This is a genomic window from Vibrio litoralis DSM 17657 (assembly GCF_000426765.1).
GTDB lineage: Bacteria > Pseudomonadota > Gammaproteobacteria > Enterobacterales > Vibrionaceae > Vibrio > Vibrio litoralis.
Map to the genome: position 1 here is coordinate 57,672 of NZ_AUFZ01000001.1, position 57,671 is coordinate 115,342.

The 57,671-nt window shown below is 41.6% G+C and carries 56 protein-coding genes (1 of these 56 only partly in view); 20 read left to right on the forward strand and 36 right to left on the reverse strand.

The window, feature by feature from the left end; genetic code table 11:
• The 3 genes from K358_RS0100260 to K358_RS18735 form a co-directional block, all read left to right on the forward strand.
• Positions 1 to 215: the 3' portion of a DUF2301 domain-containing membrane protein gene (locus tag K358_RS0100260; RefSeq protein WP_027694964.1), read on the forward strand. 301 nt of this gene lie to the left of the window's left edge; only the last 215 of its 516 coding nucleotides appear in the window; its start codon lies beyond the left edge, outside the window; the stop codon is at positions 213 to 215.
• 208 nt (positions 216 to 423) lie between these two features.
• Positions 424 to 810, forward strand: coding sequence for a hypothetical protein (locus K358_RS0100265; protein ID WP_027694965.1), 387 nt, complete (start codon positions 424 to 426; stop codon positions 808 to 810).
• Between the two features lie 78 nt (positions 811 to 888).
• Positions 889 to 1,425 (forward strand): CueP family metal-binding protein, encoded by a 537-nt coding sequence (locus K358_RS18735; protein WP_051241100.1) that lies wholly within the window; start codon positions 889 to 891, stop codon positions 1,423 to 1,425.
• 59 nt (positions 1,426 to 1,484) lie between these two features.
• On the opposite strand, the gene K358_RS0100275 is transcribed toward K358_RS18735, so the two are convergent.
• Together K358_RS0100275 and K358_RS0100280 are read right to left on the reverse strand one after the other, a co-directional pair.
• Positions 1,485 to 1,877, reverse strand: a complete 393-nt coding sequence (locus tag K358_RS0100275) for a carboxymuconolactone decarboxylase family protein (protein ID WP_027694966.1) — start codon at positions 1,875 to 1,877, stop codon at positions 1,485 to 1,487.
• Positions 1,878 to 1,937: 60 nt separating this feature from the next.
• The gene (locus K358_RS0100280) at positions 1,938 to 2,294 is read right to left on the reverse strand and encodes a MerR family transcriptional regulator (protein WP_027694967.1); all 357 of its coding nucleotides are present in this window, start codon (positions 2,292 to 2,294) and stop codon (positions 1,938 to 1,940) included.
• A 163-nt stretch (positions 2,295 to 2,457) separates the two neighbouring features.
• On the opposite strand from K358_RS0100280, the gene K358_RS0100285 reads away from it, so the two are divergent.
• Positions 2,458 to 2,859: an MAPEG family protein gene (locus K358_RS0100285; protein WP_027694968.1), complete on the forward strand. Its 402-nt coding sequence runs from the start codon at positions 2,458 to 2,460 to the stop codon at positions 2,857 to 2,859.
• Between the two features lie 357 nt (positions 2,860 to 3,216).
• On the opposite strand, the gene K358_RS0100290 is transcribed toward K358_RS0100285, so the two are convergent.
• A complete protein-coding gene (locus K358_RS0100290; RefSeq protein WP_027694969.1) occupies positions 3,217 to 4,089 on the reverse strand; it encodes a 5'-methylthioadenosine/S-adenosylhomocysteine nucleosidase in 873 nt (290 codons plus the stop codon).
• 328 nt (positions 4,090 to 4,417) lie between these two features.
• Here K358_RS0100290 and K358_RS0100295 point away from each other — a divergent pair, with 328 nt between their 5' ends.
• The gene (locus tag K358_RS0100295) at positions 4,418 to 5,437 is read left to right on the forward strand and encodes an amidohydrolase family protein (protein WP_027694970.1); all 1,020 of its coding nucleotides are present in this window, start codon (positions 4,418 to 4,420) and stop codon (positions 5,435 to 5,437) included.
• A 99-nt stretch (positions 5,438 to 5,536) separates the two neighbouring features.
• Here K358_RS0100295 and K358_RS17725 read toward each other — a convergent pair whose 3' ends face one another.
• Together K358_RS17725 and K358_RS17730 are read right to left on the reverse strand one after the other, a co-directional pair.
• On the reverse strand, positions 5,537 to 6,052 hold the full coding sequence (locus K358_RS17725; RefSeq protein ID WP_038149355.1) for a methylated-DNA--[protein]-cysteine S-methyltransferase: 516 nt from the start codon (positions 6,050 to 6,052) through the stop codon (positions 5,537 to 5,539).
• A 4-nt stretch (positions 6,053 to 6,056) separates the two neighbouring features.
• Positions 6,057 to 6,977 carry a DNA-3-methyladenine glycosylase family protein gene (locus K358_RS17730; RefSeq protein WP_051241101.1) on the reverse strand — a complete coding sequence of 307 codons (921 nt, stop codon included), beginning with the start codon at positions 6,975 to 6,977 and terminating at the stop codon, positions 6,057 to 6,059.
• A 94-nt stretch (positions 6,978 to 7,071) separates the two neighbouring features.
• Between K358_RS17730 and K358_RS0100315 the strand changes: the two genes are divergently transcribed.
• From K358_RS0100315 to K358_RS0100330, 4 genes are all read left to right on the forward strand, one after another.
• Positions 7,072 to 7,605: a YaeQ family protein gene (locus K358_RS0100315; protein WP_027694971.1), complete on the forward strand. Its 534-nt coding sequence runs from the start codon at positions 7,072 to 7,074 to the stop codon at positions 7,603 to 7,605.
• A 95-nt stretch (positions 7,606 to 7,700) separates the two neighbouring features.
• Positions 7,701 to 8,057, forward strand: coding sequence for a hypothetical protein (locus K358_RS0100320; protein ID WP_027694972.1), 357 nt, complete (start codon positions 7,701 to 7,703; stop codon positions 8,055 to 8,057).
• Positions 8,058 to 8,074: 17 nt separating this feature from the next.
• Positions 8,075 to 8,332 (forward strand): glutathione S-transferase N-terminal domain-containing protein, encoded by a 258-nt coding sequence (locus K358_RS17735; protein ID WP_083962711.1) that lies wholly within the window; start codon positions 8,075 to 8,077, stop codon positions 8,330 to 8,332.
• Between the two features lie 157 nt (positions 8,333 to 8,489).
• Complete coding sequence (locus K358_RS0100330) at positions 8,490 to 8,852, forward strand: glutathione S-transferase N-terminal domain-containing protein (protein ID WP_027694973.1); 363 nt, start codon at positions 8,490 to 8,492, stop codon at positions 8,850 to 8,852.
• A 36-nt stretch (positions 8,853 to 8,888) separates the two neighbouring features.
• On the opposite strand, the gene K358_RS0100335 is transcribed toward K358_RS0100330, so the two are convergent.
• The 3 genes from K358_RS0100335 to K358_RS0100350 all read right to left on the reverse strand — a co-directional run bounded on the left by K358_RS0100335 (position 8,889) and on the right by K358_RS0100350 (position 11,741).
• A complete protein-coding gene (locus K358_RS0100335; RefSeq protein ID WP_027694974.1) occupies positions 8,889 to 9,452 on the reverse strand; it encodes a sugar O-acetyltransferase in 564 nt (187 codons plus the stop codon).
• A 461-nt stretch (positions 9,453 to 9,913) separates the two neighbouring features.
• Positions 9,914 to 10,759: a hypothetical protein gene (locus K358_RS0100345; protein ID WP_027694976.1), complete on the reverse strand. Its 846-nt coding sequence runs from the start codon at positions 10,757 to 10,759 to the stop codon at positions 9,914 to 9,916.
• A gap of 67 nt (positions 10,760 to 10,826) precedes the next feature.
• Positions 10,827 to 11,741 (reverse strand): DUF808 domain-containing protein, encoded by a 915-nt coding sequence (locus K358_RS0100350; RefSeq protein WP_027694977.1) that lies wholly within the window; start codon positions 11,739 to 11,741, stop codon positions 10,827 to 10,829.
• A 373-nt stretch (positions 11,742 to 12,114) separates the two neighbouring features.
• Here K358_RS0100350 and nhaC point away from each other — a divergent pair, with 373 nt between their 5' ends.
• On the forward strand, positions 12,115 to 13,551 hold the full coding sequence (gene nhaC / locus K358_RS0100355) for a Na+/H+ antiporter NhaC (protein ID WP_027694978.1): 1,437 nt from the start codon (positions 12,115 to 12,117) through the stop codon (positions 13,549 to 13,551).
• A gap of 141 nt (positions 13,552 to 13,692) precedes the next feature.
• Here nhaC and K358_RS0100360 read toward each other — a convergent pair whose 3' ends face one another.
• The 5 genes from K358_RS0100360 to K358_RS0100380 all read right to left on the reverse strand — a co-directional run bounded on the left by K358_RS0100360 (position 13,693) and on the right by K358_RS0100380 (position 18,498).
• On the reverse strand, positions 13,693 to 14,019 hold the full coding sequence (locus K358_RS0100360; RefSeq protein WP_038149357.1) for a hypothetical protein: 327 nt from the start codon (positions 14,017 to 14,019) through the stop codon (positions 13,693 to 13,695).
• 270 nt (positions 14,020 to 14,289) lie between these two features.
• Positions 14,290 to 14,403, reverse strand: a complete 114-nt coding sequence (locus tag K358_RS19125) for a hypothetical protein (protein ID WP_156888654.1) — start codon at positions 14,401 to 14,403, stop codon at positions 14,290 to 14,292.
• Between the two features lie 113 nt (positions 14,404 to 14,516).
• Positions 14,517 to 15,365 (reverse strand): dimethyl sulfoxide reductase anchor subunit family protein, encoded by an 849-nt coding sequence (locus K358_RS0100370; RefSeq protein ID WP_027694980.1) that lies wholly within the window; start codon positions 15,363 to 15,365, stop codon positions 14,517 to 14,519.
• Positions 15,365 to 16,030 carry a DMSO/selenate family reductase complex B subunit gene (locus K358_RS0100375; protein ID WP_051241102.1) on the reverse strand — a complete coding sequence of 222 codons (666 nt, stop codon included), beginning with the start codon at positions 16,028 to 16,030 and terminating at the stop codon, positions 15,365 to 15,367. Before K358_RS0100375 ends, K358_RS0100370 begins: the two co-directional genes overlap by 1 nt.
• Positions 16,027 to 18,498, reverse strand: a complete 2,472-nt coding sequence (locus tag K358_RS0100380; protein WP_027694982.1) for a DmsA/YnfE/YnfF family dimethyl sulfoxide reductase — start codon at positions 18,496 to 18,498, stop codon at positions 16,027 to 16,029. The genes K358_RS0100375 and K358_RS0100380 overlap by 4 nt, the downstream gene beginning before the upstream one ends.
• A 145-nt stretch (positions 18,499 to 18,643) precedes the next feature.
• On the opposite strand from K358_RS0100380, the gene K358_RS17740 reads away from it, so the two are divergent.
• The 4 genes from K358_RS17740 (at position 18,644) to K358_RS0100405 (ending at position 26,921) form a co-directional block, all read left to right on the forward strand.
• On the forward strand, positions 18,644 to 19,276 hold the full coding sequence (locus K358_RS17740; RefSeq protein WP_051241103.1) for a molecular chaperone TorD family protein: 633 nt from the start codon (positions 18,644 to 18,646) through the stop codon (positions 19,274 to 19,276).
• A 7-nt stretch (positions 19,277 to 19,283) separates the two neighbouring features.
• Positions 19,284 to 19,799: a ferredoxin-type protein NapF gene (gene napF, locus K358_RS0100390; RefSeq protein ID WP_051241104.1), complete on the forward strand. Its 516-nt coding sequence runs from the start codon at positions 19,284 to 19,286 to the stop codon at positions 19,797 to 19,799.
• Positions 19,800 to 20,055: 256 nt separating this feature from the next.
• Positions 20,056 to 23,175, forward strand: a complete 3,120-nt coding sequence (locus K358_RS0100395) for a DUF748 domain-containing protein (RefSeq protein ID WP_027694984.1) — start codon at positions 20,056 to 20,058, stop codon at positions 23,173 to 23,175.
• A gap of 1,031 nt (positions 23,176 to 24,206) precedes the next feature.
• Positions 24,207 to 26,921, forward strand: a complete 2,715-nt coding sequence (locus K358_RS0100405) for a TrlF family AAA-like ATPase (RefSeq protein ID WP_027694985.1) — start codon at positions 24,207 to 24,209, stop codon at positions 26,919 to 26,921.
• Between the two features lie 307 nt (positions 26,922 to 27,228).
• Here the strand turns inward: K358_RS0100405 and K358_RS19130 are convergent, their stop codons facing one another.
• The 3 genes from K358_RS19130 to K358_RS0100420 all read right to left on the reverse strand — a co-directional run bounded on the left by K358_RS19130 (position 27,229) and on the right by K358_RS0100420 (position 30,271).
• A complete protein-coding gene (locus tag K358_RS19130; protein WP_156888652.1) occupies positions 27,229 to 27,396 on the reverse strand; it encodes a hypothetical protein in 168 nt (55 codons plus the stop codon).
• An 18-nt stretch (positions 27,397 to 27,414) separates the two neighbouring features.
• Positions 27,415 to 27,633 carry a DUF6500 family protein gene (locus K358_RS0100410; RefSeq protein WP_027694986.1) on the reverse strand — a complete coding sequence of 73 codons (219 nt, stop codon included), beginning with the start codon at positions 27,631 to 27,633 and terminating at the stop codon, positions 27,415 to 27,417.
• 268 nt (positions 27,634 to 27,901) lie between these two features.
• Positions 27,902 to 30,271, reverse strand: a complete 2,370-nt coding sequence (locus tag K358_RS0100420) for a Lon protease family protein (protein ID WP_038149377.1) — start codon at positions 30,269 to 30,271, stop codon at positions 27,902 to 27,904.
• A 247-nt stretch (positions 30,272 to 30,518) separates the two neighbouring features.
• Between K358_RS0100420 and K358_RS0100425 the strand changes: the two genes are divergently transcribed.
• Both K358_RS0100425 and K358_RS0100430 read left to right on the forward strand, forming a co-directional pair.
• Complete coding sequence (locus tag K358_RS0100425; protein WP_027694988.1) at positions 30,519 to 31,175, forward strand: nitroreductase family protein; 657 nt, start codon at positions 30,519 to 30,521, stop codon at positions 31,173 to 31,175.
• Positions 31,176 to 31,349: 174 nt separating this feature from the next.
• Positions 31,350 to 34,202, forward strand: a complete 2,853-nt coding sequence (locus K358_RS0100430; protein ID WP_051241105.1) for an FAD-binding and (Fe-S)-binding domain-containing protein — start codon at positions 31,350 to 31,352, stop codon at positions 34,200 to 34,202.
• Between the two features lie 8 nt (positions 34,203 to 34,210).
• Here the strand turns inward: K358_RS0100430 and K358_RS0100435 are convergent, their stop codons facing one another.
• Genes K358_RS0100435 through K358_RS0100485 form a run of 11 tightly spaced genes read right to left on the reverse strand, consistent with a single transcriptional unit; the run spans position 34,211 to position 47,128 of the window.
• Positions 34,211 to 34,609, reverse strand: coding sequence for a hypothetical protein (locus K358_RS0100435; protein WP_027694990.1), 399 nt, complete (start codon positions 34,607 to 34,609; stop codon positions 34,211 to 34,213).
• Positions 34,606 to 35,712: a glycosyltransferase family 4 protein gene (locus K358_RS0100440; protein ID WP_027694991.1), complete on the reverse strand. Its 1,107-nt coding sequence runs from the start codon at positions 35,710 to 35,712 to the stop codon at positions 34,606 to 34,608. The genes K358_RS0100435 and K358_RS0100440 overlap by 4 nt, the downstream gene beginning before the upstream one ends.
• Positions 35,709 to 36,920, reverse strand: a complete 1,212-nt coding sequence (locus K358_RS0100445) for a glycosyltransferase family 4 protein (protein WP_027694992.1) — start codon at positions 36,918 to 36,920, stop codon at positions 35,709 to 35,711. The genes K358_RS0100440 and K358_RS0100445 overlap by 4 nt, the downstream gene beginning before the upstream one ends.
• Entirely contained in the window at positions 36,917 to 37,918 is a 1,002-nt protein-coding gene (locus K358_RS0100450) for a glycosyltransferase family 2 protein (protein WP_027694993.1), read from the reverse strand. Before K358_RS0100450 ends, K358_RS0100445 begins: the two co-directional genes overlap by 4 nt.
• Complete coding sequence (locus K358_RS0100455) at positions 37,915 to 39,306, reverse strand: hypothetical protein (RefSeq protein WP_027694994.1); 1,392 nt, start codon at positions 39,304 to 39,306, stop codon at positions 37,915 to 37,917. Before K358_RS0100455 ends, K358_RS0100450 begins: the two co-directional genes overlap by 4 nt.
• A gap of 7 nt (positions 39,307 to 39,313) precedes the next feature.
• Positions 39,314 to 40,525 (reverse strand): lipopolysaccharide biosynthesis protein, encoded by a 1,212-nt coding sequence (locus K358_RS0100460; protein ID WP_027694995.1) that lies wholly within the window; start codon positions 40,523 to 40,525, stop codon positions 39,314 to 39,316.
• Entirely contained in the window at positions 40,525 to 42,753 is a 2,229-nt protein-coding gene (locus K358_RS17745) for a GumC family protein (protein ID WP_083962713.1), read from the reverse strand. The genes K358_RS0100460 and K358_RS17745 overlap by 1 nt, the downstream gene beginning before the upstream one ends.
• 1 nt (position 42,754) lies before the next feature.
• Entirely contained in the window at positions 42,755 to 43,309 is a 555-nt protein-coding gene (locus K358_RS0100470; protein WP_156888653.1) for a polysaccharide biosynthesis/export family protein, read from the reverse strand.
• A gap of 35 nt (positions 43,310 to 43,344) precedes the next feature.
• Positions 43,345 to 44,625 carry a hypothetical protein gene (locus K358_RS0100475; RefSeq protein WP_027694997.1) on the reverse strand — a complete coding sequence of 427 codons (1,281 nt, stop codon included), beginning with the start codon at positions 44,623 to 44,625 and terminating at the stop codon, positions 43,345 to 43,347.
• Between the two features lie 26 nt (positions 44,626 to 44,651).
• Positions 44,652 to 46,055 (reverse strand): undecaprenyl-phosphate glucose phosphotransferase, encoded by a 1,404-nt coding sequence (locus K358_RS0100480; protein ID WP_027694998.1) that lies wholly within the window; start codon positions 46,053 to 46,055, stop codon positions 44,652 to 44,654.
• A gap of 41 nt (positions 46,056 to 46,096) precedes the next feature.
• The gene (locus K358_RS0100485; RefSeq protein ID WP_051241108.1) at positions 46,097 to 47,128 is read right to left on the reverse strand and encodes a hypothetical protein; all 1,032 of its coding nucleotides are present in this window, start codon (positions 47,126 to 47,128) and stop codon (positions 46,097 to 46,099) included.
• 205 nt (positions 47,129 to 47,333) lie between these two features.
• On the opposite strand from K358_RS0100485, the gene K358_RS0100490 reads away from it, so the two are divergent.
• From K358_RS0100490 to K358_RS17750, 4 genes are all read left to right on the forward strand, one after another.
• Complete coding sequence (locus K358_RS0100490; protein ID WP_027695000.1) at positions 47,334 to 47,690, forward strand: YibL family ribosome-associated protein; 357 nt, start codon at positions 47,334 to 47,336, stop codon at positions 47,688 to 47,690.
• Positions 47,691 to 47,798: 108 nt separating this feature from the next.
• Positions 47,799 to 48,509, forward strand: a complete 711-nt coding sequence (locus tag K358_RS0100495; protein WP_027695001.1) for a DUF445 domain-containing protein — start codon at positions 47,799 to 47,801, stop codon at positions 48,507 to 48,509.
• Positions 48,510 to 48,547: 38 nt separating this feature from the next.
• Positions 48,548 to 49,072 carry an RDD family protein gene (locus tag K358_RS0100500; RefSeq protein WP_027695002.1) on the forward strand — a complete coding sequence of 175 codons (525 nt, stop codon included), beginning with the start codon at positions 48,548 to 48,550 and terminating at the stop codon, positions 49,070 to 49,072.
• 47 nt (positions 49,073 to 49,119) lie between these two features.
• Complete coding sequence (locus tag K358_RS17750) at positions 49,120 to 49,401, forward strand: Rho-binding antiterminator (RefSeq protein ID WP_038149360.1); 282 nt, start codon at positions 49,120 to 49,122, stop codon at positions 49,399 to 49,401.
• Positions 49,402 to 49,492: 91 nt separating this feature from the next.
• On the opposite strand, the gene K358_RS0100510 is transcribed toward K358_RS17750, so the two are convergent.
• The 9 genes from K358_RS0100510 to ureA all read right to left on the reverse strand — a co-directional run bounded on the left by K358_RS0100510 (position 49,493) and on the right by ureA (position 57,632).
• Positions 49,493 to 50,728, reverse strand: coding sequence for an MFS transporter (locus K358_RS0100510; RefSeq protein WP_027695003.1), 1,236 nt, complete (start codon positions 50,726 to 50,728; stop codon positions 49,493 to 49,495).
• Between the two features lie 84 nt (positions 50,729 to 50,812).
• Positions 50,813 to 52,099 (reverse strand): peptidoglycan DD-metalloendopeptidase family protein, encoded by a 1,287-nt coding sequence (locus K358_RS17755; protein ID WP_404818204.1) that lies wholly within the window; start codon positions 52,097 to 52,099, stop codon positions 50,813 to 50,815.
• A 372-nt stretch (positions 52,100 to 52,471) separates the two neighbouring features.
• Positions 52,472 to 53,116 carry an urease accessory protein UreG gene (gene ureG / locus K358_RS0100520; RefSeq protein ID WP_027695004.1) on the reverse strand — a complete coding sequence of 215 codons (645 nt, stop codon included), beginning with the start codon at positions 53,114 to 53,116 and terminating at the stop codon, positions 52,472 to 52,474.
• A 47-nt stretch (positions 53,117 to 53,163) separates the two neighbouring features.
• A complete protein-coding gene (locus K358_RS0100525) occupies positions 53,164 to 53,913 on the reverse strand; it encodes an urease accessory protein UreF (protein WP_083962715.1) in 750 nt (249 codons plus the stop codon).
• A gap of 15 nt (positions 53,914 to 53,928) precedes the next feature.
• Positions 53,929 to 54,516: a HupE/UreJ family protein gene (locus K358_RS0100530; RefSeq protein ID WP_027695006.1), complete on the reverse strand. Its 588-nt coding sequence runs from the start codon at positions 54,514 to 54,516 to the stop codon at positions 53,929 to 53,931.
• A 52-nt stretch (positions 54,517 to 54,568) separates the two neighbouring features.
• Complete coding sequence (gene ureE / locus K358_RS0100535; protein ID WP_027695007.1) at positions 54,569 to 55,054, reverse strand: urease accessory protein UreE; 486 nt, start codon at positions 55,052 to 55,054, stop codon at positions 54,569 to 54,571.
• Between the two features lie 145 nt (positions 55,055 to 55,199).
• Entirely contained in the window at positions 55,200 to 56,942 is a 1,743-nt protein-coding gene (gene ureC, locus K358_RS0100540; protein ID WP_027695008.1) for an urease subunit alpha, read from the reverse strand.
• Between the two features lie 39 nt (positions 56,943 to 56,981).
• Positions 56,982 to 57,320, reverse strand: coding sequence for an urease subunit beta (locus K358_RS0100545; protein WP_027695009.1), 339 nt, complete (start codon positions 57,318 to 57,320; stop codon positions 56,982 to 56,984).
• A 9-nt stretch (positions 57,321 to 57,329) separates the two neighbouring features.
• The gene (ureA, locus tag K358_RS0100550) at positions 57,330 to 57,632 is read right to left on the reverse strand and encodes an urease subunit gamma (RefSeq protein ID WP_027695010.1); all 303 of its coding nucleotides are present in this window, start codon (positions 57,630 to 57,632) and stop codon (positions 57,330 to 57,332) included.
• Positions 57,633 to 57,671: the final 39 nt, after the last annotated feature.

The window sequence follows — 57,671 nt, forward strand, 5'->3', positions numbered from 1 at the left end:
CTATCAAAGAGTACTACTGCTTCCGCATTAGATTGATTCGAATTACGCCACTGATATTAATTCTGTTTTGGGTTTGCTTCGCTCTGCCAATTTGGTTGCCGGTTTTTTATCTCGCCGCTGGCCTATCTGCTGTGTTGCTGTTTACCATTGGCATTGCCAAGTTTAGACAACCGTTTCACTATGATATTGGCGATAAAAGTAAGTTTCAGATCTAGCCTTTCCATGTTTAGTCCATCTAAATAATTGGGGCGGATGAATAGCTGTAATTTCAAATACAAAGGGTATTGACCTTCCCCTAGTGGGAAGCTTTATACTCACCACTTATTCATTGAAACTATAGCGAGTCGCCTGTTCACGATGTTTTTCACTAGGTTTTGTTTAGCTCGGCTTCACTCTAAACTTCAACATTCGGTTATATTGTTGATGACTTTGATCGCCATTGTGCTTTCAAATGTGAGTGTTGCCACGCCAATTTCTGCGACTCCAATGACTCAAGCTGCTATACCTCAAACAACCGCTCAGAGCATGACACACGACACAGCGGTTGAATCGGATTCTCAGCATCACGCTTCACCCTGTGCCAGCTTATCTAAAACTGGCCTAGTTGCTGATTTCCCATGTTCAGATTTTGCCAAACATAGCGATGATCACTGCGCCTCTTGCGCACCAATTTATGCCACTTTGCCTACGGCGTTGGATATGGAAAGTAACCCATCAGCAGCGTCAGAATACAATGATCATACCGAATCCATCCCCTCTTTAACGCTACCTAATTTGTCACGACCTCCTATTCAATCTGTTTGGTTTTAATTCAATACATCAACACGATTAAAAAACTTAACTTTTGAATAAAAACACGACCAATATTGGAAGTGTTAGGAGAATACAATGAACCTACGTTTAACGGTAACAACACTACTCACTGGCGCATTCGCCGCGGCTTTATCTTTTTCAACGTTAGCCAATGAAGCTGATAAATTTGAAGGATTAACCGCGCCACAAGCGTTAGAAAAAGCGCATGACTATCACGGTAAAGGCACTGCATCGATCCAAGTCATGCCGGATGTGATCGTGGCGAAATTTGACGACAACAGCCAAATTCAGATCCCAACTAAAGATCAGCATTTATTATCTATCGCCCCTTATGAAAACCAAACTCACCCATGCGGCTACCACGTACCCACTGGCTGCCAAGGTGAAATGGTCGAAAAAACCATGATGGTTAAAGTGGTCGATTTAGATAATAAGAAGGTGTTGAAATACGGCCAAGTCACCACACAAAAAGACGGCTTCATTGATTTATGGATGCCAAAAGATCGCAAGAACCTAGAAGTGACCTTTACTTATAATGGTAAAACCAGCACCGAAGTACTAAGCACTGCTGATAAAGCAAGAACCTGCATTACCACAATGCAGCTAATCTAAGCTTGCCACTACTCTAAGCTTAGAGTTACTTAAAAGCTGAATACATAAAACCCACAGATTTAGGTCTGTGGGTTTTGCTCGTTTCTGCCGGCTAACACTTCTTTAAATGCAAACATGCCATTCAGTGCCGCTGGGAACCCTGCATAACCAGACATTTGAATGATTACTTCTTTTATTTCATCTTCACTGCATCCAACATTCAATGCTGCATGTAGGTGAACTTTGAGTTGAGGGGCGCAATTTCCCAAGGCAGTGAGAGCGGCTACCGTTGCAATTTCTCGGGATTTTAAATCAAGACCTGGGCGAGCATAAATGTCACCAAAAGGATATTCAATGGTGTACTTAGCAAGATCTGGGCAAATATCTTGCAAGCTTTCGATAACGTTATGTCCGGCTTCGCCATCAATTTCAGACAGGAGTTGTAACCCAATTTCAAAGCGTGATTTTTGCATGGTTTATGTACCTATTTAGTTAAGAATAAGCACACCATACAAGTTAGAGTTCACTCTAAGTCAACTCACTTTTCCATTTTTATATAGGTCAATTTTTTCTTCTAAAGCCGCCATGTGTTTCTGTTGTTCATCAATATGTTTTTTTAAGTTTTGTTGATGCTGTTCTAATAAGTGTTGTCGTTCCAATAGCGACTCCGCCCCCAGCTCTCTTAACTTTGCATACTGTAAGATTTCATCTAAAGGCATCGCGGTATCTTTTAATCGCTTCACAAAGCCAATCCAAATTAAATCTTTATTGGTATATTCACGATGACCACTACTATTTCGATGAATATTCTTAAGCAAACCGATTTTTTCATAATATCGAAGAGTATGAGAAGACAAGCCGACTAGGCTAGAAAACGCTTTCATATTCATATTGCTTCCTTGCTTCTAATTCACAACCATTGTTAACTCAAAATACTATCACGATAAAAGAAAATAATAACAAGCAAAGCGATCCAAAACTCCATACACTACGTACTGGTTAAGTTGTTCTAAATCTATTTTATCCAAACCTGAAACTCACAAGGAAATATTTATGCTTTATCCAATGGCGGCGATGGTGTTGCTGATTTTTATTGTTGGCTGTGTGACGCTGAAAGTTCGTATCAATAGTGTGAAAAGCAAACAAATTAGTCTGAAGTATTTTCAACTGATGCAAGGTGATAACCTACCTGACATGGTCGTTAAAACCAATCGTCATCTGGCCAATCTTTTTGAGATCCCGGTGCTGTTTTATGTGGTATGTACCTTGTATGTCAGCCTACATATCGACAGCAGCTTTGGGTTAGTGGTTGCTTGGTTATTTGTACTATTTCGTTATTTACACAGCTATATTCATCTCGGTTCTAATAATGTGAGACACCGCGCCTTAGCTTTTTGGGGCTCGTTTTTGTGTGTACTCGTCCTTTGGATCAACTTACTGATCGTCGCTAGTTAATACTCGATCCAACAAAAATGAAAAAGCCTTGAGACACAATAATCTCAAGGCTTTTAACTGTATACCCAAGTGACTTCAAGGTGCAGAATTCAGAGCTATCATCCAAGCCTTTAGGCAAGGAGGATTGGCGAAGGAATGTAGGCACCTTTCAAACCAATCTGACGCGGCATAAAGGTTTGAATGAAGCTCCCGAAGGGCAAGTTAAAACAAGCTTTATGCTGCGTTAAATTGAACAGAGATATAATAACTATGCTCATATTCAATTTGCCTTGCCTAAATCTTGTTTTATTCTTGCTGAAACTCGCATCTTTAAGTTACTTGGATATATAACCTCTTCGGAGGTTAAATGTTTGTCTTCTATTTTTTCAGCGTCTCGATGTACTTCACCATGACATCTTTTACAAACGCTTGGCATTCTGTGGCGGTATTTGGATCGTAATGACCACCATTGGTAATGTTATTAGACAAAATGCGAATCGATAAGAATGGTACTTTGTAAGCCTCTGCAATTTGTGCCACTGATGCACCTTCCATTTCTTCTACACTAGTGCCGAAGTTTTCATGGAACCATTCAATACGGTCGAGTTCACTATTCCAAAAATTAGCAGAGCCGACAGTGCCTTCTACTACTTTGCCGTGCTGGTATTTCACTTTTTTAGCAATGGCGAGTAGTTCAGGACTACCTTCATAGTAACGGATTTTATTCGCATCATCTGAACCCGCACTACCTGAAGAGGCCATGATATCCATTGGGATCCATGTTAGTGAATTCGAACCTTCACCCGCTTTTTTGCTTGGGGTTTTTAGGTTGCCGATGTTTACCACACGCTTACCTAACACTATATCGCCGACGGCTAATTTTGGATCGTGGCCGCCAGAAGTACCTTGGTTGATAATCGCCAATGGCTTGTAACGCTCAATCGCAATCGCGGTCGCCGCTGCTGTGTTCTCTAAGCCTTTACCGGTTTGGCTTACAATCACTGGGTAGCCATTTAATGTGCCTTTATAAAAAACAAATGAGCCTGTTTTTTCGATTGAAACGTCTTTTAAAAGTGCCGCAAAGTGTTGCGCTTCAATTGGCATTGGCCCTTGAATAATAATCGGCTGTACCGGCTTACTATTGCCAGCAACCGACACACTCGCCATCTCGGTTGCTTGTACTCCAACACTCATAAATGCTGCGCTCAACATAGTGGTAACTACCACCAACATACGAATAAACAATTGCATAACTCACCTAGTTAAGAAAATGAAGCCGGCATTGTAATGCAAAAGCAAACGCTTGCATAATATTGCGATGCACAACTCAATTCTTCACGAGAGATGCTTATCTCTGCCGCCTTAAAATGAGTTGCAATAAACGCAGCTTTGACAAAAAATAGTTAGTACTCAAAACAATTAGTGAAACTATTTAATTTTATAAATGTCCTATTTTTTCCGTTACTCTAAAGACATAACAACAAATAACCTATTGTTTAAATAACGGTACAAAACATTATCAGCTAATAAAACCTAACTATTACTGATAATGTCAATTCATCACAAACCAGGAGATAGTATGAAACCTTGGTTAGCCACTTTAGCTGCCTCAGTCACTCTTATTAGCAATCCTTTATGGGCGGCAGATCAAAGAGATTACCACTACACTGATGGTCATTTGCATTATGTTAACTTCTTCCAAGAAAGCGAAGGCATGACGAAATTGCTCGCCAAAATGGATAAAGGCAACATCGATCATGCGATGATTTCTGGTATTAGCTTAGTAAAGAAATGGCATAAAGATGAACCCCAACGCCCACCTTACTACATGGCAGATGATGCTAAAGTCTATTGGTACAGCGCAACAGATGAAATAGTCGCAAGAGCCGTTGAATCGTTACCCAAAGAACAACAATCTCGCTTTCACCCTTTTTTGACTGGCTTCAATCCAACCGATATGAATGCAGTTGATCACATCGAATTAATGTTGAAGTGGCGACCAGACTTTTGGCAAGGTATTGGTGAAGTATTTACTCGCCATGATGATCTTACTGCTCTGACTTATGGAGAAACATCACGAGCCGACAGCCCTGCTTTAATGCGTGTCTACCGCCTTGCTGCTAAATACAATCTACCCGTCATGTTGCATTCCAACATCACCTCAACACGAGTCAAAAGCCCGATCTTTCTACCTGAAATGGAAAGCGCGGTAAAAATGAACCCTAAAACCCGTTTTATATGGGCGCATGCAGGTACGAGCTTGTCGATCAATCGACGTATTCACATGAATTTTCTATATAAAGAAATCAGTCGTATGGTCAAAACCTACCCTAATCTTTATATTGATATGTCTTGGAGTTTACTTGATGATTATATGCTTGATGAAAAAGGCAAGCCTGACCCACATTGGGTTCGATTAGTAGAGTCTTACCCAGATAAATTCTTTATCGGCTCGGATGTAGTTGGGCAATTTGATTCACTACCAAAGTTGGCCAGCGATTTTGACGTTTTTCTTGATGCTTTACCGGCAGATATCGCCAATAAAGTTGCACGAGATAATTTCTTAGCGCTGCTACCCAAAAAACATCAGTCAGAATAAAATCAATAACCCTAAACTCAAAAGCCATTAACGATTTATTATCTAATCGTTAGTGGCTTTAATTTTTTATGCGTTAGTTTTTATACGTAATACTCGTTACTAGGCTACTTTACAGCCCTCAAGATTAAGCAGCATTCGCTTCATATCCAGCCCGTGAGCAAAGCCCGTTAAACTACCATCGGCGCCGACAACTCGGTGACAAGGAATAATAATCGGAATGGGATTGCGCCCTATCGCCGCACCAACTGCACGTACCGCTTTGGGATTATTAATTTGTTGTGCGATATCCATATAACGACATGTACTGCCGGTTTGGATTTGGTTTAACGCATGCCAAACGCTTTGCTGAAAATCGGTTCCTAAGGGCTTTAGTGGCGTGGTGAAATTAAACTCTACTCGCTGGCCTGCAAAGTATTCGATCACTTGCTCTTTCACATCAGCAAAGCGCGTTGGGTCTTCTACCCAATTAGGCTCGACTTTAAAGCCATCTTTTTTTCCGGCTCCGGTTTCTAAATGCAAAATATGCAAACCATCATCGCTGCCAACCAAGGTGACATCACAAGATTGAGTAGCAAAAGTTTGGTAGTACCAAGTGTTATCGGTTTTGGTTGTCATTGGCTTAATGTCCTAATCCATTCCATAAACATAATGTAGCGTAGGCTCGATATGGCTGCCACGCTTTTGCTTGCTGTAAAACGGCTTTTCTCGTGGGGTACTTATCACTAGTGAGCAATGCTTTTAATACCCCAAGATCTTTATCTGGAAAACTGTCTTGAATACCTAAGCCGCGCATTGCCAGATAGTTTGCCGTCCAAGGGCCAACGCCTTTTAAGGCCGTCCATTGTTCGAGGAAATCTTCAAATACTTGCGCCTTGTCCAAAGAGATAACCTCATTTCTTAGCGCGCTAATCACTACTTGTAAGGTAGCAATCCGAGATGAAGTTAACCCTAAACCATCAAAGGTGTGGTGAAGTAAATCATCACACTGAGGAAAAAAGAAATCGATACCAGCAGGAAAGCTCTCTGGAGTTGTTAATTGAGTAGAATGTGCGATGCGCTTCGCCAATGTCGTTGCCACTTTTACCGATACTTGCTGGCCGAGAATCGCTCGAATACAAAACTCAAAAGAATCAAACGCTTTAGGCATGCGAGGCACTCGATTATCGACAAACCCTCGCTGTAACACTGAGTCTGATTGTAATTGTCGCTCGATGGCTTGCATATCGGTATCAAGATCAAACATAAAACGGACACGTTGCTGCACGATATCAAAACCAAGATCATCATCACACACGACTTTAACCACCAGCGCATTCTCTACTGTTTGGTATTCCACTTCAAAATAGCCATTTGTATAGCCGTCAGCTGTGTACGGTTGTTCAAAATGGAAACTGCGAGCGTATTTGCCTTGAGTGACGCATTCAACACCTTCGATAATCCGTGGGCGAAGAAAATCGAGCATAAAATCATAATCAAAGCCTGCCGGACAAGTGATATGGAAATGACGCTGCTGTAAATCTAAAAGGTTTAACGATGACATTTGAATCCTTGGCGGTTAACGATATATTCAAGATTCAGAGCTATCATCTTGAAGTTACTTGGGTATACTACCCTTTTTCTAATGTTGATTTCTCATGGCTTTAAAACCCACTATATACAAGTTCCGCATCGCACTTACTGATATGAATCGTGATTACTATGATTCTTTTAATCTGACTATCGCGCAACACCCTTCAGAAAGTGAAGAGCGTATGATGGCTCGCCTCATCGCTTTTTGTCTTAATGCTAGCCAAGATCTTCAATTCACCAAAGGCTTATCAAGCATTGAAGAACCGGATATTTGGCTAAAGACATTAGATGATCAAATCGAGCTTTGGATTGAAGCCGGTGAGCCAGATCCTGAGCGCATTAAGAAAGCCACGCGCCTTGCTAAACAAGTAAAAGTATACAGCTTTAATACCAAATCAGATGTGTGGTGGAAGCAAAATCAATCTAAATTTGCTCAACTCAATGCCACTATCGTGCGCTTAGAACATCAAGGCATTCAAGCATTCAGCCAAATGACCGCCAGAACCTTAGATTTAGGGGTGATGTTGTCGGGCAATACAGCTTATGTCTCAAGTGATGATAAGCAATGTGAAATTAGCTGGGAAACCTTGCAAGAATAACGACGTAATGTAAGTCGGTAATGGTTTTTTAATTCACTTGTTTGATATGATGAACCTAGAAACCCGATGAACTCATTTCATATTAAGGAACACGGATGCTTCGCTCATTAATGGTTCGCCTTTTCGCTATCAGCTTTTCTTTTATGCTGGCTTTTTCTAGCCACGCCGCCACCGATGAAAGGCTCTCTGACTCAGATGTCACTCGCTATTTTGTGTGTAGTTACCTTCATACCGAAGACAGCTATAAAATCGGTGCTTATTTGATTAAAAACTATGAATTTCAATGGTATAGCCACAGTGAAACATATAAAGCATTAGTGAATGACAGGTTAGCTGAAATTTCTCGCGACCAAGGCGTGTCTAAGTTTAAAGCGGAAGATGAGCTATCAACCAAATATAAATGTAATAGTGCCTATATCGATTTGATTGGGTTAAGCAATATTAAAATTTAAACTCTTAGGAGAGAATGATGACTGAGAAAAACACTCAAGGGCTGGCGTTATACCACTTCGAAACTTGCCCATTTTGTCAAAAAGTACGTCGTGCAATGGCTGAATTAGGTGTAGAGCTTGAGTTGCGTGATACTCGCAAAAATCCAGACTACCGTGAAGAGCAAATCAACGGTGGCGGTAAAGGACAAGTGCCATGTCTACGCATCGAGAAAGCGGGCGAAGTAACTTGGATGTACGAATCAGACGCAATTATTGATTACATTAAAGCGTTGTAATTAAGCTATTTATATATTTGAAAAGCTGACCTTATCTTACTCATTAGGTCAGCTTTTTTTGTGCCTTGTAACACAAGTTTTTGGTATTCACTTTTGAATATCCAACACTTGCTTTATTATGCCGCCCACTCTCCAACATCATCAAAAGGACACTAACATGGCCGTTATTCGCTGGATCCTTGGTCGCATCATTTTATTACTCAACTTTATCTTTTCACCACGCGGCGTAAAGCGCACCCCAGAAGCTCAACAAGTTATCAATGAGCGAACTCAACAGCTCGCGCTTTACCAATTTGATGCCTGCCCATTTTGCGTCAAAGTTCGCCGAGCAATGAAACGTAATAGCTTAAATATTGAATTAAGAGATGCCAAAACCGAACCGCACCGTCAAACCCTACTCGATGGTGGTGGCCGCGTGAAAGTACCTTGCCTACGTATTGAAAAAGAAGGTGAAGTAACCTGGATGTATGAGTCGAATGACATCATCCAATATTTAGAGCAAGAGATTGCACAAGCGTAAATTAATATGCTGTTAGCCGAGTGGTTTATCGCTCGGCTAGTTATCGGCACAAATTACTTTCAACACTCTAGCTGGGTTACCACCAATTAAAACGTTGTTTCCAAAACTCTTTGTTACCACAGCACCAGAGGCGACCACTACATTGTCACCAAGAGTTACACCTGGGTTGATAACCGCATGACCACCTATCCAACAGTTGTCACCAATGTTTATTGGCTTTGCTAGTTCTAGACCACTATTCCTCTCGATTGGGTCTAAGGGATGTGTCGCTGTATAAACTCCCACTTGAGGTGCAAGTAAACAGTTATTACCAAACTTTACTTCCGCAACATCCAAAATCACGCAGCCAAAATTAGCATAAAAGTTATCACCAACATGAATATTAGATCCGTAGTCACAATTAAAAGAAGATTCAATATGAATATTGTCACCTGTTGTACCAAACAGATGATTAATTATTTCGACACGTTTTTGTTGAAACTCAACAGAAGTTTTATTCAACTCTTCAGTTAGCAATCTAGCTTTCAATCTTAACTTTAATAGCTCTTCGTCATTTGGGTCATAAAACTTACCAGCTAACATTTTTTCTTTTTCTGACATTAAATGTGGACTCCAGTCCCAATGTACACATCACGCCCAATTAAATGAGCATCCATTATGGTGACAAACTCTAAACCCAAATTAACGCTCTTGGCACTTCCATTCAAGTTGCTTGTATGACTAATTATTACCTACAAAGGCTTTAATCTTGTTATATAAAAACGTCAGTACGAAATAAACTGAAACATACAAAACCAAATCTAATATCGCGAGCTTAAAATTAAATGGATCTGAAATGATGTTGTAAGATAAGCCAACTTGAGAGCCTAAATATTTCGCTATTATGACTGTGGTGATAAAGATTAATATTTTCATTGAACTACCAATATAAACACTAAAAAATGCCTCTTATTAAAAGCATAATATTTTAGTTCAAATAACAAGCAACCACACTCATATCAAACAAGCTAACTTTGCGACAAAGGAGTCAATTTTCTGTAAATGATTCAAGCTACCTTCCCCTAAATCACATTATTCGCCGAAGTTGGCCCGGTTTCTGAATCAATCGCAAACCATTCTGTTTCGGTTTCTGAACCGCAGTGCTTCATTTTTGCTAAATTAAAACTCGGCACCTCAAGTAGATACAAAGCATCTCCAAACTCTTTTAAACCGGATTGGCAAAACGATTGAATGAAGGTATTGGTCTGGCCGGTGCTTAACTCACTGACCGACTGCATGTCAGCAAAGGTAAACACGAGTATTGGAACGTATTCATACCAGTCAACATTGCAGTGAAAAGCGTCAGGGTGATCTTCATCCCATGTACGGCATTGGTTTAGAAACACAACAAATGGTGAATGGGTAGGCTTTGAGATTGGCTGCCAGTCTTGCCAATGCTTTTTGCGGCAATCGTACTGGCGCTGAATTTGGGTCGCAAAGATCGTTATCATCACACTACCCTCAACTTCATGTAAATTCACTGCGCGGCAGTAGGGTGAGATTAGCCCATGAGATAACACCATCAAATATCGCTGAGAACTATCGTAATGATTAAAAGACAAGCTGAGTTGGTAGGTATCTGATTGGGTATCCAATTCACAGTAAACCGGAAAGTCGAGTGTTGTATCGATCAGCTGACAGTGGCGCTTCACCGCTTGCATCGCTTCAATTTCTGGTGAGGTTAACGTGGTAGGGGTAAGCAGATTAGACTGCGCTGAAGAGGTTTGTGGTAATTCGCTTTGAGAACGAGGTTCTGCTTGAGTATCCGAAGGTGGTGAAGGCGAAGTACTGCAACCTAGTGCTGTTATGATCAACAGCAAGGTTGCAGCTTTCCAATAGCTAGCATCAGGCGCAATTACTCCTTTCATCACGCCCTCCTAAACCTAGAACTTATCTAGTAAGGATAGTTGGTATTTATAGATTTGTAGACTCTGATTATTGACTTGTGATGCTCGCTTTTACCTTACCAAGTAAAGTAAACACCCCCACTAATACCGCGCCAGCCGCCAATCCAAGCACGCCAGTGATAACAAATGGCAGTACAGAGCCTACAACTGGCAAACTCACGACCGATTGGATCATGCCATCCGTCAAATGATGCACCGCAGGAATAGTATGTTCGATAATACCGCCACCGACTAAAAACATCGCGACGGTTCCGACTACCGTTAATACTTTCATTAACTTAGGCGCAGTAGCTACAAGGCCATTACCGATTGAATTCATAATGCCTTGGCCTTCACTTTTTCGTTGTAAGTAAAAACCTAGATCATCTAGCTTTACAATCCCTGCCACTAAGCCGTACACACCGCACGTCATCATAAAGGCGATTAAACTCACCACGACAATTTGCGTCAGTTGTGGATGCCCTTGAACGATACCTAACGCAATCACTATAATTTCTAATGAAAGAATAAAGTCGGTACGTATGGCACCTTTAATTTTCTTTTTCTCGTAAGCCACAAGGTCTTGTGGAACGGCTTCTGCATTCTCTTGCTCAACATGGTGGTGATGCGGCAGATACTTTTCGAGAACTTTCTCTGCACCTTCATAACAAAGATATAAGCCACCGAGTAACAAAACCGGCATGATCAACCAAGGGGCTAGCGCACTCACAATCAATGCCGATGGCACTAAAATCAACTTATTGCGAAAAGAACCTTTCGCCACGCCCCATACTACTGGAATTTCTCGTTCCGCTCGCACACCCGTTACCTGCTGAGCATTTAGCGCTAAATCATCACCAAGTACACCGGCTGTTTTTTTAGCCGCCACTTTAGACATGACTGCGACATCATCTAACACTGATGCAATATCATCTAATAACGTTAATAAACTTAAACCAGCCATGTTGTACCTTCTCTTTAATCTTTTAACTCGCACTTTACCACTGAATCTATACCCAAGTAACTTCAAGGTGTGAGTTTCAACATCTTGAAGTCACTTAAGTATAAGCCTAGCGTGGTGAATCCAATAACATTCCCCTCTCTTCTTTAAAAACAAAAACACATCATAGAGTTAACAAAAACTTCAAATACGAGCAAATAAACAACAGTAAATATCAACAAAACTAAATTTGACAGATTAAAATCACATTATCATCGGTTATTTTCGATATATTCAGAAACTTCATGTAAAGTGCAGGCCTTTAAAATTACCGGCGTCTTTTTGAAACCGGTAGGAATCGACTATTCCGAATGTATAACATTAATTAGAGGCGACAATGACGTATCAGCCAACGCGCTTACCCAGTTTGACACAAGTCTTTATTTCTCTAGGACTGTTCTTATTACTGGCATTCTCTTTTACTGCTAAGTTAAACCTTCCTATCCAACTCGCGCTTTATATCGGTTGGTTTATCATCATCGGTTTAGGTACCTATCTTGGCCATAAATACAAAGATTTAGAAAAAGCTGCTTTAGGTGGAATTTCAAACGGCTTAGGTGCTGTACTGATCTTACTGGCCGTGGGTGCCCTTGTCGGCACCTGGATCTCTGGCGGTATCGTTCCAACCATTATTTATTATGGTCTGAAAGCAATCCACCCTTCTATTTTCCTTCTAGCGACCATGATCATTTGTTCATTAACCGCTCTTGCTACGGGTACCTCTTGGGGCTCAGCAGGTACAGCTGGTATTGCGATGATGGGTATCGGGCAAGGTCTGGGCGTTCCTGCTCCAATTACCGCTGGTGCGGTGCTTTCTGGTTGTTACTTTGGTGACAAAATGTCGCCGCTGTCTGACTCTGTGATCTTGGCGTCTTCTATGTCGAACGTAGAAGTCATGGAACACATCAAAGGTATGCTTCCGATTGCCCTGATCAGCTATATCATTACTGGTGTGCTGTTTACCGCATTTGGCTTTCACTATGCGGGCAAAGTGGACATGTCACAGGTTCAAGGCGTGATCACGGCTATGGAGCAACAATTTACTATTACCCCACTTTCCTTTGTGCCGGTAATTATAGTTCTTAGTTTACTGGCGATGCGTATGCCGTCATTCCCAGTGATTAGCTTTGGCTCTCTACTGGGTATCGTGTGGGCCGTGTATGTGCAAGATATTGATTTCTTAACCGCATTCAATACCGCATGGGCACCTTACAGCATTAGCTCTGGCGTTGATTTCATTGATGCAATCTTAAACCGCGGCGGCATGTCTTCAATGCTTGGCTCAGTGGCTGTGATTGTGTTTGGTTTAGGCTTTGGTGGCCTACTTGATAAGGTTGGTCTATTAGAAACAGTAGCCAAACTATTCGAAAAACGTATTCAAAGCGCGGGTTCTCTTGCCTCTAGCACTATTGCAACGGCCTTTATGGGGAACGTATTTGGCTCGGCAATGTATGTGTCTTTGATTCTGACACCTAAGATTTGTGCCAAGAACTACGACCGCTTAGGCTACCAACGTAAGAACCTTTCTCGTAATGCAGAATTCGGTGGCACATTAACCTCAGGCATGGTGCCTTGGAGTGATAATGGTATCTACATGGCGAGTATTTTAGGGGTTGCTACTCTATCCTATGCACCTTTCATGTGGCTAAGCTTTATTTGTATCTTCATGACAATTCTATGTTCTTATATGGGTTGGTTCGTCGATAAATGTGAGCCAATTGCACAAGCAGATCAAGAAGAAACGGTTGAACTAAAACCGCAAACAGTCTCTTAGCCTAGATTAAATATCTACCAGAAAGGTATAAAAACAGAAATGCCGCTAACTTCAAAGGATCACTCCAAAAGAAAGTTAGCGGCATTTTTATCGCAGTGACTTTTCATTAACTTACTAAGTCATTGATTTATCAAGACCGTATTAACGACGTTTATTCGCTAAAAACGCATCTTCTGAAATTTTGTTCCCTTGCTCATCTTGAACCGTGAAAACATAATTCATACCGGATCCGGCTACATTACTCACCACAAGCATACCATTCTCATCGGTCATTGCTTGTTTAGGACCAAAACCTTTAATTTCTACTGGGTAGTTTGCTAGCGGTTCACCATCCTGGGTCACCTTAACTACCGCTTGATCACCAGTGTGAGAATTCACACTGAGGTTAATTCCGTTTGAAGTAGAAGCCATTGCTGCTGAACTTAACACTAAAGAAGTCGCAAGCAGTGTTGTAGATAACAATTTCATAATTAGCTCCTTTCTTAAAACAAATTCTGTATTGAACTCATTTACCAAACTAATGATAGCGTGATTTTCATCACAATAAACTGCATTAACCTGCACTAGATCATCGAAAAACTTGAACAAGAAAAGGTGAACTATTTTTTGATGCTTCTACAGCCCTTACCTAGTCTCGATTTGAAGAAAGTAGAGCTTTTTAATATAAAATTAGGGCGCTAAAAATTCTTTCAGCAGCCTCACATTGAGATGTTTTTTTAACCGTCAACTAACGATAAATCACGCAAAGTGAGAGCGATTACGTCCACTTTCTTTAGCTTTATAAAGCGCCTCATCGACTCGTTTCACTAGACCACGTTTTTCATCACCACTCACAATCACCGAAGCGCCGATACTAACGGTTACTTATAATAATACCTAAGTAGCCTTATTGGATATGTAAAAAACCCCTGAAACTTTCAGCTCCAGGGGTTTAATGTTTATATTTTACTTTGGCCGATTTTTGATTAAATCAAGCCAAAGGTAAAGTGCATACCGTAGAACACACCGCGGCCAAAAATTTCTGCGCCAATTAACGCGACTAAAGCCAGTAAGCTATAAAAGCGTACTTTGTTGTTTTCTTGGTGAGCCGATACTGACCACAATACCGCCGCAATTAACATCAATACACATTGCGTCATGATCATGCTTGAGTATTCAGTTAATACTGTTGTGCCTTGGTGAATCGATGTCACGACCGTTGAGAAATCCAACACGCGAGAAATCATCACTACAAAGTGCACAGCAATCAGTAATACGCCTACGCCAGCAATGATTTTGTTTGATTTTACTGAGCGCACATCAAAGGCATTCAGCAATACGTAACCAAACAATAAACCAGCGGTGATCACGGTAAACGTGAACTCGATTGGCGTGTAGATGCTATCCCATAACGGCACGGTGTTGATCAAATACACTTTGATCATTGCCGCCATGAAAACCACACCCGCTAGAGAACCTAGGTGACGTAAACCGGTACGTAGTGAACGAGTACCAAGGTTCAACACTTCGGTTAACCAGTAGATACCAGCAATGGCGAAGAAAATTGAACCGGTTAAGATCTCATTCGATAGACCAGATGCATCAACACGGTTAAACGAGTTAAACGCACGCAATGGTGAGCCTAAGTGTAGCGTCGATGCAGCGAAACCAATCGCCATAAAGCCCAACACAAAGAATAAAGCTTTAATCGCTAGATTCTTACTTTCATCTTCACCAGTCACACACATTAAGCGAGTGCTCACTAATAGGTAAGCGCCAACCGCACATTGGGCTAATACGGTAAAGATAACTAAAGGGAGTTCTAAAAAGTGCATTAGATCACCTCCTTCGGATTTTGTAAGAAGCCTGAAGTATCCCCTAATGGTTTCGCATTCGGGTTTAACTTCACGATAAGGTTTGGACTGGTTAAGCGGGAATCTGGTAGTGGCGCACAATCTGCGTTGTTACCGTATTTAGCGCGTAACTCATCAATTGGACCAAACTCAATCGCACGTAGTGGGCATGAATCCACACAAACTGGCATTAAGCCTTCCGCAACACGCTCATGACAACCATCACACTTCGTCATGTGACCTTTTTCTTCGCTGTATTGTGGTGCGCCGTAAGGACAAGCCATGTGGCAGTATTTACAACCGATACATACTTCTTCATTTACCACCACTAAACCATCTTCTTCACGCTTATGCATCGCGCCAGATGGACAAACCTTAGTACAAGCAGGATTTGAACAATGGTTACACGCAATCGATAGGTAATAGGCGTATACATCTTGACGGTAAACACCGTTGTTTTCAGACCAGTTACCACCAACATATTCGTAAATACGACGGAAGTTACGCTTAACGTCTAGGTCTTTGTTGTCTTTGCATGAAAGCTGACAAGTTTTACAGCCAGTACATTTACTTGAATCAATGTAGAAGCCGTATTGTTTTTTTACATTTACTGGCGAGTTAGCACCAGATGAAGTCGTTACGCTCATGCCTTAACTCCCATGCTTTTCAGTAGTTTAATTTCAACTAGGTTAGTGTGCGATGGATTCGCTTTTGCCAGTGGAGTTGGACGTGCGGTAGTCAATACGTTAATTGAACCATTCATGTCGGTACCTTCACGGTTTGGCGCATACCAAGCACCTTCACTAAGCGCAGTCGTATTAGGGATGATGCGTGGTGTGACTTTGGCGCACACTTGCAACTTACCGAATTCACTTTCTACCTGAACTAGGTCACCATTTTTAATGCCACGAGGCTCGGCATCCATTGGGTTAATCCAAATTTCTTGTGGTGCCGCCGCTTTCAATAACTCGACGTTGCCGTAAGTTGAGTGAGCGCGAGCTTTGTAGTGGAAACCCGTCATTTGCAGTGGGAATTTTTCACGCTTCGGTGAATCCCAGCCATCAAACGTTGGGTGGTATTCAGGGATTGGTGTAATGTGCTCATCTTCATCTAATTCCCAAGTCGCTGCGATGTTTGCTAACTGCTCAGAGTAGATTTCAATTTTGCCCGATGGTGACGGTAATGGGTTGGCAATTGGATCTTTACGGAAGTCTTCAAGTTCAACATAAGGACGATCATGTTGTTTCTTGTAGATACCTTGCTTACGCATAGTGTCGTAATCCGGTAGATCTGCATCGTTATTTTGCTTCACCGTTTGTGCGTACATCCACTGTAACCATTCTTCTTGAGTACGGCCTTCGGTGAATTCTTTTTCTACGCCTAAGCGCTTCGCCAGATCAGACAACATGTCGTAAATTGGACGACATTCAAAACGCGGTTTGATCGCTTGACTTGCAAAGATGAAGTACGGCATTGAACCTGCTGCGCCATCCATACAGAAATCCGATTGCTCAGAAGTGGTACAGTCTGGCAGTACAATATCGGCATATTTTGCAGATGAGGTCATGTGGTTATCGATCACGACGATCATTTCACACGCTTTTTCATCTTGCAGAATTTTATGAGTACGGTTGATGTCTGAGTGTTGGTTAATCAAACAGTTACCTGCATAGTTCCAGATAAATTTGATTGGATTTTGCAGACGCTCAACACCACGAATACCGTCAGTTTTGTCGGTCATTTCGTGTGCACGGTAAATTGCATCCGTCCATAAGAACATTGGGATAGACGCTTTAACTGGGTTGGGTATTTTCGGGAAACGTTGGAATGGGTAGCTATGGTCGCCTTCACGCATACCAGTACCACCACCTTGTAGGCCAACTTGACCACGAAGTAGAGAAAGCATACCGATCGCTTTACATGCTTGCTCACCGCTTGCAGAACGTTGTAAGCCCCAACCTTGAGTGATATAGATGCGGTTAGCATTACCAATTTCACGCGCCAGTTTGATGATATCTTCTGCTGGTACACCCGTAATTGGTGCCGCCCACTCAGGCGTCTTAGGCGTTTTATCGTTGCCGTTACCTAGGATGTAATCTTTATAGCTACCATTTTTTGGTGCTGATGCAGGTAGAGTCTTCGCATCATAACCAACACAGTAAGTGTCTAGGAATGCTTGGTCGACTTTATCTTCCGTGATCAGTACATGCGCAATCGCTGCACATAATGCGGCATCGGTACCGTGACGTAATGGAACCCATTGGTCTTCACGGCCACCAGCCGTATCGGTGTAACGAGGATCGATAATAATGGTGCGAGTACGGTTCTTTTGCTGACCTTCTACATAGTTATGCGTTTGGCCGCCACCAGACATACGCGTCTCAGCAGGGTTATTACCAAAGAAAATAGCAAGATCAGCATTTTGAATATCATCCATGCTGTTGTTAGCAACCCAACCGCCATAAAAGAAATCGGTCATACATTCGATCGCGGCTGCCGAGTAATCACCATAGTGGTTTAAGTAGCCACCTTTTAGGTTCATTAAGCGTGCAATCAGTGTTGAGCTTGGATCCCAACTTTTGGTAACCGTACCGCCAAGCGTACCTGTACCGTAGTTAAGATAAACGGCATCATTGCCATAATTTTTAATCGTGTCATCCAGACTTGCTGCAATTGTATCTAGCGCTTCATCCCAGCTGATGCGTTTGAATTTACCTTCGCCACGTTTACCAACACGTTTTAGAGGGTATTTTAAGCGATCAGGGTTATATACGCGGCGACGCATAGAGCGACCACGCAAACACGCGCGCACTTGGTGAGAGTTATTAAACTCATCTAGCCCAGTGTTGTCAGTTTCAACCCACTTAATTTCACCATCAACCACATGCATACGTAATGGACAACGGCTACCACAGTTTACGGTACATGCCGACCATACGATTTTTTCATCTGGTTTCGCTGGAGTTTCAATCGCAAGCGCTTTTTTGCTGAACGGTAATGTTAAGCCACTAGTCACAGTTGCTAGGGCACCTAACGCGGCACTACCTTTGACAAAGCCACGACGTGTGACTGCAAATGCGTCGTTCTTATTTGTCTGTTTATTATTAACTGACACGACTTTTCCTCATTTTATACTTCGAGTGATGGCCGTGATTATGGACTTACCCCTATAGAGGTACTTTGTTCTAAATCAAAGTCTGTCGACTCTATTCAACGTATATTACGTGCCACTTAGAATGAGATATAGAGCACACTTTAAAATGACGAATTTTTACACAGAATCTGCATTAATCACCAAAATTCTTGGCGCGTTAATCTATTTCCGACCAAGTGAATTTAGCGACAATGGCCTAGACCGAGTCTTAGCTTTACAGGTCGAATCACAAGAAAGCAGTGCTTTGATTAAAATGTTTCAAAGCGTACTTGATCAATTTAACCGTGCCGATATCGACTCTTTAAATATGGCTCACGATGAATTTTTTTCAGGTATTGGTGATATGCCAGTGCCACCTTGGGGTTCGGTGTATTTAGATCGTGAGTGTGTGCTATTTGGTGAATCGACTTCTGAATATAAGCAGTTTTTAGTGCAGCAAGGTTTTGAATTTGAAACCCACAATAATGATCCACTCGATCACATTGGCTTAATGCTAATGACGTTGGGCGAATTACTTGAAAACCAAACCACCGATGAAATATCATCTGCATTAGATGAACTATTAAGTTATCACTTACTACCTTGGACGCCGCATTACTTACGACAAGTTGCACCATTGATTTCTGAGCCAGCTTACGCACAAGCCATCGCGCTGACGCAAACCTTATTAAATGATCTACAAACGGCATTTAACTTAACCGTAAAACCAAGAAAGATTCACTTTAAAATTGCGCAGTAATAAGCCAATGACTGAACGTAAGATTAAAACACAAGAACCGCAACCAAGCCGCCGTGCCTTATTTACCGGCATGGCGAAACGCAGCTATCAAGCAGCAAAAGTTGAAGAGAAAGTACAACGCACCGTACCTCGACCACCTACTGCGGTCGATGAAGATATTTTTACTCGTTTGTGCAATCAATGTGGGGAATGTGAAAAGGTTTGCCCAGAGTCTATTATTCGTATGGAAAACGGCTTTCCAACGTTAGATGTCGAATATTCTCATTGCACCTTGTGTGGTAAATGCCAAACCGCTTGTCCGACGATTGCGTTATCCAACAAACAGCAAGATACCGGGCTACGAGCAAAAGCATCTGAAACCTGTATTAACCTTTATGGCTATTGTGATTCATGCGCGCAATCTTGCCCAAGCCAGGCTTTGGAATGGAAAGACAGTCAAATCCCGAGCATTGATATCAACAAATGCGCTGGCTGCGGGATCTGTAAAAGTGACTGCTTTATTGGTGCGATTCAGTTGAGATAAATGACTCACCTCTCAACCATAATCAACCTTGGCTACCTTTATTTAACACAAAGGAAACATTATTGCTCTCACTCTGTCTTTTCGGCCTTTGTTGTAACAAAAACCTGACACCGCACTAGGAAAAACCTACAAATACACCTTTGTTATTATCAATTGAGCGATATAATAGCCACTCTTCAAACAGGCATTTGAAAGTACATTTTGTTGCTTGATGCCTGCCCTTTGAAATTGAACCGTTATAGGATACACACCTCGCATGCTCAGCTTTGCCAAAACTGCTTGTTCTCGCTTTAAACAAGCCCCTCGTTCTATTCGAATTACATCCTATTTAGGCCTAGCTTATGCGACTTACGCTCTTATATTAGGGTTAATTGTTCCTGCTGTGGTTCAATCACAAGTACCAACGGCACTTTCTGAATTACTTGGCAGACAAGTGAATATTGAAAAAGTCCGCATTAACCCATTTTTATTACGCTTTAGAGTCGATGGGTTTGAAATTAAAGAAGCGAATGATAGCCAATCTTTTGTCAGCTTTGAGCACTTAGATCTACAAATTGGTTTCTGGCGCAGTGTATTACACCTAACACCGAGCTTAGATCACCTGCACTTACAACAGCCTGATGTAAAGATGGTGCGTGTCGATAACCAAGGTAACTTCAACTTTACCGATATTATTGAATCTGTTGCTAACGCTTCAAAACCAACAGAAGAAACCAAAGCAACTGATGAGCCTTCTTCTGGCCTTCCTCCGTTTCACGCGCGTGATATTCAACTGATCAACGGCCAATTCGATTTTATCGATAACCCAACTGGCGCACATTTAAAATACCAAGGCTTAAATATCCGCTTGCCGCGTTTGGACTCTCAAGCACAGACTTTTGCCAAAGCCGACATACAGGATTCTTCTAGCTCAGATCAACAAAACCACTTCGCCATCAATGTAACTGGCGCAGATAATGGCGCGTTGGATCTAGAAGGTAAGTTCCAATTTGAACCTTTTGCTATCGAAGGCAAGTTGGGCATGAACAATATTACGCTATCGAATTTCTGGCCGTTTGCTGAAAAGCAACTGGATGCCAAGCTGACTAGCGGTAAATTCAACTTCTCAACTGAATTCCAAGCGAAAAATGAACCGACTCGCTTTGATTACTCAACCAGTAAGGGTCGTTTTGAACTATTAGATCTCAATTTCACTGACGGTGAAAAAGACAAAATTACACTACCGAGTTTAACGCTAGATAATATTGCCCTAGGTAACAAACAACATGCTATTGATATCGCCGCGCTAACCCTCGATGGCCTATGGATTGATGCACTAGTCAACAAGCAAGGGCTCGATCTACAACGTTTATTCACACCAAAACAAGAAGCGCCAAAACCTACCGTAAGTGTCAAAGCAGCCGATACAGATAAAATCGAGCCGACAGCAGAATCAGAAGAAGTTGTGCAACCAAGCGTAACCGTCACCAAACAATCTACTCAAAATGCCTCTCCTTGGGTCGTACGTTTACATAAATTCGCCATGATCAATACCAATATTAATATCAACGAGAAAATGGTCAGTAGTGGCGTACATTGGCGCATCAACCCTTTAAATATTGAAGCTAATAACATCATTAGCGATTTATCTCAGCCGATTGATTACGATGTTAATTTAGAAGTGAACTCATGGGTGAAAAGCCCACTTGATCACACCCGAGGCAGTTTCTCTAGCCAAGGTAAAATTAATGCCAAAGATCTTACCTTTAAGGGTGATATCAACCTAGATCAACTTGAGCTAAGCCAATTCCAAGCCTATATCGACCCCTACCTCAATGTGCGCTTGCAAAATGGTAAGTTATCCACCAAAGGTCAATACAGCGCCGACACTGAGGGCAATGCGACGTTTACAGGACAAACTAATATTGCTAGCTTACTAGTGCGCGATAAATTGGAATATCAACCACTGATCCAATGGTCGAACATGGCAGTGAATAACCTGCGTTTCGATCTTGGACAAAAGAGCATCAAAATCAATTCGGTTAACTTTAACTCTCTTTACAGCAAAGTATTGATTGATAAACAACAGCGCACCAACATTGGTAGCTTGGTTAAGCCTCAACCAGCTTCTGCATCAAAAAATACTTCAAGCAGCCAAAACAGCAAGCCCTACTCTGTGGATGTCGGTAGCATCAATATCAGCAATGGTTCCGCTTACTTTGCCGATTATTCATTAACGCCAAGCTTCGCCTCTGGGATTGAATCACTTAATGGCTCGATTAGACACTTATCATCCACGCCAGGCACCAAAGCAAGCGTAGACCTAAAAGGCAAAATCAATAAATACGCACCGGTTACCTTAAAAGGTGATATTAACCCATTGATTAAAAACCCGTATTTGGACTTAGATTTCATCTTTAAGAGTGTAGAACTCACTTCAATAAACCCATACTCAGGGACCTATGCTGGTTATTACATTGATAAAGGTCAGCTATCTCTTGCTCTAAAATATCAATTGGAAAACAACCACTTAATTGGTGAAAACCACATGGTAATTGACCAGTTAAAATTAGGTGAACCAAGTGATTCTGATCTCGCGACTAGCCTACCGTTATCACTTGCGATTGCACTACTGCAAGATCGCAACGGCGTGATTGATTTAGGCGTTCAAGTGACCGGTGATGTCAATGCTCCCGACTTTAGCTTTGGTAGTGTGATATGGGGAGCATTTGCTAATGTCATCACCAAAGCCGTCACCTCGCCTTTCTCGATGATTGCAGGGCTTGCTGGCAGCGATGAAGAACTAAACCACATTACCTTTGATGCTGGCAAAGCGATGATTACCGGAGAAGAACAAGGCAAGTTGGATATCGTTGCCAAGGCACTACAAGAAAGACCAAAGCTAAAACTCAGCATTGTAGGTTCTGTTCAAGAAGCCGAAGATACCAGAGCGATTGCCGAACAAAAACTGCAAACCTTACTACTTAAAGAAAGTGGGGATGATGCAATTCCTGAAGGTTTAACTGCCGATAACTTCCCTGCTGATAGTGATTTATCCGACGCTTTAGAAGATCTCTTTAAAGACCAATTCAATATCCGTATTGGTACTGAAGAAGATAAAGTAGAAGAGCAATTAAAAGCTGAAACGGGTAAACAAGACATTGACGATGACGTTCTAGAGCAAGCACTCAATGCCAGCATGTATAACCAATTGGTTGAAGTACAAGATGTTAACCATGATGAACTCGGTAGCCTCGCGGTAGAACGCGCGCGTGCAATCAAAGCCTACTTAGTCGATGTTCAGAAAATTGAACCAGCTCGTATATTCATTCTAGACAGTAAGACCAAACTGAAAACCGAAGATCGCTCTGCAGAGTTATCTTTAGATGGTAGTTGATAGATAAGCCATTCAGCTACGGTGAACTTGATTACGGTTAACTCGATAATAAAAGCTCAAATTTCAAATGAAGTTTGAGCTTTTTTTGGGGGACATGAGTAATATGAATTTGTCTGGATATAATTTGCCAGTTTAGTGTCTGCGATATAACTAGATCTGACAGATTGCCCTAAATCAGTTAATGATCCGTAGTTTTATCTATCCTCAAACTTGTCATTCTAGAAATGAAGAATGAAATTTACGTGAAAGCTAGACCCCGCACATTATTAGAGCGTCATTCCAGCCGAGCCTAAGCGAGAGCAGGAATCTACTTATCACGCGCTGAATATTTACAGTGTTTTTTTACGCTAATATCATTACACAACAAGCGATCACAAATAACTCCCTCCCTTTACCAATGAAAATACTTGGCATCAAGATTTACAGCCAAGGGAGGGTTGATGTGAGTAGCTTATTTTTGCCCCAAAGGCGTTTAGTGTGATCAACCCCATCTCCGCTTCCCCTTATATCGACTTCTGCTGCCAAGTGACATCATCTACCAAGGGGAAGAACTAGTCTTTGTCGCTTGCAGTTGCAATATCTACCCAAGATTCCCGCACATTATTAGAGCGTCATTCCAGCCGAGCCTAAGCGAGAGCAGGAATCTACTTATCAGGCGCTGAATATTTACAGTGTTTTTTACGCTAATACCATTACACAACAAGCGATCACAAATAACTCCCTCCCTTTATCAACGGAAAATACTTGGTATCAAGATTTATAGCCAAGGGAGGGCGGGGGAGGGTTGATGTGAGTGACTTATTTATGCCCCAAAGTGTGTCAGTACCGACAGAAACGAAGCTACTATAGCCTCATAATTGTACAATGAAAGCTAATGTGTGGGGAAAAAGTCAAGATCTCCCCCCACTCATTCCAGATTATTTTATAAAACAACCTCAGCTTGCTTCGATTCTGAACCTGCAAAAACGAAAAGTTAAAGCCAAAAAAAATGATACGATGTTAAAAAAGTTGATCTTAGGGGCAATAGAAGTATGAGTAATGAATATTTAGGAAGCCGTTGGTATAAGTTTGATTTTCATACTCATACGCCAGCATCGTCAGATTATAAAAAGCCAGAAGAGACTGAAACTGATTGGTTAAAAGCCTTAATGGCTGAAGAAGTTGACTGCGTGGCTATTACCGATCATGTATCTGGTGATTGGGTAGACCGACTAAAAGCAACTTACGCTGAACTTGATAAGACTGCAGAATGGTATCGACCGCTTTACTTATTTCCAGGGTGCGAAATAACAGTGAGTACAGGTCAATCCCGTGTACATATTTTGGCTATTTTTGATCCTTCCTGTAATTCTGCAAAGATTGCCGCTGTTTTAGGTCAATGTGGTATTACTGAGGGGCATGGTGATGCTGAAGAGACCTGTGCAACAGAGTCTGTTGACAAGGTTATCTCTATTGTAAAGCAAGCTGGTGGTGCAGCGATACCTGCGCATGTTGATGGGCCTAAAGGACTGTTAAACGGAATAACAAATACCAATCATGAGATTGAGTCATGGCTCAATCAGATTGAAGCCGCTGAGTTTGTCAATTTAGCTTTTCTCGATGCGGTTAACCCTGAGCTATCAAAGGCGGCTATGCACTTAGCAAAACTTCAAGGCTCAGATGCCCATGAATGTAGTCGATTAGGTAAGAAGTGTTCGTGGATAAAAATGAGCCAGCCATCAATAGATGGATTGAAGTTAGCTCTGCATGATCACGACTTTTGTGTCGAAAACAGTGTTGATAATCCTAATGCGACGCCAGATTTATTCTTAAAGAAATTGAATATTTCGCAAATGCGTCATTGTGGACGTATTCCTGGGCAGCCAGCGATATTTGAATTACACCCTTTATTTAATGCTGTTATCGGTGGCCGAGGCTCTGGTAAATCGACATTCATTGAATCTGTTCGGTTGGCATTAGGGCGTGAAAATGAAGTAGCAGAACTTGAGCAGATACAAGAAGATGTTCACTCTTTTAGAGAGGGAGTAACGAAATCTGATACTGAAATATGCGTTGAGCTACAACGAAGAGATGAGGCATACCAATCGATTTGGAAACACAGTACAACCCCCTATATTAATAAAATGCAAGCAGGTGATTGGTCGCTTGATAACGGACGGCCAGAAGAGCGTTTTCATGTAAGCTTATACAGCCAAAAACAAATCAATGCACTGGCAAGCAATACGAACAGCTTATTAGAAATTATTGATCGCTCAAACGAAGTTAATTTTTCGGCATGGAAGTATCAGTTTGATGCTGAGCTCAATAAGTTTTTAGGACTTTGTCGAGAAGTACGTCAGTTACAGGAGCGGCTTGATAATAAAGGCACCTTAGAATCACAAAAAGACGACCTAAATAGCGATATCGAGAGCTTCGAGAAAGGTGGCCACAAAGATATCTTTAATGCCTACCAAACTTTTACACTTGAAAAACAAAAAGTTGAAAAGGCAGCTGGTATCTCTGGGTTAGTTGATTCTATCGACGGCATGCTGTCTGAGGAGTTTGCGGAGCTTAGCCTCATAGGTGAAAGTGACGACAAGCCTGATTACGTTGCAGAGTTAGAAGAAATACAGTCGGCATTCAAAGGAAATTTAGTTTCCGTTCAGACAGAACTGGAAAAGCTAAAAGATCAAATTACAAAAGCTGAACAAGATCGAGAAGATGCAATCAGCAAATCAAGTTGGTATTTAAAAGGTGTAGAATCTACACAGCGGTATGAACAAGTTGTTCAAGAGTATGCCAAAAAAGGGGAAGAACTGAACCCAGAGCAGTATGAATCTTGGCTTACTCAACGCAATGAGATCAACATTCAGTTGGAAGAGCTAGAAACAGTACAATCGAATCTAGATATCAGACAAGACCATTGTGATAAGTCACTTAGAAAATTGTATGTGTTAAGAAGAAGGCTTCAGCTAAAACGTCAAAAATTTATTAAGAAAGTTATTGGTGAAAATCGCTATGTGAAAATGAAGCTTTTGCCGTTTGCGAACACAACTACGATAGAGAGAAAGTTTAGAGAGCACATTGGGATAGAGACTAGTTTTGCTACTTCCATCTATCAGGATGACCAAACCAATAGCTTGTTATATGACTTACTTTCTAAGGATTTAGGCCTTAAGGGCATTGCAACAGAGGTCAGCAAGTTAAAAGATGCGACTCTATCCTTAGCTTCTGGTGACGATGTACCCCCATATCGCATCGATAGTCGCTTGAAGACTTCGCTCACGCAAAAGCTTTCACAACAACCTGAAATGTTTGACCGATTGAAAACATGGTGTCCTGATGATCAACTTGTCGTTGAATATGCTAAGGACATAGAAAAAGGTAAGTTTGAGAACATTGAAAAAGGTTCAGCGGGTCAGAAAGCGGCAACCATTTTAGCCTTTTTGCTTAGTCACGGTGATAATCCAATTATTGTCGATCAGCCCGAGGATGACTTAGACAATGCCCTCATTTACCAGCTGATTGTGTCTCAGATACATGAGAATAAGAAGCGCAGGCAAATTATCATGGTGACGCATAACCCTAATATTGTTGTTAATGGTGATGCTGAGTTTGTAAATGTGCTCCATTTCCACGCAGGGCAGGTTCAGGTATTGGAGTCAGGTGGTTTATGCGAGCAAACGGTGAGGGATCATGTTTGTAATATCATGGAAGGCGGAGCAACTGCTTTTGATAAGCGTTACAATAGGTTAAGAGTTATATAGGGAGTATGTATGTAATGTCTCGCAATCGCATTATGAAAGCTGATGGGTAAGGCAAAAACACCAGTCAGTTCTGAAACCTAGGTGTTGAACAAACTCGAAGCCACTTACTTTATGAAAAATGTGCGATGGTGCTTAGTTGGGCTATCGCCTGAGCTACTTGTTATCCTTAACGGATCTTATCCGAAGACTCGAAATCTGTCAGAAATCGTAAGAAGCTTTTGTCCAAAAACGAGTTTATTTCTTTACCTAAGAAATACTTTAGGTTTTGACTATTCTAAAACCTGTCATTCCGGAAATGAGGAACGAATTATCCGGAATCTCTTACACCAGTGAAACTTACGTGAAAGCGAGATCCCGCATCTTCTTCGCCTAGGCTCATGTGCGGGATGACAAAGCCGGAGCGATTAATCCCTCCCCAGTCATAAGTTAGGATATCAACAGAGGTATAAGATCGAGCATGAGCTACCATCAACACTGAACTTGTACTACGGAGCTACTTTCCCGCTTTCACCATCTCAATTATCTTGATGGCTTTCTCAAAGTGATCGAGCTTATGCGTTTGGATCCACCAAGTCGCGGCTTCCATTAAAAGCTCTGGGTTATCATTTTTATTGGCAAAGAAGGCGTAAAATGACACGCCGACATTATCGCCCTTTTGTTCTATTTTCTTAGTACAAACCGCAATAACTTTCTCTCGTAATGAGTCTCGCATTAAAACACTTCCTTTCTAATCACAATTTGTATTGGTTCAGCTTTGTATTAACCAAAAATGACCACCAGCACAAATACCACTAATGCTATGATCCCAAAAACTTTCATCGCCACTTTTAAGTCACCGCCGCCGTTTGGTGCTTGATTACAACATCCCATTGATTTGTCCTCCATAAAATAAAAGCTTTACCACTTAAAACTTCACGCTTAAAACGATCTGTTGAAATGATAAAGCTTCCCGTAACTAGAAGGTCAATGCTTGTACCTTGTTATTTTCTCAACGCATTGAGTTTGGCTTGGGTAATGCCAAAAATACTGCCCGTAGGATAGGTGAAATCATCTTCCAATTCTCCGGCTTCTATTCCGGTGAAAATCGACAAGGCTTGCGTCACATGCTCGATGGCCCAAATATGAAACTCGCCTTTGTGCACCGCTTCAACAATATCTTTGCGTAGCATTAAGTTATGGACATTCGATTGAGGAATGATCACCCCTTGAGTTGAACTTCTTCCTTTAATGGCACAAACATCAAAGAAGCCTTCGATCTTTTCATTCACTCCACCAATTGGCTGCGATTCACCAAACTGATTCATCGAGCCAGTAATCGCAATATCTTGTCGTAGTGGGAGTTTCGAAAATGCCGAAACAATCGCGCACACTTCTGCCATCGAGGCACTATCACCATCGACACCACCATAAGATTGCTCAAAAGTGATATGAGTCGTCAGTGGAATTTTGGCGCTGCGGCCAAGAATCGAAGCTAGATAGGCAGATAAAATCATTACGCCTTTAGAGTGAATACTACCACCGAGATCGACATTACGTTCAATATCTAAAATATCGCCATCACCAAATGCGGTGGTAGCGGTAATGCGATTAGGTGCCCCGAACATGTGGTCGCTGGTTGATAACACCGACAACGCATTCACCTGACCAACCGCACTACCCTCAGTTTTGATCAAGGTGGTGCCATTGGTGAAAGTTTCCATCACGTTATCTTGCAGGCGACTCACGCGCATTTGTTGGTTATTCAACGCTTGTTCAACATGCGAGGCTCGAATCAAACTCGATTTTGCGCTTCTAGCAACGTAGTTAGACTCTCGCAATAAGTTGGCAATATGCGCCGAATGGAGCGACAACTTATTCTGATCGCCCGCGTTACGTGAGCTGTGTTCAATAATTTTAGCAATCGCTTTTTTATCGCAATGCAGCATATTGTTGTCATGCACAATGCTGGAAATAAAGCGCGCATAATGCATCTCTGCTTCTGGGGTACGCTTCATTTCATCTTCAAAATCGGCGGTAACACGGAATAGTTCGCTGAATTCTGGATCGTAGTGCTGCAACAATTGGTAGGTGCGATAATCACCAAACAGAATGATTTTCACATCTAGCGGAATAGGTTCTGGATCCAGCGAAACTGCGCCGGTTAACGTGACCTCTTTTTCCAAGGACGTTAAGCTCAACTGGCGAGCACGTAGCGCACGTTTAATGCCATCCCATACATAAGGTTGCTCAAGTACCTTAATCGCATCCATCAGCAATACACCGCCATTAGCTTTGTGCATGCTACCAGCGCGGATTAGCGAGAAGTCGGTAAACACGGTGCCTTTGTAGGTCGCAGTTTCCACACAGCCGAATAATGAATGATAATTCGGGTTGTCTTCTACTATGATTGGAAAGGAATCTTTAGCCTGACTGACCAACACATTAATGGAATAACGACGCGGTAATTTGCTATCTAAAGAGGCGGAGGCAATTTCATTTTGTTCATTCGACTCTTGTAAAAACTGGTCGACATTGTCAACAATATCTTTTTGTAGTTCGGTTAGATATTGCTTAATTTCTGGGTACTTTGAATAGCTTTTCTTCAAGGCTTTGATCAGATGAGAAAACACTTCAAGCGCGGTTTCATCGTTAAGCTTTTTCATCTTTTCGCTAAACGCTTCTTCCCACTCCGTTAATTGACGGATCATGCCGCGCAACTGAATTTCTAACGCGTCAATCGTACTGTGGAATTTTTCCTGATCTTTTTTGCTTAACTCAAGAAAGCTTTCTTCGGTATGGACTTCTTCTTCATTTTGCATGGCGATAAATTCATAGTCACCTTGCAACGTAATGGTAAGACTTACCCCTTTCTCTTTCGCTATCTTGCTGATTTCTTCGAGCGCCGATTGCTGCTTTTGATTAAGCTGATTTTTCAACTTTTCAGAGCGGGTAAAATACACTTCATTATCAAACGCCAGCGGAATCGCCTTTACCAATTTCGCCAGTAGTTTTTCCATATCTTGGCGAAATGCTTTGCCGATACCGCTTGGCAGTTTAAGTACTTTCGGCTGGCGGATATCTTCAAAGTTGGCGACATAACACCAGTCAAACACTTGCATGTCATCAGGTTGATGGCGGTTCAGATAGCGCAAAATCATGGTGCGTTTGCCTAGGCCATTTTGCCCTGTCGCATAAATGTTGTAGCCCTTGTCTTTAATCGACATCGCAAATTCCACCGCTTTTTGCGCGCGTTCTTGGCCAACGATTTCATCAATCGGCGTGATATCTTTGGTCGATTTACAAGGCAGCTGTTCGAGTTCAGCAGGGTGATATAGCTTGTCGCTTGATAAGCTGAGGGAGGAAGAATACATCGTCATAAGCAATCCCTACTTTAAAGTTTGTTATTAGAGAATAGCCGATTTTTGTTTCGATTTGAGTGATTTAAGTACCTTTCCTGTTTAAGCGCTCATAAAACATACAATGAAAATCATTCACTTGAACAAGTTTTTCGAACAAACTGCTCAAATAATTATTACTGTGATCTTGATCACTCTTGGTATAGTCACCATATATACTTCAAAGCACGTTCGCTTGCTGCTTTCATTAGGAATAAAAATAATGACTCACCCAATTATCAAAGATTTAGAATCTCGCTACACGGCTAAACGTTATGACGCTAGCAAAAAAATCCCTCAAGAAGACATGAAAGTTTTGATGGATGCGATCCGTTTATCGGCATCTTCAATTAACTCTCAGCCTTGGAAGTTTGTTGTATTAGAATCCGATTCAGCAAAACAACGTTTCCACGATACCTTCGCCAATAAGTTCCAATTTAACCAACCGCACGCCACTACTGCATCTCATATCATTTTGTTTGCTCATAAGATGCAGTACAGCAAAGCCGATTATGAAAAAGTTATCGACCAAGGTATCGCGGATGGCCGTAATAAAGCCGAAGAAAAAGAGCAAGCGTTCGGTGCTTTCGCATTCGTTGACTTAAACACCAATGATCAGGGCTACAACGATGAGTGGACCAAATCTCAGACTTATATTGCCCTAGGTAATGCTCTGCATGTATTGGCTCGCTTAGGTATCGACTCAACCACAATGGAAGGCATCGATTCTGAGCTTATTGGTAAAGAGTTTGCTGCAGAGTTAGACGGTTACGAGTGTCATGTTGCTTTGGCGATTGGTTACCACAACCCAGAAGAAGACTACAACGCTAAACTGCCTAAATCGCGCTTATCAGCAGAAGAAGTTGTGATTACGCTGTAATGTAATCTCTTATATGCTAAATCTCTTGGAGATAGACAAAAGGCAGCGCTCGCTGCCTTTTTTGTTTTACACGATCCATTCCGACAAATTCTGTCACTATCACTTTTGTTCGTTTCCATCACACCCTATACTTGCTCACAACCTCGTTAATATATTGATAATAAAGCAGGAAGCATGGGCATCTATTCTCAACTTGAGCACGCATTAGTTAAACGCATTGATAGCGAACGCATCATTACCCAACAAGATAAATGCCTTGCCTATGGCACCGATGCCAGTTTTTATCGCTTAGTGCCTAAGTTGGTGTTGAGATTAAAAGATTTAGAAGAAGTGCTGTATGCCATGCGTTGCTGTCGAACGCTTGAACTGCCCTTCACTTTTCGCGCCGCAGGTACCAGTTTATCTGGCCAAGCGGTTTCTGATTCCGTTCTTATTACCCTAACCGACAATTGGCGTATCCATCAGATTCACGATAATGGCCAACAGATCACGCTACAACCGGGTGTGATTGGTGCTGATGCTAATAAATACCTTGCGCCTTTTGCACGAAAAATCGGCCCCGATCCGGCATCTATCAATGCTTGTAAGATAGGTGGTATCGCCGCCAACAACTCTAGTGGCATGTGCTGTGGCACCGCGCAAAACTCTTACCAAACGCTAGAAAGCATGAAAATCGTGTTTGCCAACGGCTCGATTTTAGACACGGGTAACCCAAGTAGTGTGGAAGCCTTTAAAAAGTCCAATGTCACCTTTATCAGTAAGATTGGCGCACTTGCCCAAGCTACTAAAGCCAATCACGAACTGGCACATCTTATTCAACACAAATATCGTTTAAAAAACACCACCGGCTATTCAATTAATGCTTTAGTCGATTTCAGTGACCCAATTCAGATCATTCAACATTTGATGATAGGTTCTGAAGGTACATTAGGCTTTATTGCCGAAATCACTTACAACACGGTAGAAGAGCACGCTAATAAAGCCTCTGCCCTGCTGGTATTTGAAAATATTGAACAAGCCAGCCAAGCGGTAACGGTTCTATCGAATTCTCCGGTTGCTGCGGTTGAGATGATGGACGGGCGCTCTTTACGTTCGGTCGCCAATAAACCGGGCATGCCGAATTTTATTAAAGACCTAGACTTAGAAGCTGCAGCATTATTGGTGGAGTCTCACGCCAACGACCAAGAAAAACTACAGCTACAATGCGATACCATTCTAGAGCGTGTGGCTTCATTTGAGATTATTGAGTCGATTCCCTTTACCTCCGATCCAAAAATCGTTGCAGGCTTATGGGATATCCGTAAAGGTTTATTCCCCGCGGTAGGTGCGGTAAGAGAAGCGGGCACTACCGTCATTATTGAAGATGTGGCTTTTCCGGTAGAACACTTAGCACAAGGCGTTCGTGAACTGCAGCAGTTATTTGAAAAGTATGGCTATTCCGAAGGCATTATTTTCGGGCATGCACTAGATGGCAACTTGCACTTTGTATTTACTCAAGGATTTGAAGCGCAAGCAGAAATTGACCGCTACGGCCAATTTATGGATGACGTCACTCAATTGGTGGCGGTGAAATATCAAGGGTCTCTTAAAGCAGAACACGGCACTGGGCGCAATATGGCGCCGTATGTCGAGCTTGAGTGGGGAAAACAAGGTTATCGCTTGATGCAAGAAATTAAGCAGTTGTTTGATCCTCAAGGGTTGTTAAATCCCGGCGTGATTATTAATGATAATCCCCACGCCCATTTAAGCGATCTCAAACCTATGCCAAAAGCCGATGATTTGGTCGACCGTTGTATTGAATGTGGTTTCTGTGAACCGGTTTGTCCTTCGCGCACTTTAAGTTTATCGCCCCGCCAACGCATTGTGCTGTACCGAGAATTACAGCAACAAAAGCGTGACGGTAAAGCCACTGCGCCGGAACTAGAAAAACTGTTTAACTACCAGGGGATCGAAACCTGCGCCACGACAGGGTTATGTGAACAACGTTGTCCGGTTGGAATAAATACTGGCGATTTGATAAAGAAATTACGCTCCGAACGCCACACAGATAAAGCACCTCTAATCGCTCGTTGGACTCATGAGCATTTCAGCACCTCGACAAAACTGGTTAAACATGGCCTCACCATTAACCACATTATTTCTAAATTGTTGCCCAATGCGCTGGTGTCCAAAGTCGCCAACGGTACTCGTCGACTCAGCGGCAATCGACTACCTTTATGGCTACCAGAGATCCTAAATGCTAACCATCATAAATTACCGATGGATACTCAAAAACAAGCGCAACAAGATCTATTTAAAATCGCCGATGTTCAACACCGTAAAGTGGTTTACTTTCCATCATGCATCAGCCGAACCTCTACATCGAATCATAATAAGCAATCACTAACAGAAGTGACGATGTCGCTGCTCACCAAAGCGGGTTTCGATATTATTTTACCTAAAGATTTGAATAATCAATGCTGCGGCATGCCTTATAAAAGCAAAGGGTTAGACCAATTAGGTGACAGTAAAGCGAAAGACTTAGAAGAGAGCTTATGGCAAGCTAGCCATCAAGGTTTATACCCAATTTTGATGGACACCAGTCCGTGTGTGAAGCAAAGCCAAGCGCAATTTACTAAGCCACTACATCTGTTTGAGCCTTCTGAATTTGTCATGCAGCACGTCACGCCTCATCTCAACCTAAAGCCGATTAATGAAACGGTTATGCTGCATGTAACTTGTAGTGCTCGCACACTAGGACTGGAAAGCACCATGATTGAACTGGCACAGCGTTGCGCCAAGAAAGTGATAGTGCCTGAACATATTCAATGTTGCGGCTGGGCTGGCGATAAAGGCTTTAACACTCCAGAGCTTAATGAAGCCGCCCTCACCCCACTTAAAGAGCAAGTACCCGTACATTGCAACCGAGGTTTTAGTAATAGCTTAACCTGTGAAATCGGGTTATCACATCACAGCGGCGTGCCATATCAATCAATTTTATATTTGGTGGATGAGGCGACGAAATCACCCTCATCCAGTTCAATATAAATCAATATTTAATGGCTTCCGATAAGACCTTGAAACCAATCCCATACACCAAATGAGTATTGAAAAATATCAATTCCCAACGCCGACTTGATGATGTACAAAACAAAAACGACTGAAACACAAGCAAGCGATAGGAACATTAATAGTAGTAAGGTTAAAAAGATCAATTTAAAGGGTGATTCTTTGCGACGTATCTTTCGCAAGTCTCTGCCCATTAACAAAACAATATAATAGCGCTTAAAGAAAAATGGGAATGTTGCTCTATAGTCTACTTTGTGATGATCACCCGTCAAGGCGAGTACCGCTTTTTCGATCGAGGTTTTAGTCTCCTCCGAAAGCTCATTAAACGCATCATCATCTAGCGCGCGATAAAAGTTTTTTAATTGTCTTGGCTGTTCAGATTTCATGATTTGCGTTTAACCACTTGTTGATATACTTGCATAGTTTGTTGCGCAATTAAATGCCAATCATACACCTTAAGATACTCACTATAATCCTTCTGTTCCCAGCAGCTCGCCAAATCAAGCTTTTCAGCGAGCGCTTCTACATTGCCGACTTCAAAGTAACTCTCTGAATTTAATTTCACTTCTAGATTAGCAGGAATGTCACTGACAATCGCTGGTAAAGAGAAAGACATCGCTTCCAACAAGGCAATCGGCAACCCTTCATGATACGACGGCATAATAAATAGGCGAGCTTGAGAGAACACGGCTTTCAGTTCATCACCTTTTAAAAAACCAGTAAGGATAACATTATCAGCCTCTTGAGCTTGCTGCTTTAGTTTTTCACTGTATTCACTAGGGTGATCGGTATCGCCTACAATGACTAACGTTTCGTTCGAGCCACTTAATTGATGCGCAGCAATGAGATCATGAAAACCTTTTTCCTCAACGAAACGGCCAACCGCAACCATATATTTTTTTTCTTTTAAATCAAAGCGCTGTAATGTCGAGTGAATAACATCAGAAGATACTGGTTCAGGGATCACGACACCATTGTAAATTAAATTCGCGTCCTCTCTGCCATGTTTTTGTTTAATGATATTGTTAATAACCTCTGAAATAACAATCACTTCCGAGGCATATTTTACTGCCCACTTTTCACCTAACATTAAAATATTTTTGGCAAATCCGCCCCATTTTTGGCGATCGTAATCTGGGCCATGATGTGTAAACACCACTTTCTTTCCTAGTAGACGCAATAAGGGAACTAATAGCCCTGGTCCTATCGCATGAACATGAACAATATCTGATTTATCAAATACACTAGAGAAGGCTGCCAAGGTAGTGTGAACAATTGCTTCCAATGATTGTTTTTTAGGCGTCCAGATCGCTTTCGTTTGTACCCCTTTGTACTCTGAATTTTGGTAAGAAACATAAGGAGAACGGGCAATCACACATATCTCTGTGTCATATTGCGCTTTGATTTCAGGGTATAAGTGTTGGCAATGGCTTTCTACACCACCAAGAACATCAGGAATACCACGTGTCCCAGTTACGGTTATTTTCATGATTGTGTCTCTGTTAATTCTTGGTATAAGCCGAGTAAATCTGCTTTATGTTTACTAAGAGAATACTTTTCGATTAATCGTTGGCGAGCTTGCCTTCCCATTTTCTGAGCTTGCTCCGGATTAGTTGCCATATAATGCAACGCATCTGTCAGTGCTTGTTGGTTACCCGCTTCAAACAATAAACCTTCTTGTTGATCACGAATCTGCTCCGGTATCCCACCGATTTTGGCTCCAATAACCGGTTTACCATAAGCCATAGCTTCTAATACCGACATGGAACAATTTTCATACCATTCAGACGGTACAATCACTGCCCTTGCCTTTTTAATTAGGTTTTCTAATTCACGACCACTTTGATAACCATAAAACTCAGCAGAATCATACTCTGCGGTTAACTGCTCATACATTGGCCCAGTTCCTACTACTTTAAGAGGAAAGTCTACCGCCAATTGTTGATGGGCACTTAATAATGTTGGGACCCCTTTTTCGCTACTTAAGCGACCCACATACACAAAGTAACCTTCATCTTCTATCTCACCTTGTGCTATGTTTTCATCAATGCCATTCACTATGACTTCAGTACGCACCGTTGGCAGCTTCTGCTGTATTTTCTCGCTTAAGAAAGCACTAGGTGAGACCACGACATCTAACGCGTGGTAGTTTTTGCTCCAGGACTGATAAAGTGCCTCTAAAGACAGCAATAAGCTTTTTGAAGCGGAGCCTTCCTGACAACGATACTTAAATGCATTCCATACGGAGCCAGAGACACACGCCTCACAGACCTGACCATCTCGATACATGGTGTAATTAGGACAAGCAATTTTATAATCATGTGCCGTCAATACCGTGATGCAACCAAATTGCTTCGCGATTTTAATGATTGAAGGGGTAATTTGATGGTATATATTATGAAAATGAACAATATCTGGACGTTCTTTTTCAAGTAATTGGCTGAACTTTTCGCAAGCCTCAGAGTTATGGATAAATCGTTGAGCTGTTTTTAATTTTGCAATAATGCCCGAACCTTGGTAATAATCGACATTACTGACAAAATAGTCTGAATAATCAGAAGCCTCGTTACTTTCATGAGTCATTGAAAATTCAACAATATCAAAACCTTCTTGGCGCAACATCTCACGCTCTTGAAAGTAGACCGTTTCCGCGCCTCCTTTCTTATAAAAGAATTTATTCACCAATAAAATTTTCATACATTTTCCTGATCATTCATCACTTTTGATTCAATTTGTGCCGCAGGGTCAACGGTAGGTTGAATTAACCCGCGCACTAAGCCCGCCGAATATAAGGTTAAGTTAATCACACTAAAACTGGCAGCAACCATAGAGCGATTTCGAATTGATTTTAAAGTGAAAAATAAAGCGAGTGGCGTTAGAAGCAGTAAACTCATTGGCCAGCTCAGTAGTATGAACCCAAGTAAAACGACCAATAAATAACTAGCAAAAATTACTTCATTTTTCACTTTTTTTACGCAGGTTAAGCAATAAGGCTGACCAAGCGATGATCGGATTAACTCTCCCGGCCCACAAAGGTACTTACTTTTCCAGCGGCGTTTTAATAATTCAAATGTCGACAGATCATAGGAGGTATGAAAAAAATAAGGAATATCAAGGCGGTGCAGTTTAAATCCAGCAGACTGTAAACGAATACCTAATTCAGCCTCTTCATACGCATGTAAATTACGATTCGTTAAGTAGCCAATCGTTTCAATCGCAGAACGACGATACAATCCCCCCCCAGCTAAGTGATCAACATCACCTGTTGGGTAAATAGAATTTAGACGCTGCTTTCTTGATTCAAATTCATAATTTGACGCTTCATCCATTTCAACTCGGCCGGCAACACCCGCGTAAGCTGAATTCTGTTGTAAAAAGCTGACAGCAGAATCAACAAACCCGGCTTCTAGCTCCATATCGCCATCCAGTAATAAAAGATAATCGCCTTCACTATATTGATAGCCAAGTTGGTGTCCAATTCCACAGCAACGCTGGTGAGCATGGACTAAGCTAACCACCGTTGCCCCCGCCTCAATCGCCACTTTTGCAGTTTCATCGGTCGATAAACTATCGGCAACAATAATCTTGTATGGGTAATGCCCCATTGCCGCTCGAACGCTTGAAATCGTTTTGGCTATGCCCGCCTGTTCGTTATAGGTTTTAATAATAACGGTAATAAAGGGCGATTTATTCATAATTTCTCTGCATATTTTAAAATGGAATGACGGATCACCAGTGACGCTCCTAAACTGAAATAAAATAGGAACTGCAACATCGGTGTCAGCATTAAGATCTGGCTGTAAGGTAAACTTAATAAGCAACCAATAACAAAGGCCCGTAAAGCAGGCTGAAAGCTAAGTAATTGAATGTCTTCTTTATTCAACTGTATTGGTTCAAAAGTCCCAACCGGTTTAGTCACTTTAAAAATATAGACCACCAAGGTAATAAAAAACACCGTGCCAACTAAACCTGTCTCCCAAAGCAACATACTTAATGATGTAGAATCAAGTAAGACATTTAATACAATATTTAAAAAACCAGGGGAAACGGAACTACCATGGTTTGTCGCATTTAATCCGTAGCCGAAAAACATGCCTGACACGCCATAAAGATCACTATTATTCAGCCAGAAAAAGATCGTTGTCATCCGGCCTAGCTCACCCGACTCCATAATGTAGTTAGGGTCAAATATGTAGCCTAATGAATCAATGAATACGTCGAAAGGCCCTTTAGTAGGATCGGCTCCAATTGAAGAGGTATAAGAGGCCGCTAAAGCTAAAATGGCCCCTGTGATCAACACCATCGCGCCAGCCACAATAATTAATAGCATTTTAAGATCAAAGCTCTTCATGCCTTTAATATAACTGGTCGATAACCACACCATCGCCAGCAACATAGGAGACAATAAAATCACGAATTTAATTTCACCTAGAATACACAGTAAAAATGCTGCCGACACATGAAAAACAACCGACTTCTTAGAGGTAACCCCATGTTTAAATTCGGAAACCTTCATCAACATGACCAGTAAACATAACAGCCCCATTGCTGCCGTGTTTCCTCCCGCCATCGGGTCTCCGCCAAACGTACCGACGACCGAGTCCCACTTTTCATACGGGCCTTTAATTGCAACCCTTTTAGGTACAATCACAAGCACTTGATATAAAATAATCGGAAACTGTAGGTAAAAAATCCAGTAAAACGATTTGAGCACACGATAGACCTGTGACTCACGACAAAAGCCAAGTAAAAGACAGAATAATATCAACGATAACGCCAGTTCATTTTTAAGCCCAACGATAGTGACTAATACCCCGCTTTGTAGGAAGGTATTGACTAACACCATGACAAAAAAACCGACAAACAGCGTGAGAATGGCATACTCTTGATAGTCCAGATCCAAAGCTTCATAACGTGTTTGCATTAACAACAATAGAAACATGGCACAAACCAAAAGAAATGGTAGCCAGAGCACTGCACCAATTCCCGTAAAGTATTGAACTAGACCACAAAACACAAGGCTCGCAAAGGCATAAACTTGCAAAAAATGTCCTGTATTTAGCTGTAATCTCATTATGTTCATAGTCGCTCTAAATCTTAGACTTTAAGTGAGACAGACTGACCGCGCGACGATTTACTTTTACATAAATAAATCCATAGCGAATAAAAGAAAGCACTGCGTACATAAGTACTGAATATTCGTAATTATTATAGAAGTAAGGAAATACCACAAAGGCACAAAAAACGACAAGTAATTGCTCAAGCTGGATTCTCAAAAAATATTTTGCTGAACCAAACACCAGCTCGATAACCGTCAGTGGGCATACTGCTAATGCTGGGAGTAAATAAGGAAGCATGTAGCGTGAGGTCGGAATCGAACTTATCCATTCATCACTAAAACCTAAGTGCATGACTATCGGATAAAAGACAAACACACCAGCGGTTGCCACTACTCCAAGAATCAATAGCAGTAAACGAACTTTTTTAAACTCAGTGTAATTAAATCGATGATTACGAAAATCAATCGACCACTTTGAGAAAATAGAGTTTCTCACTGCATTGCCAACAATCACCACTGGCGATAAACAAAAACGATTGACTACAGCAAAGTAACCCGCCATAACAGGCGTAAACCATAAGTTGACCAACACTGTCGGCAAATTCGCATTCGCCATTGCTAACACTTCCGCACTGCCGATCCCTGAAATATGACCAATATTTTCTTTAAAAAAACGATGAAGGTTTTTAGGCCGAAATAAGCTCCAATTAAGCCATTTCCACTCAATAGAATAACTTAACCATAAAGACACTAAGCACAACAGCCCAATCGACCAGACCCAATAAAAATCAGACATGGTTTGAGATAAATACACACCAGCCGCGACCAGTATCGATACAGAAAGTCTTTGAACTGCTAACAGTCTTATTTTTTCGTCACGCAGCAGCATATTTTCCGAAATAAGCACCCAGGCCTGACATAAAGTCAGGAGATACAAAATAATAAAATCTCGGTCAAAAACATAATGGCATATCAATGCATAAGGAATGGCTATCAGCAATGTTTGCACAATGCAAAAAGCAAAGTTCTGCATGTACGTTTCCGTGCTTTGCTTGGGCAACAATAGCTGTGAAGCAAACATGCATATCTGAGCACCAATCAAAATTATGCTGTACGTTAAAGCGTAGATCCCCACATCTGCCATACCATAACGGTGCGAAATCAGCCATATGGTGCCAGCGCCAATTAACTGGGTGACAATTGACGAGCTTGCAATCGTTCCAACACTTTTTAATAAACTCACTATCTACCCTTCCGTATCAAAACCTGCGCGTTGTTATCCCTTAATGTTTTAGCCTCTTCGCTTTGCATATGTTCAAGCTTTACTTGATTAACCATCGCGCCCATAACATTTATGCCTTGTTCTGATACGCGCTTGAGTTGCTCGAGCACTTGGTTCGCATTCAGTTTGTTCGACTCTACAACCCATAAAGTGGTTTCTGTTTGCTTAGAAACTAATAAGCCATCTTTAAAACTTTCTACACAAGGTAAGTCGATGATAATTCGATCATATCTTGCTTTAAGATGCTCCAATAGCATTGGTATATTAAGATTTGACAATAAGAGTAATGAAGAACTATCCGATGTGCCTTTCGGCATTAAATCAACTTTGCCTTCAACCGGTAAAATAAACGATTCAAGTTCCTCAATATTGTTTAAACTATCGGAAAAACCAGGATGTCCCTGGAAGTTAAAGCGCTCAGTGAGCCCATTTTCGCTACGATAATCCATGTCGATTAATAACGTGCGACTATCATGCGCAAATGTTTTAGCTATCAGGTAGGACACTAATGAACGCCCTTCCATTGCTGTGGCTGACATTATTGATATAACACGATGAGGCTCAGCAATAATGCCTTGCTGTATTTGATTACTTTCTTCTAAAATCCACTTGGTTCGTAAACCGACCAACAGATCATCGACTTGAGGTGTTTCAAAAGTTGATAAATGCCACTCCTCAGCTTGATTAGGAATCACCCCTAGCTCTCCTAATGGTAGTAACCCCAACCGACGTTTGATATCGGACATAGTTGTGATCGAGTTTTGCAATGCTGCTTTCACAATCAGAGCTACTACACATAAGATCAACGTCAGCATGAAGATCATGATCAAGAATAACGCTTTATTGGGCTTCGATGGTTTTTCTGGTGCTACCGCTGGATCGTATAACACAGAATCTGGCTCTCGATATTCACGATTGAGTGAAAGCTCTTGAGTACGCTGATAAAGCTCTTTATATAGGTCTGTGGTTTTGTCTAGATCCGTTTTTAACGTATTGTACTTATCACGTTTGACAGCCATCGCCTGGAAAGTTTGTTTCTGCTTTGCTAGTTCAAGTTCGTATTGGCGTTCTTTTTGCAAAGCCGCTTGATAGGATTTATATAAACCTTTTTCTAGCTCACGCAGTAACATGCGTGTTTGTACTTGTATAGCTTCGATTTTAGCTTTCGCTTGCAGCACTTTCTGGTGTTTTGGCCCATAACGTTTTTGCAGTTGATATAAGTCTTTATTGGCAGAAATAAGGGCAATACGCAAGTCTTGTACCTGAGCATGACTTGAAATTTCAGGTAAGGTAATCACATCCAACAATGGTATTCCTGAGCTTTGACTGACAACATCGTAATTGGCTTTTAACGTTAAGCGGCGATCTTTCGCATCAGCGAGCTTATTGGTGACGATTCCTAAGGTTTCAGTTTCAAATCCATCAACGCCTCGAAAGGTCAGTAACCCTTCGGCATCTAAAAGCGCTTCAATGCCTTTTTTCTGCTCTAGCATAGTTTGCTTTAATTCTGCTAAACGTTGCTGGTTCCACTCTTGCGCCGCAATTGTTTTCTGTACTTTTTGCTCAACGGTATAGTCGATATACGATTGAGCGACACCATTAGCAACCTTCGCAGCTACTTCAGAGGAAGGCCATTCAAACGAAACATACACCAATTGGGTTAAACGTACTCCACTGATCGTAATATGCTGATAAACGGTTTTAACTGCATTATTTATCCGTTCTTGCTTTGACAGAATGCCATGTTGAGAAAGGGATGTATTTTCATTAATATTATTATCTTCATGACGAGTCGAACCATCAAATAATGGCGTATCTTCAACTAACCTTCTCCCTGCTTCACCATTAAAATCAGGATCTTCATCCAGCTTTAATGTTCTAACTGCCTTTTCAATAATGACCCTAGATTGCATCAAGGTGTACTGAGTTTCGTAGTACGGGTTTCGAGTGGAATCATAACCATCCACTTGCTCCATCGGGGTTGCATTATCAGACTGGGCTTTAATCAATACGGTAGCCGTCGAGACATACTGCGACACCATTCCTTGTATGAACGGAAAGCTAATGCCAGTTATGACACATACTATCAGCGCCACTTTCCACCAATGTTTGAATATCTCACCGGTCAATTTAGAAAAATCGATAATACTTTCCAATCTCTTCCCATTTTCAATTATTGAGGCTGTCATATTAAAAAAAACTCATTTCTACAATAACGGTATCACCCGGATACACGAGTTCCGTCATACTCACATCTTCTAATAGTTCTTGTGAGCCTGAACGTCGGATATTCACTTCATCCCTATCAGCCCGATCAGTAAAGCCTCCAGCGGTAGCTAGTGCTTTCTCCACCGTTAACCCTGGTTGATACTCATAACCATCAGGATCTTCAACTTGTCCTGTCACATAAAATTTGCGAAACCTATCCATGGTAACCGTAACATTTGGGTTAATTAGGTAATCACCACGCAAGTTATTTTCTATATAATTTTCTATCTGTTCTAAGGTTTTACCGAGTACGGAAACTTGGTTGATATAGGGGAAATTGATCTGGCCTTTGTTATCAATAATCACACGCATGCTCATGTCAGGCTCACCAAAAACTTCAATTTTCAAAATATCCCCCGCTCCCACGGTATAACCCTCTTGTACCGCTTGTTGGTTGGCCTCTTGACGTTGCTGCTCGGTCAGAGTGTTTGATGAAACGTCTGATTCATTGGCATGTGCAATATTTGCCAACATCATAACTATACTTAAGCTCCACAACCTCAATGTATTCATTAAATATTTACCTTAAATGTCAGCATTATCAAGGATTTATCCAACCCAAGCGTTCTATTTACTGGAACTGTACCATTCTCACCGATATAAAAAGTATCGGTTACTAGGTTCGAGCCCACTCGCAAATCTTGGTAACTCAGTTCCATATAAACAGATTGACGATAATCATAGCCAATTGCCACTGTCGATGTATATTGCTTATCATTTCGTCTCGTATTCATATTGACGTAATCTAGATCATTATATAAAAATTCGAACCGAGTATATAACCTGTCTACCCACCAATAATGCTTCCAGGAGATACCATACTTATTATCTTTTATATAACCGCCAGATTCATTCGGGTCTTTAACCGTTCGACTAGTCTGCAACTCCAAAGTCGAATAATTAACAGGTTGCCAACGATATTTAAAATTCCAGTTCAAGCCATTAAAATCATCAGAGTCACTATTATTAAGGAAGTTTTTATATAACCAAGCCAAATTAAAATCGATGTAAGATTTACCCGTTAATTCAGTTTGGACCCCTACCACTAAAAAATATTCATTGGAGTTTTTTATCTGATTTTCATAATCACGGTGGTTAGTTATAAAGCTATAGCGAAAACGAGAAACTTTCGAATATTTATCGAATAACTCAACAATAGCGCTACTCTCAACCCACTCTTGAGCTAATACATATTGATAAAAGTCTGAACTGGCCTGCTCAACAGAAGATAAATCCGTGTAATCTAAACGCTTCTGTTGCAGCGCAAATTGTAACGACCCTCTTCCCTCGGGGGCACCATAGTTATAACGAACTTCACCGTTAAAAAAGTTGGTTTTCAATCCTTCATCAATACCATAAAGCGCGAGTTGGCTAGGCAATAGACCTTCTGTTAGTTCTCGACCTCTTTGTTCTCGATTAATCGTATTATCGAGATTCAGCTTCACCGAGTGCTTAAACCCAAGCCACCATTCACCATAAAAGCTTAGGTCATGTTTGTTAGCATCATCAGAAGAAGCATCTTCATATTTTAAATAATCCCCTGAATAGGAAAGCACATAAGTATCAGTATAGCGCTGACCGATCATACGAATTTCAGGATTAATACGGTAAAAAAAACTCTCTGAGGCATACAGTGGATCGGGTTGAAAGGTCACATTGTCATTATAACCAGTGTCGATACCCACATTGGCTTGATAATCAATACCAAGCCAACCTGTATGTGATTTTGGTGTCAACTCTGCCTGGCTAAAAAAGCTCACGAAACATAGCGCTAACCAAAACTTATCCTTCACTTTATAAATCACAATTCCATCATCAATTAATAAGCAGTATCGCTCACAAACCCTTTAAATATGGTCAGGAATATAATTTTTATATCATAAAACGGGGTCCAATTTTGCATATAGCGAATATCGTATTGAACACGCTTTTCCATTTTATCTAGAGTATCGGTTTCGCCTCGATAGCCACTAATCTGCGCCAGCCCGGTGATGCCCGGTTTCACTTTATGGCGTATCATGTAGTTATCAACAATTTTTCGATACTCCTCATTATGAGATACTGCGTGTGGTCTAGGCCCGACAATCGACATCGTACCCTGTAAAACATTAATAAATTGAGGAAGTTCATCAAGTGAAGTACGACGAATAAAAGCTCCGAATTTAGTCACTCGAGGGTCGTTTCTCGTCGCTTGAGTCACGACCTCGGAATTCTCCATTACTTTCATTGAGCGAAACTTCCAAACTTTAATCTTTTTGCCGCCTAGGCCATAACGATCTTGCTTAAACAATACGGGGCCAGAAGAACTTAACTTCACGCCAATCGCAACCGCAAGTAATACAGGGAGAATAATTAAGGTAATCAGGCCACCTACAACGATATCAATTGTACGCTTGATCACAGCGCCTAAGCCTTCAAAAGGAGAAGAAAACACACTGAAAGTCTGCACATTGCCAACGGCTCTCAATTGGGAATGACTCAAATTATAAGTATACAAATCCGGAACAATAAAGGTATCAACGGTAGTATCAGACAGTGCATTTAAAAAACCACGAATACGTTCACGGGCTACCATTGGTAAAGCAATATACACTTGATCTATCTCACCTTTTTGACAAGCCTCTAATAATGAATCTACTTCTCCCATATACTTACTTTTAGTTATATAACCAAAACGGTCATCACCCCGGTCATCATAATAAGCTATATTTTTTTTGAATGCCCCTCCATACTTGTCTAGCAATCCTTTTTCGACTGAAAGCCCCCCAGCGGTTAACCCTATAATTCCTATTTTTTGAGAAAAGATTTTCTTAGTTGAGTATCTATGTATCATCAGGCGAGCAATAAGATTTATCAAAGCAGAAAGAGTATTTGCCCCCCAAAATGTTAAAGGTGTTAATACGGCAATATCGACACCTTTTAAAGTTGACACATTCATTACAGCCATTTTCATAATAATAAGTGAAAGCAGAAAGCCAATAATACTTCTCTTAATAATCATTTTTTTCGGGGCATCATAACTCAACTTATATAATCCAGAATATTCACCACACAGTAAATATATCGTTGAGAAGACTAAACCACCAAATACATCGACAATAGTTGGTGTTAAGCCCAATACTTTCAGTGTTGAGATAAGGCCCACATTAATGACTAAAAAGTCAAATAGTTTAATTAAAAAAGAAAACCCATCATCTGCAATTTTCAACGTTTCACGACTCATTTAACTTTCCTCTTAAGATAATAAATTTTATTAATACAATATCATTCAGTAATATCTGGGTGATTATTAATAAATTCTTGGAATGTTATAAAGGTATTTAAACCTTTTCGTGTATATTCATTATTAGGTTCATAGAATAAATTCCCTTGCATATCCCGCTGCTCAGGGTCGGCAATATTTGCCATATAAAACCATTGTTCTTGTGAAGTAAGCCTTTGAAAACGACTGCCTCCCGCACCAGGAAAGTAACCTGCGCCAACTAAATCAGACGCAGTCACTGCTTTATCTGGGTAGTAATCAGCTCCAACAGAAAGTAATATGTTCGTTTCCGGAGGGCTATCGACTAACTGTGCTTTCATTCGAACAAACACACCAACAATATTACCGGCCTTGTTACAGCTTCTATTCTCATCAACACCATTTAAAGAATGAACTTCCGTTCCACCATGAACTGGACTCAAACTGTTATTCATAGAATATAATGCATAGCCTGAATCAGTATCCACTCTCACACTTTCACTCTGGTATTCAATTAACTGGTGATCATAGTTACCAGCCCAGGTTGGCGCTGACGAAGGGATTACTTCTTCCCAACTCGCTTTAGCAATCTGACGAGGAAAATTAGGGTTCGAGCGTAATACCCATAAATTAATTTCACCAATTCTTATTTGTATTGTTTTTTGATTGGCTGAATGACTTACACCAGGGTAAGCAACAAACCATGCAGTGACCGCAGACCACTCACCTTTCGTATATCCAATCGCTGATTTATTACCCGCCTTTTTTATGGCATCCACCCAATAAGAAGGAGCCGCCTCGCCTTTGGGTATGCCTTGTATCACATTCCCATGTCGCGACCATGAGGGTTCAGCTGGTGACATCAATAACACCTCATCATTAAAGAGAGACATTGCATCAACCACTTTTTTCACCCAGATAGGCGTAGAATCTTTGGTTTCCACTTTTTGTTGAGTATCATCTGTTTTCGGCGGAGTAGCTTGAGCAAAAACGGTCGAGCAGCTAATAAAAGCCGTAAAAATAACAAGGAACACAAAACGCTGAAAAATAATCATAAGTCTCCTGTCAATTTGCTCACTTCATATCCTATTAATAGATGAAAATAGTTATGGATGACAAAAAAATCGTCGTTTCTTATATCATAAATATGATTCGGGTACGAAATCTATTCCATATAGGTGAAACTCTTCGCTCATGTTATAATCCTGCACAAACTATTTGCTGTAATCACAGATTCAATTTACTTAATATGGTGAACACATGAGCCAACAAAACGAACTACAACAACTTAATAATCGACTTGATAAGTGCCGCCATAAACTTGAAGCTGCTCAAAAGCGAGCAGATAAAGCAATGATTTATCAATTTGAAACTGAAATTAACCAGCTCAGTAAACAAATCGCTCAGCATAACCACAAAAAAAACTACGATTTAAATAAAGAACGCAAAGCCTTACTCGCGATGCCTTTTAGCCGCGCATTAACTAAAGAAGAGAAAGCCGACCAAGGTAAACTGAAAAAATCAGTGAAGGGTCTTGTTATCGTTCACCCTTTAACCAAAATTGGTAAAGAGTTAAAATTAGAAGAAATGACAGGCTTTGCTCCTAAAGAGTTTTAAGCGAGTCGCATCTCAATGACTGTCGAAGGATGATACTACTCACGTTTATCATCCTTTTTTATGCCTTAATTTTACGTCCCTTGGATATAACAAAACAAGAAAATCACTATGAACAAAAGCTTTATCACTAACCTTATTTCAATTGTTTTATTAGCGATTGGTTACCAAACTCAAAACACCATTGTGCTCTATGCTGGCTTATTTGCCTTTTCAGGTGCGGTGACCAATTGGCTCGCCATTCACATGCTGTTTGAAAAAGTACCGGGCTTGTATGGCTCGGGCATTATCCCAGCTCGTTTTGAAGAGTTTAAAGCGGCGATTAAAAACCTCATGATGATGCAGTTTTTCACTAGCCAAAACATCGATAAGTTTTTAAATCAAGAATTGGCAAGCAGCGCCTCGTTAGATTTAAAGCCCGTCATACAAAAAATCGATTTAGAGCCGAGTTTTGACTCTTTAGTAGAAGTGATCACCCATTCTTCTTTTGGTGGAATGCTAGCAATGTTGGGTGGCGCGGAAGCACTTCAACCGCTAAAACAGCCTTTTATTGAGAAAATGCAAGACTCTATGATTGAAATCAGCCAAAGTGATCAGGTAAAACAAGCATTAAAAGAGCAGCTAGAGCAGCCGTCAATGATGGATGATATTCAAGCCAATATTGAAAATATTATTGATAAGCGATTGAACGAATTAACCCCTAAGATGGTCAAAGAAATTGTTAAGACTATGATTCAACAACATTTAGGTTGGCTTGTGGTGTGGGGTGGCGTGTTTGGTGGCCTTATTGGTGTTATTTCAGCTATCGTTAGCGCGGCTTAAAAAACTGCACAGATAATAAAAACAAACTGGACTAGGTTATGAAAAAATTTGAATTAAGCGACACCTTAATGGAATACGAATATGTTGGATTTTGGTCGCGTGTTGGGGCCAGCATTATTGATAATATTCTTTATTCCATTGCCTTAGTGCTCATTGCACTACCGGGACTAGAGTCTTATCAACAAAGTTTTAGTACTCAAACAGAACACTACTCTTATTCTTCTTACTCCACTTCATGGGCTGGAACTATGCTGTCGGATACTTGGTGGAGCTACATTCCTCTGCTCATCATCACGGTACTATTTTGGAAGTTCCGCGGTGCAACCCCCGGAAAAATGCTGATCAAAGCACAAGTTGTCGATGCGAAAACAGGACAACGTTTAACTACCGTTCAGTCAATTATTCGTTACCTAGGCTACTTTGTATCGACTTTCTTATTTATGTTGGGCTTCATCTGGGTCGGCTTTGATAGCAAGAAACAAGGCTTCCATGACAAGATTGCAGGCACCGTGGTGATTCGTCCGAAAGCGGATACTTTCACACCTAGTGCATTTAAAGACTAAACTAATATATGGATCCCTAAACAGCCACTTCATATAAGCGAGCACTCATGGACGAGATAAAATACCAACCTATCGCTTGCTCACAATACGATGAGTTTGAGGTGGCATGTATGCATCATGATAAGCTTGAGATACATTTACATGACAAGCGCACGCTTATCGCTTCAGCCATCAATGTCTATTCAGAAAAAGAAACCGGAGAATGGCTAGAGGTAGAATTGGTCGACAAAAATAAAACAAGGCAACGGATCCGATTAGATCACATTGCCTCGTTCAAGAAAGCCTATACCCAAAGTAATTGGAGTTGCAGTGAGGCGACAAGTGAATGAGGCCCCATGAGCATAGCTTGCCTATGTGATTGGGGCGAATGAGCGCCGACAACAAAGCTGCAACTTCAAGTACGACGGGTATAAAAGTAGATTATTTTTCCGCTACCTCACTTCCCCATTTAAAGCGACATACTTCATTACCTGGCTTAGGGATACGCGGGATATTACAAGATAATATCAAAGAGACCACCGCCATCGCGGCACCAATATAAAACACCGCCGCTGGTGAATGTAGCCACAACAAACCAAATGTCACAGGAATGACTACTGCTGCAATATGGTTAATGGTAAACGAAACCCCAGCAGTGGAGGCCATATCTTGTGGATCGGCGATTTTCTGCAAATAAGTTTTAACCGCTAATGCTAGTGCAAAGAATAAATGATCGACCACGTACAAACCCGCCGCAATATGTGAATTTTCAACAACCGCATAACCTACAAATACACACACCAACCCACAGTATTCAAAAATCAGTGCTTTTCTCTCTCCAACAACGCCGATAAATTGACCAATTTTCTTGGCAAACAAAAAGTTAAAAGCGTAGTTGATAAGAAAGAGTAACGTAATATCTGCCGCCGAATAGTGAAATTTCTCCACCATCAAGAAGCCCGCAAATACGGTAAAGATTTGACGTCTAGCGCCACTCATAAAAGTAAGCGCGTAATACAGCCAATAGCGTTTTCTTAAGATCAGATTTTTATGCTGAATGGTTGTCGCTTCAAATTGCGGGAATGCTAGCCACATAAAGACAGTAACACTTAAGGCTAAGCTACCAGTGATTAAATACACATGCCAATAATCAAACTTCAAGATTTCTAGCATGACCCACAGTGCGCCGTAAGTCAGTAGTGATGCAAGCGCACCCACCGAAATTAACTTGCCAAGGAACTCTGGCGCTTCTTCTTTACTGAGCCACTGTAATGATAAGGATTGCTTTAAGGTTTCAAAGTAGTGGAAGCCTATCGACATCAATAAAGTCGTCATTAGCAGGCCAAGTACCGAAGGGAAAAAACCGGTAATCGCCACACCAATCGATAACATGGCAAGCGCGACGATCATAAACTTTTGTTCACGAATGAACAGCAGTACGAAGACTACAGTAAAAGCTAAGAAACCGGGAATTTCACGTACGCTTTGTAGCAGGCCAATTTCAGCACCAGTGAAAGATGCCTTCTCTACCACGAAGTTATTTAATAATGCCATCCAACTGGCAAAGGCAATTGGCACCACGATAGAGATAAGCATCAAAAAGGTTTGTGGTGTTTTCCAAGTTTTAGCTTGCTCTGAGTGTGGCGAATTTTTCGGTGCGTCTTCCAAAGAACTCATTGCTCATCCTTGTAATCAAATAGACGAAAAAAAGAGCAAGCGATGATATCACTTGCTCTCATAGAAATAATTCAAATTGTTAAATTATTTTTTTGCCAGAGTAGGCTGCTCGGCATTTGTCTGCTCTGGGCTCTCTAATGCAGCTTGTTTTACCGCTTCAAACTCAGCATCGATCGCTTTTACCTGCTTCTCAAATGCTGGTTTCTCTTCTTTCGAAATCGATGTTGCCATCGGGATCTTAGCCGTTAAGAAGTTCACTGGGCGGTTGCGAATGATGAATTCATAATGCAAGTGTGGTCCGGTGACACGACCGGTAGCACCAGATTTCGCAATCACTTGCCCACGATGAACGGCCTGGCCTTGGCGCACTAAAATTTTGCTCAAGTGCAGGTAGCGAGTACGGTAAGTCGAACCATGTTGAATCACCACATATTTACCCGCGTACGGATGGTTAGTGGTTAGCGTCACAATGCCATCACCGGTTGCCAGAACATCAGTACCAGAAGGACTCGCGATATCTGCGCCATTATGCGGTGCATGACGATGCGTTACTGGGTGTAGTCGGTTTGCATCAAATGGAGAGCTAATACGGTAGTGTTGCGCTAATGGCCAACGTAAAAATGCTCGCTGTAAGCTATCGCCATTGCGATCATAATATTGACCATCGGTATGCAGATAAGCACTGATCACATTACCACGGTTATAAATACGAATTGCGTCAATCTCACGATTCCCCGTCGCAACCCCATCAATAAATTGGCGCTTTTGCAAAATTTCGAATTTATCACCCGCGCGCAAATCTCGCACAAAATTCAGCTTATCTTTTAATAACTGAGTAATTTGCGCCGTTTCCGCACCCGAAATACCGTATTTATAAACCGATGTCGAAAAACTACCATGAATTTCACCGAATAGTGGATACGATTTCCACACACCCGGTAAGTTCACTTCTTGGAAGGTATAGCTTTCATCATCGTTGCGAGTAAATACCACGCGATCGGCTAGAGTAAATTCGACTTCCAATTTGGTTAAATGTTCTAGATCTTCATCCATCCAAATTTTTAAGATATCACCCGGTCTTAGGGTATCGAGTGTTAGGTGGTTTTGGTCGGTATCCATCACGCTGAGCATGTCACCATACGGGACGCCAAGACGGACAAAGATACTACTTAAATTATCACCGTCTTGAATTTCGTATGAATAAAGTGGAACGTTTTCATCCACATGAACAGGCTCAGTGGCGGCAACCGCTTTCGCCTCGTCTGCTAAAATTTTGTCCATATCCATAGGAACTGATTTGCGTCCATTACCAGATTCGGCAATTAAAACAATAATAAGTAACACGACAAAAGCCACGCCAAGTTTAAGCATCAATGGAAACTTAGGATGCTGGCGAAGTTCTGCAAATTTTTGTTTAGACATAAGGTTTAGTTTCTATAGTTCCCAACGTAGGGAGTTGTGTGAATCGACCTCAAAAGCCGGCTAAATATCAACTTGATAACGTTGATATGTTATAACAGACCATTTGAAATTGAAAAGTTCAAAAATGTGACAGCAAATGTAACTTAATATTTCATAAAAAGCGAATTTAACCCATGAATTAAAACCGTTATCTACTCTATATTTGCTATAAATCAATCAATTAGATATTTAGAGACTCAATAACCGATTAACAATAAAAAAGCTTAGCAGCCAATTTGCTACTAAGCTTAGTTTTGTGGAATCTAACCTTTTAAGTAGAAGTTAGTATTTTGGCTTCAACATGCCTTCCGTAATAATAAAATCGATAATCGTATCGAGCCCAACACTCTCTTTTAAGTTAGTAAACACGTAAGGTTTGGTTGGACGCATGCGCTGAGTATCCGATTCCATCACCTCTAATGACGCACCTACATAAGGGGCGAGGTCGATTTTATTAATCACTAATAAATCTGAACGAGTAATGCCTGGCCCACCTTTACGTGGGATCTTTTCCCCTTCAGCCACATCAATCACATAAATAGTTAAATCAGCAAGTTCCGGGCTAAAAGTAGCACTTAAATTATCACCACCACTTTCAACAAACACCACATCAAGATTTTTATGCCGCTTAGCGAGCTCTTCAACTGCCGCAAGGTTCATTGAAGCATCTTCACGAATCGCCGTATGTGGGCAACCACCGGTTTCAACACCAATAATACGATCAGCATCTAACGCTTCAGCTCGGGTGAGTATTTTGGCATCTTCTTGGGTGTAAATATCATTGGTCACTACTGCAATATTCAGACGCTCACGAATCGCTTTACACAAAACTTCTAACAACGCCGTTTTCCCCGACCCAACCGGACCGCCAATTCCAATTCGTAATGGTTGTTTATAGCTTTCGTTTTGATTACTTGCTTGAGACATTTTATCTTCCTTGTTTTGTCGGGTTTTCGTTTTATTACTGGTGAAAATTAAGAACGAAATAACCTGGTATATTGAATTTCATGACGACTACTGGCAATGGCTACGGCAGGCGTAAAACTACCGATATCGTCATCTTGAATTTGATTGGCTTTATCTATCGCTTGAGGCAGCCATTCTGACAGAGCAATTAACGTTTTCTGGCCGGCAGTTTGACCAAGTGGCACCAACTTTACCCCTGCCATCACAATGTTTTCCGCCCAACTCCACAGGTACCCTTGTTGCAAGCTATGCAGTGAAATTCCCCACGCTTTTGCTGCGACACAAAATCCTAGCAATTGATTTTGAGTCGCCGCTTTCGGATCATCTTCTGGTTGCCATTCAGCTTTAACGGGTAAATCGAGCTGTTTTAATAAAGTAAAAAGCGCCTTACCTCGTTGTAATTCTTCTGCGCGTAGCTCACTGGTTTCTCGACACGAATATAAATACTGACTCCAATAGTCAATACTCGCATCATTATCGCTTTCTAGTGCTTGATAAAACTTAGCTAAAATTGGCAGCTCTAACGTCACTAAGCTGTTCTTGAGCATCATTTCAAGCCAATCCATTAACTTAGCTTGATTGCTCACCCAGCCAGCCTCAACCGCCCATTCCAAACCTTGTGAATAGGTAAAGCCACCAATGGGTAGTGAAGGGCTAATTAGCTGAAACAAACGAAAGCAAGCTACCTCAGAAGCACCATGCTTTGACGATGCGACTGAGTTGAGAGCTGAGTTAGATATAGAGTCTATGTCTCTCATATCATTCATAAGTGATTAAGATGCCATCATTAGCGCGGCGCCAGAAGCTGCAATGCCCGCTCCAAGCCATTTAGTTGATAATAAATGCGCGATACGCTCACCAGTAAACATGATGCCAAGCGCGGCGACTAGCATGCCTGCGCCAAAACCAAATAACCCGCCAGTGGCTTCTACGCCATGAGCAAAACCATGGAAGAACACCAAACCAACAGAAGCAATCACTAACGCCTGGGTTAAAGATTCACGTGTCGAAAACGCATTCCAAATCCCTAATGCAACTACAAAAATTGATGCGGCAATCATTAATTCCACACCACTAATTGCGCCAAATAAACTTCCTGCTGTAAGACCAACGGTTAAGCTAACCAACGCTGCAATGAAAAGAGCGGGTTTTGTCTTCGAAGATTGCTTGCTTGAACTAAAATGATTAATCAACATCCCTAAACCTAACAGCATAACTAAATGATCAAGGCCGGTTAATGGGTGTACAAAACCTTCAAAAAACGCATTACTTGAGCCGTGATCATGCATGTGACCAACGTGTGCAAACGCCGCAGGAGCAGCAAAAACAGAGGTAAGTGTAAGTAAGCGAACTAATTTCATGGCAAATATCCTTTTTGTTTTTTGTATTTTTGAATTCAATTTCAAGTTGTTATTAATGAGAGTGATCATGCTCGTGATCGTGATGATGGTGTCCTCCTGAACGGCCGCCGTACGCCCCATCTTCAGGTTCAAATTCGGCTTGTTCTACCGTCACTTTGGCACCTAACCCCACCACCATGTCATCTAACACGTGGTCATGCTGGTAACGCACCCAACCATCTGCAATTTGCAGAGGAACGTGACGATTACCTAGATGATAAGTCACTCGGTTTAGCAATAATGCATCGTCGCAATAAACACTAGAAACGGTTTCCGGCGCTGCGGTCACTTCAATCAATAACCCGCATTCACTTTGCAATAACTGACCACCACGCAAAATATTACCGCGAGGTAAAAACAACCCCGCATCACGTCCATCTTCAAGTGATACTTTTAAACGACTTTTAATACGACTATTAATAGGAAGGCTCAATACACCATCCACATTTTGCTCAGCAATTTGAGCGCTATCTGTGACTATTTTTGTTAATTCAATCATGATTTTTTATCCAATTATTCGGGTCTCGGGTCTCGGGTCTCGGGTCTCGGGTCTCGGGTCTCGAAGGCAAGATCCCAAGGCTTTTGACTAACACAATCTTTTTCGAGCAACGAGAGCGAAGCGTCGAGCCTTCGAGCTACGCTAACTAAAACAGAAAATACCTTTGTGCCATTGGCAATACTTCCGCAGGATCACAAGTGAGAAGTTCCCCATCCGCTTTTACTTCATAGGTTTGAGAATCGACTTCAATCTTTGGTTGCCAATCGTTGAGTTTCATATCGGCTTTAGAAATGGTGCGGCAGTTTTTGGCTACACCAATTAAGCTGCCTAGCCCTAATTGACCCGCAATGTCTTTATCTTGCGCCAATTGAGAAACAAATAGCATTGAAGTCTTTTTCGAGGCTTTGCCATAGCTGCCAAACATAGAACGATAGTGCACTGGTTGAGGTGTTGGAATTGACGCATTCGGATCCCCCATAGGAGCCATTGCGATCATGCCACCTTTGATAATCGCGCTTGGTTTTACGCCAAAGAAAGCCGGTTTCCATAATACAAAATCGGCCAGTTTACCTACCTCTATTGAACCCACTTCGTGGCCAATGCCATGAGTAATCGCTGGGTTTATCGTGTATTTCGCAACATATCGGCGCAAACGGAAGTTATCACTTGGCGCTTGATGACCAAACTTTTCTGCTTGAGCATCAAACGCTTGCTGGTCTTCTTTTAATGACCCACGCTGTACTTTCATTTTATGAGCGGTTTGCCATGTTCGTAAGATCACTTCACCGACTCGTCCCATCGCTTGAGAATCCGATGAAATCATCGAGAAAGCACCGAGATCATGCAAAATATCTTCCGCAGCAATGGTTTCACGACGAATACGAGATTCAGCAAACGCCACATCTTCTGCAATCGATGGGGATAAATGGTGGCATACCATCAACATATCTAGATGCTCATCGACGGTATTAATTGTGTAAGGACGAGTTGGGTTGGTCGAAGATGGTAGAATATTCGACTCGCCACAAGCGCGGATAATATCTGGTGCATGACCGCCACCCGCACCTTCGGTGTGATATGTATGAATCACACGATCGCCAATCGCATCTAGAGTCGATTCAACGAAACCCGATTCATTCAACGTATCGGTATGAATCGCCACTTGAATATCAGTTTGATCGGCAACGGTTAAACACATATCAATCGAAGCTGGCGTCGTCCCCCAGTCTTCATGCAGTTTTAATCCAATCGCACCGGCTTCTACTTGCTCAATTAACCCTTCAGGTAAGCTGGCATTGCCTTTACCGAGTAAGCCAAAGTTCATTGGAAATTCATCCAAAGCTTCTAACATTCGGTGCATATTCCAAGGGCCAGGCGTACAGGTTGTGGCATTAGTTCCGGTTGCCGGCCCCGTGCCACCACCAATCATGGTTGTAATACCAGAGGTCAGCGCTTCTTCAATTTGTTGCGGGCAGATATAGTGAATGTGTGAATCAATGCCACCAGCAGTGACAATCGAACCTTCAGCGGCAATCACTTCGGTTCCCGGACCAATGATAATATCGACATTCGGCTGAACATCTGGGTTACCAGCTTTACCTATGCCACAAATACGGCCATCTTTAACAGCGATATCCGCTTTCACTACGCCCCAATGATCTAAGATCACCGCATTGGTTAGCACAAGATCAGGCGTAAATTCAGACGCCAGTTGGCTTTGCCCCATTCCATCACGAATCACTTTACCGCCACCGAATTTCACTTCGTCGCCGTAAACGGTGTAATCTTTTTCTACTTCGAGCCATAGCTCAGTATCAGCAAGTCGTAATCTATCGCCAGTCGTCGGCCCAAACATCTCGGCGTAGGCTCTTTTTGAAATTTTTGCCATGCTATTAAATCCTTTTAGCGAACCGTTTATTTTTCAATATCAATCAAGAGAACCCATTACTCGGCCTTTAAAGCCATATACTTTTCGATCACCGGCATATTCCACCAGTTCAACGGTACGTGACTGTCCAGGTTCAAAACGAGTCGCGGTGCCTGCGGGAATATTGAGCCTAAAGCCTTTGGCAGATTCTCGATCAAAATTCAAAGCATCGTTAACTTCATAAAAGTGATAATGAGAGCCAATTTGAACAGGGCGATCCCCTAAGTTTTCGACTTTAATTTTGATGGCTTCACGGCCGACATTCAGCTCAATCTCACCCTCTCCAGAAACAAGCTGACCGGGGATAAACGCATTAGGATTGGCATTACTGGTTTTCATGGTTTCTCCTTACACTATCGGGTCATGTACAGTGACAAGCTTGGTGCCATCAGGAAACGTAGCTTCTACTTGAACATCAGGAATCATCGACGGTACGCCTTCCATCACATCATCAACCGATAAAATGGTGCGGCCAAAATTCATCAACTCAGCCACCGTTTTACCTTCGCGCGCGCCTTCTAAAATCGCACTACTGATCAACGCCACTGATTCTGGGTAGTTGAGTTTTAAACCTTTATCTTTACGCTGCTGCGCCAACATGCCAGCACAAAAGATCAGCAATTTGTCTTTTTCTCTTGGGGTTAGTTCCATCTACATTCGATCCTCGGGTCTCGGGCACTTCGTTTTTCG

What these genes read in the sequence shown, in the direction of transcription:
- K358_RS0100265 (WP_027694965.1), top strand. Translation starts at nt 424, where the DNA reads ATGACTTTGATCGCCATTGTGCTTTCAAATGTGAGTGTTGCCACGCCA.
- K358_RS18735 (WP_051241100.1), top strand. Translation starts at nt 889, where the DNA reads ATGAACCTACGTTTAACGGTAACAACACTACTCACTGGCGCATTCGCC.
- K358_RS0100275 (WP_027694966.1), bottom strand. Translation starts at nt 1,877, where the DNA reads ATGCAAAAATCACGCTTTGAAATTGGGTTACAACTCCTGTCTGAAATT.
- K358_RS0100280 (WP_027694967.1), bottom strand. Translation starts at nt 2,294, where the DNA reads ATGAATATGAAAGCGTTTTCTAGCCTAGTCGGCTTGTCTTCTCATACT.
- K358_RS0100285 (WP_027694968.1), top strand. Translation starts at nt 2,458, where the DNA reads ATGCTTTATCCAATGGCGGCGATGGTGTTGCTGATTTTTATTGTTGGC.
- K358_RS0100290 (WP_027694969.1), bottom strand. Translation starts at nt 4,089, where the DNA reads ATGCAATTGTTTATTCGTATGTTGGTGGTAGTTACCACTATGTTGAGC.
- K358_RS0100295 (WP_027694970.1), top strand. Translation starts at nt 4,418, where the DNA reads ATGAAACCTTGGTTAGCCACTTTAGCTGCCTCAGTCACTCTTATTAGC.
- K358_RS17725 (WP_038149355.1), bottom strand. Translation starts at nt 6,052, where the DNA reads ATGACAACCAAAACCGATAACACTTGGTACTACCAAACTTTTGCTACT.
- K358_RS17730 (WP_051241101.1), bottom strand. Translation starts at nt 6,977, where the DNA reads ATGTCATCGTTAAACCTTTTAGATTTACAGCAGCGTCATTTCCATATC.
- K358_RS0100315 (WP_027694971.1), top strand. Translation starts at nt 7,072, where the DNA reads ATGGCTTTAAAACCCACTATATACAAGTTCCGCATCGCACTTACTGAT.
- K358_RS0100320 (WP_027694972.1), top strand. Translation starts at nt 7,701, where the DNA reads ATGCTTCGCTCATTAATGGTTCGCCTTTTCGCTATCAGCTTTTCTTTT.
- K358_RS17735 (WP_083962711.1), top strand. Translation starts at nt 8,075, where the DNA reads ATGACTGAGAAAAACACTCAAGGGCTGGCGTTATACCACTTCGAAACT.
- K358_RS0100330 (WP_027694973.1), top strand. Translation starts at nt 8,490, where the DNA reads ATGGCCGTTATTCGCTGGATCCTTGGTCGCATCATTTTATTACTCAAC.
- K358_RS0100335 (WP_027694974.1), bottom strand. Translation starts at nt 9,452, where the DNA reads ATGTCAGAAAAAGAAAAAATGTTAGCTGGTAAGTTTTATGACCCAAAT.
- K358_RS0100345 (WP_027694976.1), bottom strand. Translation starts at nt 10,759, where the DNA reads ATGAAAGGAGTAATTGCGCCTGATGCTAGCTATTGGAAAGCTGCAACC.
- K358_RS0100350 (WP_027694977.1), bottom strand. Translation starts at nt 11,741, where the DNA reads ATGGCTGGTTTAAGTTTATTAACGTTATTAGATGATATTGCATCAGTG.
- nhaC (WP_027694978.1), top strand. Translation starts at nt 12,115, where the DNA reads ATGACGTATCAGCCAACGCGCTTACCCAGTTTGACACAAGTCTTTATT.
- K358_RS0100360 (WP_038149357.1), bottom strand. Translation starts at nt 14,019, where the DNA reads ATGAAATTGTTATCTACAACACTGCTTGCGACTTCTTTAGTGTTAAGT.
- K358_RS0100370 (WP_027694980.1), bottom strand. Translation starts at nt 15,365, where the DNA reads ATGCACTTTTTAGAACTCCCTTTAGTTATCTTTACCGTATTAGCCCAA.
- K358_RS0100375 (WP_051241102.1), bottom strand. Translation starts at nt 16,030, where the DNA reads ATGAGCGTAACGACTTCATCTGGTGCTAACTCGCCAGTAAATGTAAAA.
- K358_RS17740 (WP_051241103.1), top strand. Translation starts at nt 18,644, where the DNA reads ATGACGAATTTTTACACAGAATCTGCATTAATCACCAAAATTCTTGGC.
- napF (WP_051241104.1), top strand. Translation starts at nt 19,284, where the DNA reads ATGACTGAACGTAAGATTAAAACACAAGAACCGCAACCAAGCCGCCGT.
- K358_RS0100395 (WP_027694984.1), top strand. Translation starts at nt 20,056, where the DNA reads ATGCTCAGCTTTGCCAAAACTGCTTGTTCTCGCTTTAAACAAGCCCCT.
- K358_RS0100405 (WP_027694985.1), top strand. Translation starts at nt 24,207, where the DNA reads ATGAGTAATGAATATTTAGGAAGCCGTTGGTATAAGTTTGATTTTCAT.
- K358_RS0100410 (WP_027694986.1), bottom strand. Translation starts at nt 27,633, where the DNA reads ATGCGAGACTCATTACGAGAGAAAGTTATTGCGGTTTGTACTAAGAAA.
- K358_RS0100420 (WP_038149377.1), bottom strand. Translation starts at nt 30,271, where the DNA reads ATGTATTCTTCCTCCCTCAGCTTATCAAGCGACAAGCTATATCACCCT.
- K358_RS0100425 (WP_027694988.1), top strand. Translation starts at nt 30,519, where the DNA reads ATGACTCACCCAATTATCAAAGATTTAGAATCTCGCTACACGGCTAAA.
- K358_RS0100430 (WP_051241105.1), top strand. Translation starts at nt 31,350, where the DNA reads ATGGGCATCTATTCTCAACTTGAGCACGCATTAGTTAAACGCATTGAT.
- K358_RS0100435 (WP_027694990.1), bottom strand. Translation starts at nt 34,609, where the DNA reads ATGAAATCTGAACAGCCAAGACAATTAAAAAACTTTTATCGCGCGCTA.
- K358_RS0100440 (WP_027694991.1), bottom strand. Translation starts at nt 35,712, where the DNA reads ATGAAAATAACCGTAACTGGGACACGTGGTATTCCTGATGTTCTTGGT.
- K358_RS0100445 (WP_027694992.1), bottom strand. Translation starts at nt 36,920, where the DNA reads ATGAAAATTTTATTGGTGAATAAATTCTTTTATAAGAAAGGAGGCGCG.
- K358_RS0100450 (WP_027694993.1), bottom strand. Translation starts at nt 37,918, where the DNA reads ATGAATAAATCGCCCTTTATTACCGTTATTATTAAAACCTATAACGAA.
- K358_RS0100455 (WP_027694994.1), bottom strand. Translation starts at nt 39,306, where the DNA reads ATGAACATAATGAGATTACAGCTAAATACAGGACATTTTTTGCAAGTT.
- K358_RS17745 (WP_083962713.1), bottom strand. Translation starts at nt 42,753, where the DNA reads ATGACAGCCTCAATAATTGAAAATGGGAAGAGATTGGAAAGTATTATC.
- K358_RS0100470 (WP_156888653.1), bottom strand. Translation starts at nt 43,309, where the DNA reads ATGATGTTGGCAAATATTGCACATGCCAATGAATCAGACGTTTCATCA.
- K358_RS0100480 (WP_027694998.1), bottom strand. Translation starts at nt 46,055, where the DNA reads ATGAGTCGTGAAACGTTGAAAATTGCAGATGATGGGTTTTCTTTTTTA.
- K358_RS0100485 (WP_051241108.1), bottom strand. Translation starts at nt 47,128, where the DNA reads ATGATTATTTTTCAGCGTTTTGTGTTCCTTGTTATTTTTACGGCTTTT.
- K358_RS0100490 (WP_027695000.1), top strand. Translation starts at nt 47,334, where the DNA reads ATGAGCCAACAAAACGAACTACAACAACTTAATAATCGACTTGATAAG.
- K358_RS0100495 (WP_027695001.1), top strand. Translation starts at nt 47,799, where the DNA reads ATGAACAAAAGCTTTATCACTAACCTTATTTCAATTGTTTTATTAGCG.
- K358_RS0100500 (WP_027695002.1), top strand. Translation starts at nt 48,548, where the DNA reads ATGAAAAAATTTGAATTAAGCGACACCTTAATGGAATACGAATATGTT.
- K358_RS17750 (WP_038149360.1), top strand. Translation starts at nt 49,120, where the DNA reads ATGGACGAGATAAAATACCAACCTATCGCTTGCTCACAATACGATGAG.
- K358_RS0100510 (WP_027695003.1), bottom strand. Translation starts at nt 50,728, where the DNA reads ATGAGTTCTTTGGAAGACGCACCGAAAAATTCGCCACACTCAGAGCAA.
- K358_RS17755 (WP_404818204.1), bottom strand. Translation starts at nt 52,099, where the DNA reads ATGCTTAAACTTGGCGTGGCTTTTGTCGTGTTACTTATTATTGTTTTA.
- ureG (WP_027695004.1), bottom strand. Translation starts at nt 53,116, where the DNA reads ATGTCTCAAGCAAGTAATCAAAACGAAAGCTATAAACAACCATTACGA.
- K358_RS0100525 (WP_083962715.1), bottom strand. Translation starts at nt 53,913, where the DNA reads ATGAGAGACATAGACTCTATATCTAACTCAGCTCTCAACTCAGTCGCA.
- K358_RS0100530 (WP_027695006.1), bottom strand. Translation starts at nt 54,516, where the DNA reads ATGAAATTAGTTCGCTTACTTACACTTACCTCTGTTTTTGCTGCTCCT.
- ureE (WP_027695007.1), bottom strand. Translation starts at nt 55,054, where the DNA reads ATGATTGAATTAACAAAAATAGTCACAGATAGCGCTCAAATTGCTGAG.
- ureC (WP_027695008.1), bottom strand. Translation starts at nt 56,942, where the DNA reads ATGGCAAAAATTTCAAAAAGAGCCTACGCCGAGATGTTTGGGCCGACG.
- K358_RS0100545 (WP_027695009.1), bottom strand. Translation starts at nt 57,320, where the DNA reads ATGAAAACCAGTAATGCCAATCCTAATGCGTTTATCCCCGGTCAGCTT.
- ureA (WP_027695010.1), bottom strand. Translation starts at nt 57,632, where the DNA reads ATGGAACTAACCCCAAGAGAAAAAGACAAATTGCTGATCTTTTGTGCT.